Source organism: Variovorax sp. AC103 (genome assembly GCF_979254005.1).
Window position 1 is genome coordinate 278,431 of the sequence record NZ_CEEDFC010000001.1, and the last position, 54,486, is coordinate 332,916.

53 protein-coding genes (1 of these 53 only partly in view) are annotated in these 54,486 nt (G+C 69.2%); 27 read left to right on the plus strand and 26 right to left on the minus strand.

Going from position 1 to position 54,486, the window contains the following annotated elements:
- On the plus strand, nucleotides 1-280 hold the 3' portion of the coding sequence (locus AC0IYU_RS01295; protein ID WP_472112095.1) for a RidA family protein. It extends 104 nt beyond the left edge of the window; the window shows 280 of its 384 coding nt (coding positions 105-384); the start codon falls outside the window, past its left edge; the stop codon is at nucleotides 278-280.
- On the plus strand, nucleotides 277-642 hold the full coding sequence (locus AC0IYU_RS01300; RefSeq protein ID WP_472112099.1) for a hypothetical protein: 366 nt from the start codon (nucleotides 277-279) through the stop codon (nucleotides 640-642). Before AC0IYU_RS01295 ends, AC0IYU_RS01300 begins: the two co-directional genes overlap by 4 nt.
- Here the strand turns inward: AC0IYU_RS01300 and AC0IYU_RS01305 are convergent.
- From AC0IYU_RS01305 to AC0IYU_RS01330, 6 genes are all read right to left on the minus strand, one after another.
- Complete coding sequence (locus tag AC0IYU_RS01305; RefSeq protein WP_472112102.1) at nucleotides 606-1,679, minus strand: patatin-like phospholipase domain-containing protein; 1,074 nt, start codon at nucleotides 1,677-1,679, stop codon at nucleotides 606-608. The genes AC0IYU_RS01300 and AC0IYU_RS01305 overlap by 37 nt on opposite strands.
- Nucleotides 1,676-2,089, minus strand: coding sequence for a PIN domain-containing protein (locus AC0IYU_RS01310; protein ID WP_472112105.1), 414 nt, complete (start codon nucleotides 2,087-2,089; stop codon nucleotides 1,676-1,678). The genes AC0IYU_RS01305 and AC0IYU_RS01310 overlap by 4 nt, the downstream gene beginning before the upstream one ends.
- A gap of 7 nt (nucleotides 2,090-2,096) precedes the next feature.
- Nucleotides 2,097-2,354, minus strand: a complete 258-nt coding sequence (locus AC0IYU_RS01315; RefSeq protein WP_472112107.1) for a type II toxin-antitoxin system Phd/YefM family antitoxin — start codon at nucleotides 2,352-2,354, stop codon at nucleotides 2,097-2,099.
- Between the two features lie 62 nt (nucleotides 2,355-2,416).
- The gene (locus tag AC0IYU_RS01320; protein WP_472112110.1) at nucleotides 2,417-4,792 is read right to left on the minus strand and encodes a Tex family protein; all 2,376 of its coding nucleotides are present in this window, start codon (nucleotides 4,790-4,792) and stop codon (nucleotides 2,417-2,419) included.
- Between the two features lie 79 nt (nucleotides 4,793-4,871).
- Complete coding sequence (locus AC0IYU_RS01325; RefSeq protein ID WP_472112113.1) at nucleotides 4,872-5,768, minus strand: sensor histidine kinase; 897 nt, start codon at nucleotides 5,766-5,768, stop codon at nucleotides 4,872-4,874.
- A gap of 89 nt (nucleotides 5,769-5,857) precedes the next feature.
- The gene (locus AC0IYU_RS01330) at nucleotides 5,858-6,652 is read right to left on the minus strand and encodes a LuxR C-terminal-related transcriptional regulator (RefSeq protein ID WP_435440231.1); all 795 of its coding nucleotides are present in this window, start codon (nucleotides 6,650-6,652) and stop codon (nucleotides 5,858-5,860) included.
- Between the two features lie 384 nt (nucleotides 6,653-7,036).
- Here AC0IYU_RS01330 and AC0IYU_RS01335 point away from each other — a divergent pair, with 384 nt between their 5' ends.
- The 8 genes from AC0IYU_RS01335 (at nucleotide 7,037) to AC0IYU_RS01370 (ending at nucleotide 12,647) form a co-directional block, all read left to right on the plus strand.
- Complete coding sequence (locus AC0IYU_RS01335) at nucleotides 7,037-7,726, plus strand: hypothetical protein (RefSeq protein ID WP_472112116.1); 690 nt, start codon at nucleotides 7,037-7,039, stop codon at nucleotides 7,724-7,726.
- Between the two features lie 77 nt (nucleotides 7,727-7,803).
- The gene (locus AC0IYU_RS01340; protein WP_472112119.1) at nucleotides 7,804-8,775 is read left to right on the plus strand and encodes a hypothetical protein; all 972 of its coding nucleotides are present in this window, start codon (nucleotides 7,804-7,806) and stop codon (nucleotides 8,773-8,775) included.
- A gap of 16 nt (nucleotides 8,776-8,791) precedes the next feature.
- On the plus strand, nucleotides 8,792-9,130 hold the full coding sequence (locus AC0IYU_RS01345) for a hypothetical protein (protein ID WP_472112122.1): 339 nt from the start codon (nucleotides 8,792-8,794) through the stop codon (nucleotides 9,128-9,130).
- A gap of 58 nt (nucleotides 9,131-9,188) precedes the next feature.
- Complete coding sequence (locus AC0IYU_RS01350; RefSeq protein ID WP_472112125.1) at nucleotides 9,189-9,695, plus strand: hypothetical protein; 507 nt, start codon at nucleotides 9,189-9,191, stop codon at nucleotides 9,693-9,695.
- A 60-nt stretch (nucleotides 9,696-9,755) separates the two neighbouring features.
- Nucleotides 9,756-10,121: a GIY-YIG nuclease family protein gene (locus AC0IYU_RS01355; RefSeq protein WP_472112127.1), complete on the plus strand. Its 366-nt coding sequence runs from the start codon at nucleotides 9,756-9,758 to the stop codon at nucleotides 10,119-10,121.
- Nucleotides 10,118-10,570 (plus strand): MarR family winged helix-turn-helix transcriptional regulator, encoded by a 453-nt coding sequence (locus AC0IYU_RS01360; RefSeq protein WP_472112130.1) that lies wholly within the window; start codon nucleotides 10,118-10,120, stop codon nucleotides 10,568-10,570. The genes AC0IYU_RS01355 and AC0IYU_RS01360 overlap by 4 nt, the downstream gene beginning before the upstream one ends.
- A gap of 62 nt (nucleotides 10,571-10,632) precedes the next feature.
- On the plus strand, nucleotides 10,633-11,226 hold the full coding sequence (locus AC0IYU_RS01365) for a DUF2239 family protein (protein ID WP_472112133.1): 594 nt from the start codon (nucleotides 10,633-10,635) through the stop codon (nucleotides 11,224-11,226).
- Between the two features lie 56 nt (nucleotides 11,227-11,282).
- The gene (locus tag AC0IYU_RS01370) at nucleotides 11,283-12,647 is read left to right on the plus strand and encodes an MATE family efflux transporter (protein WP_472112718.1); all 1,365 of its coding nucleotides are present in this window, start codon (nucleotides 11,283-11,285) and stop codon (nucleotides 12,645-12,647) included.
- 21 nt (nucleotides 12,648-12,668) lie between these two features.
- Here the strand turns inward: AC0IYU_RS01370 and AC0IYU_RS01375 are convergent, their stop codons facing one another.
- Nucleotides 12,669-13,145, minus strand: a complete 477-nt coding sequence (locus tag AC0IYU_RS01375; protein WP_472112136.1) for a VOC family protein — start codon at nucleotides 13,143-13,145, stop codon at nucleotides 12,669-12,671.
- A 169-nt stretch (nucleotides 13,146-13,314) separates the two neighbouring features.
- Here AC0IYU_RS01375 and AC0IYU_RS01380 point away from each other — a divergent pair, with 169 nt between their 5' ends.
- Both AC0IYU_RS01380 and AC0IYU_RS01385 read left to right on the plus strand, forming a co-directional pair.
- The gene (locus AC0IYU_RS01380; RefSeq protein WP_472112721.1) at nucleotides 13,315-14,610 is read left to right on the plus strand and encodes a serine hydrolase domain-containing protein; all 1,296 of its coding nucleotides are present in this window, start codon (nucleotides 13,315-13,317) and stop codon (nucleotides 14,608-14,610) included.
- A 354-nt stretch (nucleotides 14,611-14,964) separates the two neighbouring features.
- Nucleotides 14,965-15,504 carry an HD domain-containing protein gene (locus tag AC0IYU_RS01385; RefSeq protein WP_472112139.1) on the plus strand — a complete coding sequence of 180 codons (540 nt, stop codon included), beginning with the start codon at nucleotides 14,965-14,967 and terminating at the stop codon, nucleotides 15,502-15,504.
- On the opposite strand, the gene AC0IYU_RS01390 is transcribed toward AC0IYU_RS01385, so the two are convergent.
- The 11 genes from AC0IYU_RS01390 to AC0IYU_RS01440 form a co-directional block, all read right to left on the minus strand.
- The gene (locus AC0IYU_RS01390; protein ID WP_472112142.1) at nucleotides 15,489-16,985 is read right to left on the minus strand and encodes a flavin-containing monooxygenase; all 1,497 of its coding nucleotides are present in this window, start codon (nucleotides 16,983-16,985) and stop codon (nucleotides 15,489-15,491) included. The genes AC0IYU_RS01385 and AC0IYU_RS01390 overlap by 16 nt on opposite strands.
- Before the next feature lie 9 nt (nucleotides 16,986-16,994).
- On the minus strand, nucleotides 16,995-18,596 hold the full coding sequence (locus tag AC0IYU_RS01395; protein ID WP_472112145.1) for an MFS transporter: 1,602 nt from the start codon (nucleotides 18,594-18,596) through the stop codon (nucleotides 16,995-16,997).
- A gap of 154 nt (nucleotides 18,597-18,750) precedes the next feature.
- Nucleotides 18,751-19,377 (minus strand): PqiC family protein, encoded by a 627-nt coding sequence (locus AC0IYU_RS01400; RefSeq protein WP_472112148.1) that lies wholly within the window; start codon nucleotides 19,375-19,377, stop codon nucleotides 18,751-18,753.
- Nucleotides 19,374-21,032, minus strand: a complete 1,659-nt coding sequence (locus tag AC0IYU_RS01405) for a PqiB family protein (protein ID WP_472112151.1) — start codon at nucleotides 21,030-21,032, stop codon at nucleotides 19,374-19,376. Before AC0IYU_RS01405 ends, AC0IYU_RS01400 begins: the two co-directional genes overlap by 4 nt.
- Nucleotides 21,029-21,778, minus strand: a complete 750-nt coding sequence (locus AC0IYU_RS01410; protein WP_472112153.1) for a paraquat-inducible protein A — start codon at nucleotides 21,776-21,778, stop codon at nucleotides 21,029-21,031. The genes AC0IYU_RS01405 and AC0IYU_RS01410 overlap by 4 nt, the downstream gene beginning before the upstream one ends.
- The gene (locus tag AC0IYU_RS01415; protein ID WP_472112156.1) at nucleotides 21,775-22,452 is read right to left on the minus strand and encodes a paraquat-inducible protein A; all 678 of its coding nucleotides are present in this window, start codon (nucleotides 22,450-22,452) and stop codon (nucleotides 21,775-21,777) included. Before AC0IYU_RS01415 ends, AC0IYU_RS01410 begins: the two co-directional genes overlap by 4 nt.
- Nucleotides 22,453-22,472: 20 nt before the next feature.
- Nucleotides 22,473-23,930 (minus strand): MFS transporter, encoded by a 1,458-nt coding sequence (locus AC0IYU_RS01420; RefSeq protein ID WP_472112159.1) that lies wholly within the window; start codon nucleotides 23,928-23,930, stop codon nucleotides 22,473-22,475.
- Entirely contained in the window at nucleotides 23,930-25,144 is a 1,215-nt protein-coding gene (locus AC0IYU_RS01425; protein ID WP_472112162.1) for a multidrug effflux MFS transporter, read from the minus strand. Before AC0IYU_RS01425 ends, AC0IYU_RS01420 begins: the two co-directional genes overlap by 1 nt.
- 59 nt (nucleotides 25,145-25,203) lie before the next feature.
- Complete coding sequence (locus AC0IYU_RS01430) at nucleotides 25,204-26,535, minus strand: LLM class flavin-dependent oxidoreductase (RefSeq protein ID WP_472112165.1); 1,332 nt, start codon at nucleotides 26,533-26,535, stop codon at nucleotides 25,204-25,206.
- Between the two features lie 10 nt (nucleotides 26,536-26,545).
- Nucleotides 26,546-27,403 (minus strand): CmcJ/NvfI family oxidoreductase, encoded by an 858-nt coding sequence (locus AC0IYU_RS01435; protein ID WP_472112168.1) that lies wholly within the window; start codon nucleotides 27,401-27,403, stop codon nucleotides 26,546-26,548.
- Nucleotides 27,404-27,425: 22 nt separating this feature from the next.
- Nucleotides 27,426-28,223, minus strand: coding sequence for an SDR family NAD(P)-dependent oxidoreductase (locus tag AC0IYU_RS01440; RefSeq protein WP_472112171.1), 798 nt, complete (start codon nucleotides 28,221-28,223; stop codon nucleotides 27,426-27,428).
- Between the two features lie 221 nt (nucleotides 28,224-28,444).
- Here AC0IYU_RS01440 and AC0IYU_RS01445 point away from each other — a divergent pair, with 221 nt between their 5' ends.
- From AC0IYU_RS01445 to AC0IYU_RS01455, 3 genes are all read left to right on the plus strand, one after another.
- Nucleotides 28,445-30,304, plus strand: a complete 1,860-nt coding sequence (locus tag AC0IYU_RS01445; RefSeq protein WP_472112174.1) for a M48 family metallopeptidase — start codon at nucleotides 28,445-28,447, stop codon at nucleotides 30,302-30,304.
- 75 nt (nucleotides 30,305-30,379) lie between these two features.
- Nucleotides 30,380-31,678, plus strand: a complete 1,299-nt coding sequence (locus tag AC0IYU_RS01450; protein ID WP_472112177.1) for an MFS transporter — start codon at nucleotides 30,380-30,382, stop codon at nucleotides 31,676-31,678.
- Between the two features lie 151 nt (nucleotides 31,679-31,829).
- Nucleotides 31,830-31,988, plus strand: coding sequence for an HHHH-motif protein (locus AC0IYU_RS01455; protein WP_435486967.1), 159 nt, complete (start codon nucleotides 31,830-31,832; stop codon nucleotides 31,986-31,988).
- Between the two features lie 45 nt (nucleotides 31,989-32,033).
- Here the strand turns inward: AC0IYU_RS01455 and AC0IYU_RS01460 are convergent, their stop codons facing one another.
- Together AC0IYU_RS01460 and AC0IYU_RS01465 are read right to left on the minus strand one after the other, a co-directional pair.
- Nucleotides 32,034-32,663 (minus strand): pyridoxamine 5'-phosphate oxidase family protein, encoded by a 630-nt coding sequence (locus tag AC0IYU_RS01460; protein ID WP_472112180.1) that lies wholly within the window; start codon nucleotides 32,661-32,663, stop codon nucleotides 32,034-32,036.
- Nucleotides 32,660-33,853, minus strand: a complete 1,194-nt coding sequence (locus AC0IYU_RS01465) for an MFS transporter (protein WP_472112183.1) — start codon at nucleotides 33,851-33,853, stop codon at nucleotides 32,660-32,662. Before AC0IYU_RS01465 ends, AC0IYU_RS01460 begins: the two co-directional genes overlap by 4 nt.
- Before the next feature lie 78 nt (nucleotides 33,854-33,931).
- Between AC0IYU_RS01465 and AC0IYU_RS01470 the strand changes: the two genes are divergently transcribed.
- A complete protein-coding gene (locus AC0IYU_RS01470) occupies nucleotides 33,932-34,819 on the plus strand; it encodes a LysR substrate-binding domain-containing protein (RefSeq protein WP_472112186.1) in 888 nt (295 codons plus the stop codon).
- A gap of 16 nt (nucleotides 34,820-34,835) precedes the next feature.
- On the opposite strand, the gene AC0IYU_RS01475 is transcribed toward AC0IYU_RS01470, so the two are convergent.
- Nucleotides 34,836-35,693, minus strand: coding sequence for an NmrA family NAD(P)-binding protein (locus AC0IYU_RS01475; RefSeq protein WP_472112189.1), 858 nt, complete (start codon nucleotides 35,691-35,693; stop codon nucleotides 34,836-34,838).
- Between the two features lie 117 nt (nucleotides 35,694-35,810).
- Between AC0IYU_RS01475 and AC0IYU_RS01480 the strand changes: the two genes are divergently transcribed.
- A complete protein-coding gene (locus AC0IYU_RS01480; protein ID WP_472112192.1) occupies nucleotides 35,811-36,755 on the plus strand; it encodes a LysR family transcriptional regulator in 945 nt (314 codons plus the stop codon).
- A 91-nt stretch (nucleotides 36,756-36,846) separates the two neighbouring features.
- On the plus strand, nucleotides 36,847-38,067 hold the full coding sequence (locus AC0IYU_RS01485; protein WP_472112195.1) for an MFS transporter: 1,221 nt from the start codon (nucleotides 36,847-36,849) through the stop codon (nucleotides 38,065-38,067).
- Nucleotides 38,068-38,076: 9 nt separating this feature from the next.
- Here the strand turns inward: AC0IYU_RS01485 and AC0IYU_RS01490 are convergent, their stop codons facing one another.
- Entirely contained in the window at nucleotides 38,077-39,003 is a 927-nt protein-coding gene (locus AC0IYU_RS01490; protein WP_472112198.1) for a LysR family transcriptional regulator, read from the minus strand.
- A gap of 240 nt (nucleotides 39,004-39,243) precedes the next feature.
- Between AC0IYU_RS01490 and AC0IYU_RS01495 the strand changes: the two genes are divergently transcribed.
- From AC0IYU_RS01495 to AC0IYU_RS01530, 8 genes are read left to right on the plus strand one after another with little or no spacing between them, the layout of a single operon-like run.
- The gene (locus tag AC0IYU_RS01495) at nucleotides 39,244-40,026 is read left to right on the plus strand and encodes a 5-oxoprolinase subunit PxpA (protein ID WP_472112201.1); all 783 of its coding nucleotides are present in this window, start codon (nucleotides 39,244-39,246) and stop codon (nucleotides 40,024-40,026) included.
- Nucleotides 40,027-40,071: 45 nt separating this feature from the next.
- Complete coding sequence (locus AC0IYU_RS01500; protein ID WP_435486975.1) at nucleotides 40,072-40,320, plus strand: acetyl-CoA carboxylase; 249 nt, start codon at nucleotides 40,072-40,074, stop codon at nucleotides 40,318-40,320.
- Nucleotides 40,321-40,324: 4 nt separating this feature from the next.
- Complete coding sequence (locus AC0IYU_RS01505) at nucleotides 40,325-41,740, plus strand: acetyl-CoA carboxylase biotin carboxylase subunit (protein ID WP_472112204.1); 1,416 nt, start codon at nucleotides 40,325-40,327, stop codon at nucleotides 41,738-41,740.
- Nucleotides 41,737-42,648: a 5-oxoprolinase subunit B family protein gene (locus tag AC0IYU_RS01510; protein WP_472112207.1), complete on the plus strand. Its 912-nt coding sequence runs from the start codon at nucleotides 41,737-41,739 to the stop codon at nucleotides 42,646-42,648. Before AC0IYU_RS01505 ends, AC0IYU_RS01510 begins: the two co-directional genes overlap by 4 nt.
- Complete coding sequence (locus tag AC0IYU_RS01515) at nucleotides 42,638-43,615, plus strand: 5-oxoprolinase subunit C family protein (protein WP_435486978.1); 978 nt, start codon at nucleotides 42,638-42,640, stop codon at nucleotides 43,613-43,615. The genes AC0IYU_RS01510 and AC0IYU_RS01515 overlap by 11 nt, the downstream gene beginning before the upstream one ends.
- 57 nt (nucleotides 43,616-43,672) lie before the next feature.
- Complete coding sequence (torT, locus tag AC0IYU_RS01520) at nucleotides 43,673-44,755, plus strand: TMAO reductase system periplasmic protein TorT (protein WP_472112210.1); 1,083 nt, start codon at nucleotides 43,673-43,675, stop codon at nucleotides 44,753-44,755.
- A 32-nt stretch (nucleotides 44,756-44,787) separates the two neighbouring features.
- A complete protein-coding gene (locus AC0IYU_RS01525; RefSeq protein ID WP_472112211.1) occupies nucleotides 44,788-46,293 on the plus strand; it encodes a sugar ABC transporter ATP-binding protein in 1,506 nt (501 codons plus the stop codon).
- Nucleotides 46,290-47,336: an ABC transporter permease gene (locus AC0IYU_RS01530; protein ID WP_472112213.1), complete on the plus strand. Its 1,047-nt coding sequence runs from the start codon at nucleotides 46,290-46,292 to the stop codon at nucleotides 47,334-47,336. The genes AC0IYU_RS01525 and AC0IYU_RS01530 overlap by 4 nt, the downstream gene beginning before the upstream one ends.
- 77 nt (nucleotides 47,337-47,413) lie before the next feature.
- Here AC0IYU_RS01530 and AC0IYU_RS01535 read toward each other — a convergent pair whose 3' ends face one another.
- Genes AC0IYU_RS01535 through AC0IYU_RS01550 form a run of 4 tightly spaced genes read right to left on the minus strand, consistent with a single transcriptional unit; the run spans nucleotide 47,414 to nucleotide 53,037 of the window.
- The gene (locus AC0IYU_RS01535; protein ID WP_472112216.1) at nucleotides 47,414-47,950 is read right to left on the minus strand and encodes a methylated-DNA--[protein]-cysteine S-methyltransferase; all 537 of its coding nucleotides are present in this window, start codon (nucleotides 47,948-47,950) and stop codon (nucleotides 47,414-47,416) included.
- Complete coding sequence (locus AC0IYU_RS01540) at nucleotides 47,947-49,179, minus strand: YbfB/YjiJ family MFS transporter (protein ID WP_472112219.1); 1,233 nt, start codon at nucleotides 49,177-49,179, stop codon at nucleotides 47,947-47,949. Before AC0IYU_RS01540 ends, AC0IYU_RS01535 begins: the two co-directional genes overlap by 4 nt.
- Before the next feature lie 57 nt (nucleotides 49,180-49,236).
- Nucleotides 49,237-52,314: an FAD-binding and (Fe-S)-binding domain-containing protein gene (locus AC0IYU_RS01545; protein ID WP_472112222.1), complete on the minus strand. Its 3,078-nt coding sequence runs from the start codon at nucleotides 52,312-52,314 to the stop codon at nucleotides 49,237-49,239.
- 30 nt (nucleotides 52,315-52,344) lie between these two features.
- Nucleotides 52,345-53,037, minus strand: a complete 693-nt coding sequence (locus AC0IYU_RS01550) for a GntR family transcriptional regulator (RefSeq protein ID WP_472112225.1) — start codon at nucleotides 53,035-53,037, stop codon at nucleotides 52,345-52,347.
- Between the two features lie 120 nt (nucleotides 53,038-53,157).
- Between AC0IYU_RS01550 and AC0IYU_RS01555 the strand changes: the two genes are divergently transcribed.
- Nucleotides 53,158-54,399, plus strand: coding sequence for a pyridoxal-phosphate-dependent aminotransferase family protein (locus tag AC0IYU_RS01555; RefSeq protein ID WP_472112227.1), 1,242 nt, complete (start codon nucleotides 53,158-53,160; stop codon nucleotides 54,397-54,399).
- Nucleotides 54,400-54,486 lie beyond the last annotated feature (87 nt).

Genomic DNA, 54,486 nt, shown 5'->3' on the forward strand with positions numbered 1-54,486 from the left:
CCCGTCGCTGGACATCACGGGGCAGACGCGCGAGATCCTGCACCAGATCGACCACATGCTCGCCACCCAGGGCGCGACCAAGCAAGACCTGGTGAGCGTGACGATCTACCTGCGCACCGTGGGCGACTACGCGGCCATGAACTCGGTGTGGGACGAATGGGTGCCCCAGGGCCATGCGCCCGCGCGCGCCACGGTGGGCGCGAAGCTCATCGATTCGGAGTACCGCGTCGAGATCCAGGCCACGGCAGCCATCGGGCCGGCGGCTGGAGCTCTGCCGTGAGGTCCGCCGGCCGGGCCGCCGTGCTGTGGGCGCTGGCGCTGGGCGGCTGCACGGCCTTCGACGCGCATTCCTTCGATCATTCCGCCGGCTGGCGCGCCGCGCAGGTCGTGGCGCTGGGCCGGGCCGCCGACCTGGCCGGCACCGTCGATCGCGACTGCGGCGCGCCGGGCGGCGGCACCGCCCCCTACGCCGTCGTGCGCTACCGCAACGGCGGCGTTCACACCCGCTCGCTGGGCACGGCGCGCCTGCCCGCGGGCGCCGACCTCGGGCTCGGCGACGAGGTGCATGTGAACATCCTCGATTGCGCCGCGCCGCTGGTGGCGGCTCAGAGCGGCAGCAGTTCGGGCACGCCGTCGCGCTGAAGCCAGCCCTCGAACTCGTCGGACAGGCGCTGCGCCTCGCGCGTGGCCTGGTCCCAGGCCGCGATGCGCGCCTGCGCGTCGTGGGCGAAGTGAATGAAGTCCTTGCGGTCGGGCAGCTTGCCGTTGGGCAGCGAGCGCACCCACTCGGGGTCGGGCGCCAGCACCACCATGCGGTCGAGGAAGCCGGTGGATTTGTGGCGCCAGCGCAGGCCCTTGTCGAGCCAGCCCGGCACCACGGCCTGCTGGAAGTGCGGGTACAGCACGATGCCTTCGTCCGCGGGCTGGTAGTCCAGGTGCAGGTGGTAGTCGGTGATGCCGCCGTCCCAGTAGGCGCCGCGCGGCGCGCCCGGAATGTCGTGCACCGCCGCCAGCAGGAACGGAATGGAACACGAGGCCTGCAGCACCATGTTGAAGTTGGCCTCGCTCAGCGCATGCTGGCGCGTGCGCAGGTCGCGCGTGCCGAAAGGCAGCGCCGCGCCGGGCGTGGAGAACACGCAGCGTTCCAGCCAGGCGCCCAGGCTCTTGCGGTGCAGGCTGTTGGTGGCAAAGGCACCCAGGTAGCCGACCGGCGTGCGCGCCCTGCCCTCGCGCCCGAGGATGTGGCGCCCGCGCGAGGTCACCACGTGCAGGCGGTAGCGCGGGTGGTTCAGCACCTCGGCAATGCGCCCGCCGTAGAAGTCTTCGAGCCCCTGGGCGAACTGGTCGCTGAGCTGCCGCGGGCTGAGCCGCTTCTGCCCGGAAGGCACTTCGAACTGCTGGTGCACATAGTCGTGCTCGAAGCGCCGGAACGCCGCCTCGGGGTCGGACAGGCAGGCCGTCGAAAGCCGCCAGGCGCCGATGGAGGCGCCCACCAGGTGCACCGGCTGGCTCGACCGCGCGAGCCAGCGCCCGAAGATGAACCGGTCGAGCGGCCCGAGGATCAGGCCCTTGGGCCCGCCTGCCGCACCGGGGACGGTGCGCACGTCCTGCGGGCGCAGGCCGTGCTGTTCGATGTGCTTGCGGGCCGCGGGGCCGGCGTAGATGCGCAGGGCTTTCATCCCTGCGTTTGCTCGAAGGGGTTGAACACGTCGACGCCGAACCCGGCGAAATCGCTCACGTTGCGTGTTACCACGGTCAGCGCATGCTGCCTGGCCGTGGCGGCAATCATTGCGTCCTCGTACAGGGTGTTCGAACTGCGATGCATCAGCTTCGCCCACAGCCTGAAGGTTTCCGCGTCCATGGGCAACACGTTGTAGGACGCTGCAACCAATGCGGCCCACTGCTCGATTTCGTCAGCCTTTGCGGCGTCCTGTTCGCGCGTGAGCTCGATGCCGGCCTGGATTTCCCCCAGCGTCACCGCGGAAAGATGGAGATCGCTGTCTGCAATTGGCGAGAGCCACGCGATGACTGCGCCATGAGGGCGAGGCCTGCGAAGTTCTGAGATGACATTCGTATCCAGCAGGTACATCCCAGCCTCAGCGCAGTGGCGTGATGTGGCGCCTGCGGGCAGCGCCCCGCGGCGGAACCAGGAATTCGGTGCGTGCTTCGGTGGAAAGCAACAACGCCTTGAGCGAAGGCTTGGCCGTTGCGTGCAATCGCCGCCATTCGGCAGCAGGCACTAGCACGGCCGCCTCAGTGCCACGCTTCGTGACCATCTGCGGCCCATCGACCAGACAGGCCTCGAGAAACTCGCTGAAACGCGCTTTGGCGTCCTGAACGGGCCAGCTTTTCATTGCGACCTCCATCAAACTAGTTAGATGACTAGTCTATCAGGCGGGTCACTCCTGCGCATTTGCTACTTACGAAGGCCCTGCAACTTCGCAAACGCGCTGGCCATCTGCCCCGCCGGCTGCGGCGAGTTGTCGCGCCGTCCTTGCTGCTGCTGGCCGCGCCCCGCACCTTCGAAGCGGTTGTCGCGTGGCCCGTCGCGCCGTGCCGGGGCCGCATCGAGCTTCATCGACAGCCCGATGCGCTTGCGCGCCACGTCCACTTCCATCACCTTGACCTTGACGATGTCGCCGGTCTTGACGACCTCGCGCGCGTCGGTCACGAACTTGTGGCTCAGCTGGCTCACGTGGACCAGGCCGTCCTGGTGCACGCCCAGGTCGATGAAGGCGCCGAACTGGGCCACGTTGCTCACGGTGCCCTCGAGGATCATGCCCTCGACCAGGTCCTTGATGTCGTCCACGCCGTCGTTGAAGCGCGCCACCTTGAAGTCGGGGCGCGGGTCGCGGCCGGGCTTTTCCAGCTCACCCAGGATGTCCTTGACCGTGATGACGCCGAACTTCTCGTTGGCGAACAGCTCGGGCTTCAGGGTCTTGAGCATGTCGGCGCGGCCCATCAGCTCGGCGATGGGCTTGCCGGTCTTCACGATGATCTGCTCGACCAGCGGATAGGTTTCCGGGTGCACGCCGGTGATGTCCAGCGGGTCGGCGCCGCCGCGGATGCGCAGGAAGCCCGCGCTCTGCTCGAAGGCCTTGGGGCCGAAGCCGCTCACGTCCAGCAGCTGCTTGCGGGTGGAGAACGCGCCGTTGGCTTCGCGCCAGCGAACCACCGCCTTGGCCACGCTGCCCGACAGGCCCGACACGCGGCTCAGGAGCGGCACGCTGGCGGTGTTCAGGTCCACGCCCACCGAGTTCACGCAGTCTTCGACCACGGCCTGCAGGGTGCGCGCGAGTTCGCTCTGGTTCACGTCGTGCTGGTACTGGCCCACGCCGATGCTCTTGGGGTCGATCTTCACGAGTTCGGCCAGCGGGTCTTGCAAACGGCGGGCAATGGACGCAGCGCCGCGCAGGCTCACGTCCACGTCGGGCATTTCCTGCGAGGCGAATTCGCTGGCGGAGTACACCGAGGCGCCGGCCTCGCTCACCACGACCTTGTCGACCTTCATTTCAGGCGCGCCGGCCTGCTCGGCCATCCTGGCCAGCAGCTTGATGAGGTCGGCGGCCAACTTGTCGGTTTCGCGGCTGGCGGTGCCGTTGCCGATGGCGATCAGGTTCACGCCGTGCTTGGCGCACAGCTTGCCCAGCGTGTGCAGAGAGCCTTCCCAGTCCTTGCGCGGCTCGTGCGGGAACACGGTGGCGGTCTCGACCAGCTTGCCGGTGGCATCCACCACGGCCACCTTCACGCCGGTGCGGATGCCGGGGTCCAGGCCCATCACCACGCGCGGGCCGGCCGGTGCGGCCAGCAGCAGGTCGCGCAGGTTGTCTGCAAACACCTTGATCGCGACTTTTTCGGCGTCTTCGCGCAGGCGGGTGAACAGGTCGCGCTCGGTCGACAGAGCCAGCTTCACGCGCCAGGTCCAGGCCACGCACTTGCGCAGCAGGTCGTCGGCCGGGCGCCCGGCATGGCTCCAGCCCAGGTGCAGCGCGATGCGGCCTTCGGCGATGCTGGGCTTGCCCGGCTCGGGCTCCACGGGCAGCACCAGCTTGGCGTCGAGGATGTCGAGCGCGCGGCCGCGGAACACGGCCAGCGCGCGGTGCGACGGTACGCGGCCGATGGGCTCGTCGTATTCGAAGTAGTCGCGGAACTTGGCGACGTCGGCGTTGTTCTCGTCCTTGCCGGACATCAGGCTCGACTTGAGCAGGCCTTCGTTCCAGAGCCACTCGCGCAGGCCCTGCACCAACGCCGCGTCTTCGGCCCAGCGCTCGGAAAGGATGTCGCGGACACCGTCCAGCACCAGCGGGACGGTCGAAAAATCGGGGCCCGGCTTGCCGTCGTCCAGCGTGGTGGCGGGCTTCAGGAAGGCCTGCGCTTCGGCGGCGGGGTCCAGCGTGGGGCTGGCCAGCAGCTTGTCGGCCAGGGGTTCGATGCCGAATTCGCGGGCAATCTGGCCCTTGGTGCGGCGCTTCTGCTTGAACGGCAGGTACAGGTCTTCGAGTTCCTGCTTGGTCGGCGCGAATTCGATCGCGGCGCGCAGTTCGGGCGTGAGCTTGCCCTGCTCGTCGATGGCCTTGATCACCGCGCCGCGGCGGTCTTCGAGTTCGCGCAGGTAGGAAAGGCGGGCCTCCAGCTCGCGCAGCTGCACGTCGTCGAGGCCGTCGGTGACTTCCTTGCGGTAGCGGGCGATGAATGGAACCGTGGCGCCCCCGTCGAGCAGTTCGACGGCGGCCTTCACCTGATGCTCGCCGACCTTGATTTCGGCGGCGAGCTGGCGAATGATTTTCTGCATGCTTGAGCGCGTCCCTGGCAAAGCGCGGGAGTTTGCCATAGGCGCGCCCGCGCCCCGCCCGGGTGGCCCGGCGTGCGTGTTACAGCATGCGTTCGGTCGCGGGAAGCACGCTGTGCGGCTCGCTCGCCGAGGCCTGGCACGGCACCACCAGCCGCACGCACAGGCCGTGCGGCTCGATGTCGATGACGGCCAGCTCGCCGCCGATGGCGTCGGCCCGTGAACGCATGCTGCGCAGCCCCTTGCCCAGGCTCCCCGGCGCGCCGGCGGGCGCGTCCAGGCCGCGGCCGTTGTCGCGCACCTCGAGCACCAGCGAGCGCGCGCGGTCCTGCGCGCCGACGCGCAACTCCACGTGGGTTGCGCGGGAATGGCGCAGCGCGTTGGACAGGGCTTCCTGCGCGACCCGGCAGACCTGCGTTGCCGTGTCGGGCCGCACCCTGCATTCCAGGCTTTCGGAGGCGATGTTCCATTCGAGCGTGATGCCCATGCGTTCGAACGCGGGCCGCAGCCGGTAGCGCAGGTGCCCCAGCCGCTCGAAGACGGTGGCTTCGCTCTGGTCGTCCAGGTCGTCCACGGTCATCTGCAGTTCGAGCAGGCAGGCCTGCAGCGCCATCGAGAGCCCGTTGGAGTGGGCTGCCTTCGGGTCCTGGCTGGCCAGCAGGGCCAGCAGCCGCGAGCCGACGCCGTCGTGCAGGTCGTTGGCGATGCGCCGGCGCTCGGCCATCACCGCCTGCGCCTGCCGCCCCTGCGCGACGCGGCGCAGCGAGAAATAGCCGATGCTGACGATCGTGCCCAGCACCATCAGGTTGACCGCCTGCAGCGTCCAGAACGCGAACGGCACGTCGTGCGCCATGACGTTGATGGCCGCGTTGCCCCGGATCACCTGCGCCGCCACCGGCGTCAGGTGCAGCGCTCCGGCCAGGCCGGCCCACATCAGCACCCGGCGCCGCGAAGCGCGGTGCCGCAGCCAGGTCAGCAAGACAACCCAGGTTCCGATCGACAGCCACACATACTGGTCTTCCAGAAAGTGCGGTAGGAAAAGGACCTGCTGCGCGAACATCTCATGCCCTACAAAAGACCGCGGTGGGAGGCAAAGCTCACCGCTTGCGCCCGGGTGTGGGCGTGCAGCTTGCGGTAGATGTTCTTGACGTGTGCGTTAACCGTTTGTGCGCTGATGGTGAGCTGAAGCGCGATCTCTTCGGTCACATACCCGGTGGCTACAAGTCGCAACACTTCGCGCTCCCGCGCCGATAACGTCGCCTTGCTGTCCGGCGGGCGCACCGGGTTGACATTCGAGCGCTTGTGGTCGAGATGCACGAGCAGCCGGCGCGCCAGCCGCGGCGTGATGGCTGCCCCGCCGTTGACCACCTGCAGCACGGCCTGCGCATAGCTCTGGAACCAGGCGTTCTTGACCAGGTAGCCCGAGGCGCCGAGCTCGAAGGCATGCAGCACCTGGGGTTCGTCTTCGAGCGCCGAGATGACGATGATCTCGGCCGCGCTGCGGTGCCGCTTGGCCTCTTCGATGAGCTCGAATCCGCTGCCGTCGCCGAGGCGGATGTCCACCATCAGCACGTCGAACTCGTGCTGCAGCAGCAGGCGCCGTCCTTCGCGCAGGGTGCCCGCCTGCCCTTCGAGCTGGATGCGCAGGTCGCCCAGCAATTCCTGGGCGATGACGCGCCGCACGAAGGGGTCGTCGTCGACCAGCAGAACGCGCACTGGTTTGGTCTGCTGGCCGGTCAGAAAGTCCGGCCAGGGAAGGGTGTCGGCGGACGGCGAGAGCAGTCCTCCGAACTGTCCAGGATTGGAGTATTTAGTTCCCCTGGCTCCGACGTCTGTCAACGAATTGTCGATTTCGCTTTCCATTCCAGCCCCTTTGTAACAACGAGAACACCGTGTTCGTGACCAAAAGTTAATTCATTTCTACTCAAATATTGACTTCCAGCTTTTTTGATTACTTCGGTTGCATTCTGTTGCGACTACCCTCAAATGTCCAACGAAAGTGGTAGTTTTTACATTGTTGGCCGCGTGGGGAAGCGGTTTCTTGTGGCCGTCCGCAGCCGCTTCAGGCACTCCTTTCGCCATAGCCTGGCATTACCCAGCCTGGGGCATTTTTCATCGCCAGGTGGACGCAGAAACTGCACCTCGGTCGTCACGGAAGCTTCTTTTTTCCGCGGCACTGACCGGTAGCTGATGGCCGGATGGTCCGGTTGATCAGGTTTGTTTCAACACACCTATAGAGGCAGCATCATGAAGAAGACTCTCATCGCCATCGCTGTGGTTCTGGTTGGCGGCGTTGCTTCGGCAACTGGCAGCTCGGCCATTGCGGCCACCAGCACGACGACAGGCTCCTCCAGCTCGGCAGGTTCGTCGGCGGCCAGCTCCGGAACGGGCAGTGCATTGAGCTACAACGCGGCCAATTCCAGCTCGGCGGCCAACGCCGGTGCCTCGGGCGGCGCATTCGCCATTCCGGGCTTCGCACTGGGTGGCGCCACCGCGCACGGTTCCGCGACCACCATGGGCAGCGTGACCAGCATGGCCGCGACCACGGGCAACGCTGCGGCTTCGGGTGGCGCCAACGCTTCCGCCAATGCAGGCTCGATGGCCAACGCCAATTACGCCGCGGGCGGAGCCAACGGCGTGAGCGGCAATGCAGGCGGTACCGCCGGCTCGCTCACCAACAACACGGCCGCGACGGCAGCAGGTCCTGGCGGCGGCCTGGCCGTGGTGACGCGCACCTCGGGCACCACGTCGAGCTTCAACGCCTCGTCCGGCGCGGTCAACGGGTTCATCAACGGCACCACGACTTCCGCCACCGCGGGTTCGACCGGCGGCTCCAGCGGCGTGACCAACTTCCACTTCGGCAATGCAGGGACCTTCAGCAACGGTGGCGGCACCGGCGGCGTCGCGCTGTCCGGCGCAGCCGCATCGGCTCCCTGAGCGGCATGCGCATCGGTTGCTGAACCAGAAATAGGGAGGGGCTCCCGCCCCTCCCCGGTCATCAAAGGAGACGAAAAATGAAGAAGCTGATTCTCTTTGCGTTGCTGACGGTGTCCGCGGCAACCATGGCGCAAACGACCAACAACGGCGGCGCGAACAACGGGGCGTCCAGCACGGCCTCCACGTCGGCCCAGGGTAACAACCAGGCCGTGACGTTCACCAGCCCCGGCACCGTGAACTCCACGTTGACCAGCACGCAGAACGTCAACAACAGCGGTGCCACCACGAGCACCGTCGACTACCAGGGCAGCTACACGATCAAGAACGTGCCGTCGGTCAACGGGCCCAACCTGACCACCAGCAACGACACCTGCATGGGCAGCACCAGCGCGAGCGCGAACGGCCCGGGCGTCGGATTGAGTTTCGGCACCACCTGGACGGACGAACATTGCAAGCGCCTGAAGATGAGCCGCGAGCTCTGGAACAAGGGCATGAAGGCCGCGTCGCTCGCCATGGACTGCATGGACGCGGCGGCCCAGGCCGCGCTGGAGATGACGGGCACCAAGTGCCCGCAGTCGATGAGCGCGGACGAGCGCGTGAGCGCCTACGGTCCGCAGGCCTCGTCCGCAGGTGCGCCCCCCTCGGCGCCGCGACCGGTGGCGGTGACCCCCGTGGCGCCGGTGGCTCCCCTGGCGCCGGCCCCGGTGGCGCCGATCGCTCCCCCAGCCCCGGCGGCGCAGGCACCACAGCCGGTGCAGCAGCCCGTGGCCGCCATCGCGCCACCCGAACCGGTCGCCCTGCCGGGCCCCGTGCCTGCGACGGCACCGTTGCCCGCGCCGCCTGCGCCCATGGCCGAAGCGGCGCCCGCTGTGCAACTGGTGGCCGCGCCCGCGACGCCGGCCTCCGAGGTGAGCGTGATGCCGGTCGCCAGCGCCACCGTCACGGCCATCGACCCGACCGACGTTGCCGCCATTCGCGCCGCCCGCCTGCTGGGCGAGTCGGTCGGCGACGTGGCGGCCGCGCCGCGCTCGATGGTCTACCCGCAATGAACGCCAGGAGTCCAAGATGACCAGGACCCTGCGCTTGTGGACGGCGGCCTGTTGCCTGGCGACCCTGGCAACGGCCGCGGCGGCCGCTCCGCCGCCCACCTACGTGCTGCGCGTCGAGCGGCTGCCCATGGGCAGCGGCCTGCAGAACGCACGAGGCACCGACAACGCCGAGCCGGTCGGCGACCTGGGCGTGTGGCACGTGCCGCAGTACATGCCGGGCTACCCGACCTCGGCGACGATCTGGCCGCGCGTGGTCATCATCCAGTGCGCGACCGACCTGTGCGCGGGCTACGAGGTCACGCCGGAACTCGGCCGCGGCGAGTACCTGTTCTTCGTGCCGGCCCAGCAGAAATAGCGCACACCGGCCGCACGGCACGCGCCCCACGGGGCGCGCCTTGCCGTACCCTTCGCGCATGACCTCCCTCGCGCGCTTCCTGCGCGGCCTTCTTCGCGTCATTGCCACGGCCCTCGTCGTCCCCCTGTTGCTGTTCGAGGAATGGGGATGGGAGCCGCTGGCCGCGCTCGTGGCGCGGCTGTCCCGACTCCCCTTCTGGGCGGCTCTCGAAGACCGCCTGCGGCGCCTGCCGCCCTGGGGCGCGCTGCTGGCGTTCTTCGTGCCGGTGGTGTTGCTGCTGCCGGTCAAGGTGCTGGCGCTCTTCCTGTTCGGCAGCGGGCACGCCGCCACCGCGCTGACCGTGTTGGTGCTGGCCAAGCTGGTGGGCACGGCGCTCGTTGCGCGGATCTTCCAACTGGTCGAAGGGCCGCTGATGCGCATTCCCTGGTTCGCGCGCTGGTACCCGCGCTGGAAGGCATGGAAGGACGGCGTGTTCGCGCTCGTTCGCCAGAGCCGGCCCTGGCGGCTGGTGCGGGCGATCAACCGGCGCATCTCACGCGGTTGGCGGCGGCTGCGGGAAGGTTGAGCGCTTTATTTTTACCCGGGTATATTGCGAATTTAATTTTGCCCGGGTAATATTTGGCGCATGAACCTCTCGACCGAATCCCGACGCGCCCTCACACGCCAGTACAAGGACAACGTGCGACCGGCTGGCGTCTTCGTCGTGCGCCATCGACCCGACGGCCGCGTCCATGTGTCCGGCAGCCTCGACGTGGGAGGCGCCATGAACCGCGCGCGCTTCGAGCTCAACCTGCGCTCGCACCGCAACAAGGCCCTGCAGGCCGACTGGCTCGCACATGGCGCCGGTGCCTTCGACTTCGAGGTGATCGACCGGGTCAAGGAGCGCCCGGAAGACCCGGCCTTCGACCGCGCCGCCGAGCTCGAAAAGCTCCTGGCGCTCTGGCAGGAAGAATTGCAGTGCTTCGGCGCGCAGGGCTACAACACCCCATGAACGCCACGGACCACATCGACGCACTCGACTTCTGCCTGACCCTGGGCCGAGCCCACGCCCGGCTCCACCGGAGGCTCGACGAAGACCTTGGCGCGTTCCACGGGTTGAACTTCAGCGACTTCACCCTCCTCCACCTGCTGATGGGCGCGCACGACGCCCGCCTGCCCCTGGACAGCCTCGCGCACACCCTGGGCCTGCCGATGTCGGCGCTCGTCCGCCGGATGGTGCTGCTCGAGAAGACCGGGCTGGCCGAACGCGTGGCCGGCCCCGACGCGGACCCGCGACGCCACGCGGCCTTGCGCCCCGGCGGCCGGCAGTTGGCGCAGGGCGCAGTCGCCACCGTGGAGGCCCATTGCAGGGAGGCCTTGCGGCCGATCGCCGTCGAGCGCCTGCATGGGGCCCGGCAGGTTCTGAGGGCCATGTGCGGCGACACCGGGCTGCACGCCTGAGCGCCGCAGCGAGTAGATTACGCACCTCGTTTCGCCCAAACACCGGGAGACAAAAACCCCGAATGTCACCAGACACCCCCCCCATCACCCTGACCGTGTTCTTCGGTTTCCAGCGCGTTGCGCAGGGCAGCAAGACCGACGTGATCGAGCAGCTGCGCCGCCGCGACGACCCCGGCCCGTACCTCGCGTTCGACGACCAGACCGGCGAGCAGCTGGACCTCGACCTGCACGACCTGCAGGAGCGGCCGGTGTCCGGCCCCTCCGCAGCGCCACCCCACCGCGCCGCGCACCGTGACGAGGCCCCGCGCGGCGTCGGCAGGCCCAAGCTCGGCGTGGTCGCGCGCGAGGTCACGCTGCTGCCGCGCCACTGGGACTGGCTGGGCCGCCAGCCCGGCGGTGCGTCGGTCGCCTTGCGCAAGCTGGTCGAAGACGCGCGCCATGTGCACGCCGAGCGCGACACCGTGCGTGCCGCGCGTGAAGCCACCTACCGCTTCATGACCGCCATCGCGGGCAACCTGCCCGGCTTCGAGGAAGCCACCCGCGCGCTGTTCGCCGGCGAGGCGCAGCGCTTCAACACCCTGATCGAACCCTGGCCCGCCGACCTGCGCGTCCACTTGCAAGAAATCTCGGCCGCCGGCTGGAACACCCCTTCATGAGAACAACCCCCGAAACCCCCGGCAGCAGCACTGCCGGCCAGAGCGGCCTGCAAGGCATGCCCGTGTCGCCCGTCAATGCGTCGCGCCCGCTGTGGAAGGTCTTTCTTTTCTTCCTGGCGCCGATGCTGCTCAGCAACATCCTGCAGTCGCTGTCGGGCACGCTGAACAACATCTACGTGGGGCAGATGCTGGGCGTGCGCGCGCTGGCGGCGGTGTCGAGCTTCTTCCCGGTGATGTTCTTCTTCATCGCCTTCGTCATCGGCCTGGGCGCGGGCGCCTCGGTGCTCATCGGCCAGGCCTGGGGCGCGCGCGACGTCGCCAAGGTCAAGGCCGTGGCCGGCACCACGCTGTCGGTGGGCATCCTCATGGGCCTGCTGATCGCGGTGTTCGGCGGTGTCTTCACCACGCCGATGCTCGCCATGCTGGGCACGCCGCCCGACGTGCTGGCCGACTCCACGCGCTACGCCCGCATCATGCTCATCGCCATGCCGGGCCTGTTCGTGTTCCTGATGTCCACCGCCATGCTGCGCGGCGTGGGCGACACCGTCACGCCGCTGTTCACGCTGGTCATCTCGACGGTGGTCGGCCTGTTGGTGACGCCTGCGCTGATTCGCGGCTGGGGCGGCCTGCCGCAGCTCGGCGTGGCCAGCGGGGCGTGGGCGACGGTGGTGGCCTTCGTGGTGGCGACCCTGTGGCTGGGCTTTCGGCTGCGCCAGCGCAAGAGCCCGCTGGCACCCGACGCGGAGTTCTTCCGCAACCTGCGCATCCAGCCGCAGCTGCTGAAGGCGGTGCTCAAGATCGGCGTGCCCACGGGCGTGCAGATGATCGTGGTGGCACTGGCCGAGGTGGTGCTGCTGTCGATGGTCAACAGCTACGGCTCCAACGCCACGGCGGCCTACGGTGCGGTGAACCAGGTGGTCGCGTACGTGCAGTTCCCGGCCATTTCGATTGCCATCACCGCGTCGATCCTCGGCGCGCAGGCCATCGGCGCGGGCCGCGCCAATCGCCTGGGCGCCATCGCGAAGACCGCGCTGCTGATGAACCTGGTGCTGACGGGCGGCCTGGTGCTGCTGGGCTACCTGTTCTCGCGCCACCTGATGGGTTTCTTCATCACCAGCGCGCCGGTCATCGAAATTGCACAGACGCTGCTGCACATCATGCTGTGGAGCCTGGTGATGTTCGGCATGGCCTCGGCCCTGTCGGGGATCATGCGGGCCAGCGGCTCGGTGCTGGTGCCCACGCTGATCTCCATCGTCTGCATCCTGTGCGTCGAGGTGCCGGTGGCCTACGTGATGAGCCATCGCATGGGGCTGGACGGCATCTGGATCGCCTACCCCGCCACCTTCGGCGCCATGCTGCTGCTGCAGACCGGGTACTACCAGCTGGTGTGGCGCAAGAAGGCGATCCAGCGGCTGGTGTAGCCGGCGCGGCACCGGCCGGGGTCAGTTTCCGTCGAAGGCCTTCTGCACCTCGGCGATGTCGAGCTTGACCATCTTCATCATCGCCTGCATCGCGCGAGCGGCTTTGGCCGGATCCTTGTCCTGGAACATGCGGATCACCGGCGTGGGCGCCACCTGCCACGACACACCGAAGCGATCGGTGAGCCAGCCGCACTGCACCGGCTGGCCGCCGCCTTCGAGCAGCTTCTCCCAGTAGCTGTCGACCTCAGCCTGCGTCTCGCACCTCACGTACATCGAGATGGCGTGGGTGAACTTGTACTGCGGCCCGCCGTTGAGCACCATGAACTCCTGCCCGTCGAGTTCGAAGGTCGCGGTGAGCAACTGGCCCTTCTTGGCGGGGTCGACGTCGCCCCAGAGCAGCGTGTCGGTCACGCGCGAATTCGCGAAGATGGCGCTGTAGAACTTCAGCGCGTCCCCGCCGTTGCCGTCGAACCAGAGGCAGGGAACGATCCTTTGCATGGGTGTCTCCGTTGCTGTGACGATGAACCGGAAAGTTCAGTATTGGAGCGGCGCAGCGCGCTTGTCAACCCGAGCAAGGGCCTGTCAGTGGGGAGTTCCCATGCGCGGATGCGGTCCACAATGCCGCATGCATACACCAATTTTCAGCCGCTTCAAGGGCCGTGCCGCGATGCTCGCGTGCGTGTTCGCATCGATGTCGGCGGCCCACGCGGCCGACGCCACCGAGGTTCCCGACGCGGCGGCCAGCGACCCCGCGGCGCTCGGCTGGATGACCGGCTCGCCCCCTGCGCCCGAGCGCACCCTGCGCTTCGAGGACGGCAGCTATTTCCGGTTTCCGGCGATGCGCTGGAGCGTGGCGAACTTTCGCCAGCTCATGCCGACGATGAACGTCTCGCGCGGCCTGGGCGCGCCGGCCGGCCTGCGCTACGCCCTGCGCTCGGACATCGATGCGCTGGATTTCACGCCGCTTGGCGCGACCGCGCCCATGACCTGGGCGCAGTCGCTGGCAGCCACGTACACCGACGGCATCGTCGTGCTGCACCGAGGGCGCATCGTCTACGAGCGCTACTTCGGCGTGCTGAAGGACGACGGCCAGCACGGCGCCATGTCGGTCACCAAGTCGGTGGTCGGCACGCTGGGCGCGATGCTGGTGGCCGACGGCACGCTCGATGCGAGCAAGCCGGTGGCCTACTACGTGCCCGAGCTCGCGAGGTCCGCCTTCGGCGATGCCACCGTGCGCCAGGTGCTCGACATGACCACCGGCTTGAAGTTCAGCGAGGACTACGCCGACCCGAACGCCGAGGTCTGGGCCCACGCGCAGGCCGGCAACCCGCTGCCCAAGCCAAAGGACTACACCGGCCCGCGCAGCTACTACGAGTTCCTGCAGACGGTGCAGCCCGAAGGCCGCCACGGCGAGGCCTTCGGTTACCGGACCGTCAACTCCGACGTGCTGGGCTGGGTCATGGCGCGCGCCACAGGGCGCAACGTGGCGCAACTGCTGTCCGAGCGCATCTGGCGCCACCTGGGCGCCGAGCAGGACGCCTATTTCAGCGTCGACTCCATCGGCACGCCCTTTGCCGGCGGCGGCCTGAGCACCGGCTTGCGCGACCTCGCGCGCTTCGGCGAAATGATGCGCAACGACGGCCGCGCCAACGGCCGCCAGGTGGTGCCCAAAGCCGCCGTCGACGACATCCGCCGCGGCGCCGACAAGGCCGCGTTCGCCAAGGGCGGCTATGCGCTGCTGCAGGGCTGGAGCTACAGGAACATGTGGTGGGTCACGCACAACGACCATGGCGCCTACATGGCGCGCGGCGTGCACGGCCAGCGCATCTACGTCGACCCGAAGGCCGAGATGGTCATCGTGCGCTATGCCTCGCACCCGGTGGCGAGCAACGCGGCGAACGATCCGGTCACGCTGCCCGCCTTCGAGGCGCTGGGGCGGCATCTGCTCGCCCGGCACCGCTGACGATTGCCAGCGGGCGTTGCATCGCGGGCACAGCTCTCCTGCGCCAGGTCGGCCGTGGTCGCGCGGTCCGGCACCTTGCGGGAGAGAAAGCTCAGCAGTTCGCGGTAATAGCGTTCGAACACAGGCGCAGCACACCCGAGCAGGGTGGATCGAAGTCCAGAGACAGGTTGGCTTCGACACGGCGCGTGGCTGACCTGATGCGATACAGAAAACGGAAAGCGCCGACTATCTGCGGCTTCGCGGCACATGCGCCGCACCCTAGCGGCGCGCCCGCCGACATCGGCGATGCGCCAGGGCCGCCCTGGCGCGCTGTGCGCAAAGGCAGAATGGAAAAAAGCAAAAGGACAACACCGCATGACCCTTGCCTCCAGCAACCCCGCCCAGGTTCCACCTCCCGCTGACGCACGTGCCTACGCCATCGCGATGCACGGCGACCAGAAATACGGCGCGCACCCTTACGCGCACCACCTGGACGCGGTGGTCGCGCTGCTCCAGCCCTACGGCGCGACGGCGCAGGTCATCGGCTACCTGCACGACGTGGTCGAGGACACCGACGCCACGGTGTCCGACGTGCAATCGCGCTTCGGCGACCTGGTCGCCCGTTGCGTGTCGCTGCTGACCGACGCACCCGGCGCCGACCGCAAGGAACGCAAGGCCAAGACCTATGCGGCGCTCGCGAAGGTGACGGGCGACGAGGAACTGGCCCTGGTGGTCAAGGCCGCCGACCGGCTGGCCAATGTGCGGGCCTGCGTGGCCGACGGCCACCGCAAGCTGTGGGACACGTACCAGGGTGAGCACCCCACCTTCCGGACGGCGGCGTTCCGTGCGGGGCACTGCGATCCGCTGTGGGCGGAGCTCGACACCCTGCTGTCTCCCGCTCACGCGCCGGCTTGAGCCGGGTGCGGGCGCGGCGGGTTCGAGAACGTCATCACCCCGTCGTCCACCTTGCCGAAGCGCAGGCTCAACAGGTCGCGCAGGTAGTTCTGGTGCACGCGCCACGGGGTGCGCGAACCCTGCTTCGGAAACTTGCCCACGGCACGCGTCACATAGCCCGACGAGAAATCCAGCCACGGTTGCGGCACCAGCGCGGCGCCGGCGTTGCGCGGCGTGCATTGCGCCCAGCCGTGCTTCTCCATGTGGTTGAGCAGCCGGCAGACGTACGCGCAGGTCAGATCGCTCTTGAGCGTCCATGAGGCATTGGTGTAGCCGAACGACGAGGCCAGGTTCGGCACGTCGCTGAACATCATGCCCTTGTAGTTGAAGGTGTTGGCGGGGTTCACGGCGACGCCGTCCACTTCGAGCTGCACGCCACCCAGCACTTCGAGTTCGAGACCCGTGGCCGTCACCACCAGGTCGGCCTCCAGTTCCTTGCCGGATTCCAGCCGGATGCCACGCGGCGTGAAGGTGTCGATGCGCTCCGTCACCATCGAGGCCCGCCCGGACTTGAGCGCGGCGAACAGGTCTCCGTCGGGCACGAGGCACACGCGCTGGTCCCACGGGTTGTAGCGCGGCGTGAAGTGCCTGCCGACGTCGTAGCCCGGGCCCATCGCGTGGCGCACGCCGCCGACGATCAGCCGCTTCACCCGCTGCGGCCGGCTGCGCGCGAGGCGGAAGAAGAACATGCCCAGCAGCACGTTCTTCCACCGCGTGATGCCGTACGCGAGCCTCGCGGGCAGAACGCGCCGAAGCCGGTTGGCGATCGGGTCCTCGGCCGGACGCGCCACCACGTAGGTCGGCGAGCGCTGCAGCAGCGTGACGTGCGCGGCGGTCTTCGCCAGCGCGGGCACCAGCGTCATCGCAGTGGCGCCGCTGCCGATGACGACCACGCGCTGGCCGCTCGCATCGAGGCCTTCGGGCCAGTGCTGCGGGTGCACGATGCGCCCGGCGTAGCTGGCGGCGCCTTTGAATTCGGGCGTGTAGCCCGCGTCGTAGCGGAAGTAGCCGCTGCACAGGAACAGGAAGTTGCAGCGCAGGCGCAGCGGCAGCCGCTCGGGTCCGATTTCGGCATCGACGCGCCAGCAGGCCTCGGCCGTCGACCACGAAGCGCGCACCACGCGGTGGTTGAAACGGATGTTCCGGTCGACACCATGCTGCGCCGCCGTGTCGCGCAGGTAGTTCAGGATGGCCGGCCCGTCGGCGATCGACTTCGGCTGCGTCCAGGGGCGAAACCGGTAGCCCAGCGTGTACATGTCGGAATCGGAGCGCACGCCGGGGTAGCGAAACAGGTCCCAGGTGCCGCCGCTGCGCTCGCGCCCTTCGAGGATGAGGTAGCTGCGCCCCGGACATTTCTCCTGCAGGTGGCAGGCGGCGCCGATGCCCGAGAGGCCCGCGCCGACGATCAGCACATCGACGTGTTGTTCTTCCTGCACCGGCATGTCGTCTCCTTATGTCTTGCCCGGGCCTCCCGCAGCAGGGCCGCCCCGGATCATCAGCCACGCGCTGGCCGCGCTCAGCACGGCCAGCCCGGCGCCCAGCAGCATCACCCACCGGAACCCCGCCACGAACGACTCGGCCACCGCGCGCTTGAGCGCGGCGGCGGTGGCGGCATCCACGCCCGGCGGCACGCCCGCGCCCGCCAGCTTGCTGCGCTCGCCTTCGAGGAACGCCGACACCTGTGCCGACGCACCCATGTCGCGCAGGTGGCCGGCCAGCGCCATGTCGAACGCCCAGGCCATGATCGCGCCGAACACCGCGATCGCCAAGACCGCTGCCGCGCGCGACACGGCGTTGTTCACGCCCGAGGCCACGCCCGCCAGCTCGGGCCCGACCGCGTTCATGACCGTGGTGGTCAAGGGCGCCACCGTCACCGTCATGCCGAAGCCCAGCACCACCACGGCCGGAAAGAAGCCGCTCCAGTAGCTCGCGCCCACGCCCGGCATCGCGAACAGCGCGAAGCCGACAGCCGCAATGGACGGCCCCACCACCAGCGGCATGCGCGGCCCGAAGCGGTCGACCAGTTGCCCGGCCCAGCACGAGAGCGCGAACATGATGAAGATGAACGGCAACAGCGCTGCGCCGGCCACCGTGGCCGAGTAGCCCTGCACCTGGATCAGGTTGAGCGGAAGAAAGTACAGCGCACCGCCCAGCGCCGCATACAGCAGCAGCGTCAGCAGGTTGGCGCCGCTGAAGTTGCCGATGCGCAGCAGCCCCAGAGGCAGCATCGGCGCGCGCACCTTGCGCTCGGCCGCGATGAAGCCCAGGCTCCCCGCCACGCCGACGGCCAGCGCGGCGAGCACCGCCGGCGACCGCCAGCCCTGCGTCGGCGCCTCGATGAAGGCATACACGATGCCGCCGAGCCCGGCCGTCGCCAGCAGTGCGCCCCACAGGTCGAGCCCGCCGCCGGCCGAGGCGCCGCGGCTCTCGGGCACGTGCCGCCACACGATCCACAGCACGCCCAGCGCCATCGGCACGTTGATGAGGAAGGCCCAGGTCCAGGAGAAGTGATCGACCAGGAAGCCGCCCAGCACCGGCCCCACCGCCGCGGTGATGCCGCTGAAGCCCGACCAGGTGCCGATGGCCTTGCCGCGCTCCTTCGCGGGGAATGACGCGCTGATGAGCGACAGGCTGCCCGGCACCAGCAGTGCCCCGCCGATGCCCTGCACTGCCCGCGCCGCGATGAGTTGCTGCACGCTGACCGAGAGCGCGCAGGCCACGGACGACACGGCGAAGATGCCGACCCCGACCGCAAAGATGCGCCGCCGCCCGTAGTGGTCGCCGAGCGCGCCCCCCACCAGCAGCAGTGCCGCCAGCAGCAAGGCATACGACTCGACCACCCATTGCGCCTGGAAGGCCGTGGCATGCAGGTCGGCCTGGATGGCCGGCAGTGCCACGTTGACGACGGTGCCGTCGATGAAGGCCATGCTGGAGCCGACGATGGCCGCGGCGAGCACCCACGGCTTGGAGGCCTCGGGGCAACGGGCCTCGTCGGCCTTGTGGCCATGCAGGATCAGCGTGTCGTCGCAGGGCGCCTTGCCGATCTGTGCCATGAGGTCTCCTTGTGGTGGGATTCCCGGTGTCGCTCCTTCCCCCTCTGGGGGAAGGCTGGGATGGGGGCATCTTCCAACTGGACGCCACGCATGTGCAAGCGCCGTCGTGCCCCCACCCATGCCCTCCCCCAGAGGGGGAGGGAGAAAGAAAAAATCAGGAAGCGCAGGCGCTCGCCGACGGATTCGCCCGCGCCGCAGCCACGCTGCGCGCCATGGCCGCCGCCGCCGCCGCGGTCACGCGCTGCGTTCCTTGCGCCACCGCGTCCATGCCCCCGCCCACGGCTTCGCCAAAATTCATCTGGCAGACCACCGTGCGCGCCTCGTCCGAGCGCCGCAGCGTCCAGCTGAAGCTCGCATCCACGCGCGCGCCGTCGACCGCATCGAACTGGCGCAGCTGCACCGCGATGCGCCACACCGGCTGCGAGGTCTGCCGCCCGCCCTTGGTCACGTCGAGCGCGCCGAGCCGCGCGGAGATGCCGCTGGACAGCGCATCGCGCAGTTCGTTCTCGAACGACGAGGCCCAGCGGTGCTGCTCCAGCACTTCCACCTGCACGCTGCCGTTGGGCTGGCGCACCACCATCTGCGGACGCGCGAAGCGCTCGGGCACGGCCACGGGCGCCAGCTCGATGTACAGCGGCGCGGCGCCGCCGAGCGTGGAAGGCGCCGCATCGGCGGCGGCCACGGGACTGGCCAGCGTGTAGTAGCTGTCGGGCTTGCTGGCGCAGCCGGCCAGCACGGCCACCAGCGCGGGAATGGCCAGGAATGCGAGGTTCTTCTTCATTTCTTGTCGTCCGGTTTGCCGCGCAGCAGCGACTCGGGGTGGCGCTCCAGGTAGTCGGTCAGCACGCGCACCGAGCCCGCGGCGCGCGTCAGTTCCTGCAGCGTCTGGCGCATGTCCTGCTGCAGCGGCGAGTCGTCGGCCAGCGTGCGCTCGGCCGTGTTGACGGTCTTGCGCACGTCCTTCATGGCGGCGGCCAACTCGGGCGTCACGTCGTTGTTGATGCGGGTCACGGTCTGCTCGGCGCTGGTGAGCGTCTTGTTGAGCGTGGCGAGCGTGGTGCGCAGGTCGGCGGCAATCTGCTCGTAGGGCACCTTGTTCAGCTTGGTGGCTATTTCCTGCACCTGCGACTGGATCTCGTCGAGGCTGTTGGCCACCGTGGGCAGCTCGATCGGGTTCTTCGTGACGTCGACCTTGACCGCCGGCGCCTTCGGGAAGAAGTCGAGCGCCACATAGACCTGGCCGGTCAGCAGGTTGCCGTTGCGCAGCTGGGCGCGCAGGCCCTTCTCGGCCAGGAAGCGCAGCCGCTCCTGCTGCGTGGCGCGCGACTCGGGCTGCCCGGCGCCCGGCGCTTCGCGGCGCCGCAGCCGGTCGGGGTAGACCTGCACCAGCACCGGCATGCGGAACTCGCGCTCGGCGCGGTCGAACTCCACGCCGATCGACTTGACCTCGCCGATCACCACGCCGCGGAAGTCGACCGGCGCGCCCGGCGCCAGGCCGCGCAGCGACTGGTTGAAGTACATCAGCAGGGTTTGCGACGGGCCGTCGGGCTCCTTCATGGCGGTGGCCTCGTCCTGCGTCAGCGCGAAGGAAGCGTTCTCCGTGGCGACCGGGCCCATCACGCCCTCGGGCGCCTGGAACGCGATCCCCCCCAGCAGGATGGTGGCCAGCGACTGCGTGCGCAGCGTGAAGCCGCTGGCGCTCAGTTGCGCGTCGATGCCGCTGGCCTGCCAGAAGCGGGTGTTCATGCCCACGAACTTGTCGTAGGGCGCGTTGACGAACACACGCAGGGTCACGCCGCGCCCGTCGCCGTCGAGCTCGTAGGCCGCCACCTGGCCGACCTTGATGCGCCGGTAGTACACCGGCGAGCCCACGTCGAGCGAACCCACGTCGTTGGCGCGCAGCAGAAACTGCTTGCCCGAGTCGTCGCGCGTGACGATGGGCGGTGTTTCGAGCCCGGTGAACTCGCCCGCCGTTTCCTTCGACACGCCCGCGTCGGCGCCGATGTACGCGCCCGACAGCAAGGTGTTCAGGCCCGAGATGCCCGAGGTGTCCAAGCGCGGGCGCACCACCCAGAAGCGCGAGTCGCTGGCGGTGAAGCCCTCGGCGTCTTTGTTGAACTGCACCAGCACGCGCACGTGCGAACGGTCGCGCGCCAGCCGCAGATGGGTGACCAGGCCGATCTGCACGTCCTTGTACTTGACGGCGGTCTTGCCGGCCTCCAGGCCTTCGGCGGTCTTGAAGGTGAGCACGACCTCGGGGCCGCGCTCCATCAGGATGCGCGCCACCAGCGTGATGCCGACCAGCGCCGCCACGATGGGAATGAGCCAGATCAGCGAGGGCAGCCATTCGCGCCGCCGCGCCACGCGGGGCCTGGGCAGCGCCGAAGGCGCCGGCTGCGGTGCCGGTTTGTCCTGGGGTTGGTCTTCTTCACTCATGCTGGTTTCCGGTCTTTGTTGTCATGTGCGTACGCACCGTCCCTGTCCTGAAAATCGGCCTGCGCCTGCCTGCTGTCCCAGGTGAGCTTCGGGTCGAAGCTCAGCGATGCCAGCATGGTCAGCACCACCACCGCGCCGAAGGCCGCGATGCCCACGCCCGCGGTGATCACCGCGAAGCCCTGGATCTGCACCAGCCCGGTCAGCAGCGACACCACGAACACGTCGAGCATCGACCAGCGGCCGATGATCTCGATGATGTGATACAGCTTGGCCCGCTCGTGCTGGCGCCAGGTGCTGCCGCGCTGCGCCGTCACCACAAGCAAGAAAAGCACCGCCAGCTTGAACAGCGGCACCAGGAAACTCGCGATGAAGACGATGGCCGCCAGGCCGTAGGCGCCCGACACCCAGAAATAGATGACACCACTCAGGATGGTGTCGTACTGCGCGCCGAACAGCGTGCGCGTGATCATCACCGGCAGCAGGTTGGCCGGGATGTACATCACGCAGGCCGCAATCAGAAAGGCCCAGGTGCGCGTGAGGCTCTGCGGCTTGCGCGTGTGCAGCCGGGTGCCGCAGCGCCCGCAGGCGTCGCCCTCGCGTGCGTCCTGCCAGACGACGGCACAGTGCCGGCAGGCCATGAGGCCGAGCGCGGCCGCGGTAGGCACCGGCGCGTCTTCGTCGTCGATGTCCTGGGTTTCTTCAGGCGCGCGCGATGCCCGCGGGCGCAGGAAAGCGAACAGCTTCATGACGCTGTCCCGTTGTCTTCGGTGCGCGGCTCGCCGGCCTCGCCCTCTTCCCCGCCCTCTTCCTGGCCCTTGGGGCGAAACGTCATCCCCCAGAACGCACCCGGGTTGAACGACAGCACCGTCGTCAGCAGGACCGTCAGCGCCATGAAGGCCCACAAGGCCGGCCCCGGCACCACCGTCGCCATGCTGGAGAGCTTGACGATGGCCACCAGCACACCGAGCAGGAACACCTCGATCATTCCCCAGGGCCGCAGCGACTGCATGGACCGCACCAGCAGTGCAAAGCCCAGCGGCCGCCGCTCACGGCTCAGCGGCACCAGCAGGTAGGCCAGGATGCACAGCTGCAGCAAGGGAAAAAGAATGGTCGTGGCCAGCACCAGCAGCGCCACAAGCGACATGCCCTCGGCGCTCAGCGCCACCACCGCGCCGGCCAGTGTGGTCTGGCTGGTCAGGCCGCGCAGTTCGATCTCGACGATGGGAAACAGGTTCGCAATGGCGAACATGATCAGGCTGGCCACCGTGAGCGGAAGAATGCGGCGCTCCTGCTGGCCGGGGTGCCGGTCGAGCTCCGTGCCGCAGCGCGGGCAGCGCGCCACGTCGCGCGGATGCAGCGGCGCGCGGCTATAGACCGCGTCGCATCCCGGGCAGACCACGGTGTCGGGTACTTCCTTCATGGGTGGGTACCCTAACCCATTCAGCCGCCGTGGCTTGTCGTCCGAAGGCGCAGCGTGCTGAAGACCGCCGCCACCGCCGCGCAGCTGGCGGCCAGCACCAGCGCCACCACCGGGCCGTGGCCGCCATGCGGACTCCAGAGGCTGAAGACCGCCGCCAGCACCACCGCGCCCAGCGTCTGCCCGGTCAGCCGGGCCGTGCCCAGCATGCCGCTGGCCGCGCCGCTGCGATGCGCCGGCGGCGAGGTCACGATGGTGTGGTTGTTGGGCGACTGGAACAGCCCGAAACCCAGCCCGCACAGCGCCATGCGCCAGGCGATGTCGGCATTGCCCGGGTGCGCCGGCAGTGCCGCCAGCAGTGCCAGCCCCGCGGCCAGCAGGGCCAGCCCGATGCCGCCCAGCAGCCCGTCGGGATAGCGGCCGATGAGCCGGCCCGCAATCGGCGCCATCACCACGATGGCCAGCGGCCAGGCCGTGATGAGAAGCCCGGCCTCGATGTGGCTGCGCCCGTACACCTCCAGCAGCAGGAACGGCAGCGCGATGTAGGCCAGCATCTGCGCGCAGAACGCGGCGACCGAGGTGCCCATCGACAGTGCGAACACCGGAATGCGCAGCAGGTCGACCGGGAACAGCGGCACCGCCTGCTTGCGCTGGCGCTGCAGGTAGATGAAGCCGACCAGCACGCCCGCCAGCAGGATGCCCCAGGCCGAAGCCTGCGACCCCGCGGCGCCCTGCACCGGGCCTTCGCGCACGCCCAGGCGGTCCACGCCCAGGAACACCAGCGAGAACATCAGGATGTTGAGCGTCACGTCGACCGGCGAAAACCGCAAGCCCGCCGCGGGCGCCACGCGGTTGAACGGCAGCGCCCGCATGCCCAGCGCGAAGGTGATGATGCCCAGCGGCACGTTGATGGCGAAGAGCCAGGGCCACGAGGCCACCGACAGGATGGCCGCCGCCACCGAGGGCCCCGCCACGGACGAGGTGGCCACCACCAGCGAATTGACCGCCATGCCCTTGCCCAGCTGCGACGACGGATACACGAGCCGCACCAGCGCCGCATTCACGCTCATGATGCCCGCCGCGCCCAGGCCCTGGAAGGCGCGCGCCGCGATCAGCGTGCCCAGCGAGTTGGCAAAAGTGGCCGCCAGCGAAGACAGCGTGAACACCGCCATGCCCACCAGGTACACCCGCCGGTAGCCCACCAGGTCGCCCAGGGACGCCAGCGGCAGCAGCATCACCAGCGTGGCGATCTGGTAGGCGTTGACCACCCAGATGGCCTGCGACGGGCTGGCCTGCAGCTCGCGCGCGATGCCCGGCAGCGCCAGGTTGACGATGGTGCCGTCGAGCACCGCGACGATCAGCCCGAGGATGATGACCAGCATCGCCCACGCCCGCTCCGGCTGGGCCAGCCCGTCGATATGCCTGGACTTGGAGTTGTCTTCGGTCGCCGGGAGCGTGGCGCCTGCGCGTGCCGTGTTCATCAGGCTTGCTGTGTCCTTCGTGTGGTTTCGGAGCGCGCGCCACCCAGCGTGAGCCAGGTCAGCACCCCCGCGATCAGGGCGCCGGCAGCCATGCCGGCCACCATCGGCAAGGGGCGCCCGTCGGTGAAGAAGCCCACCACCGCCATGGCCAGCGCGCCCGTGAGCATCTGCAGCGTGCCCAGCAGCGCCGAGGCCGTGCCGGCGATGGCGCCGTGCATTTCGAGCGCCAGCACGCCGGTGGTCGGAATCACCAGGCCCATGAAGCCCGAGGCGATGAAGTACAGGACGATCAGCACCCAGATGCTGTCGCCGCCCGCCGCGAAGTAGATGAACATCGCGACCATGGCCGCCCCGCAGCACGCCACGCCGAACTTGACGATGTTGACCAGGCCGTAGCGCTCGCCCAGCGCGCCGGTGAACTGCGAGGCCGCGATGAAAGCCGCCGCGTTCACGCCGAAGGCCACGCTGTACAGCGCGGGCGACAGGCCGTAGTGGTCGATCATCACGAACGAGGAATTGGCCAGGTAGGTGAAGAAGCCCGCCATCGCGAAGCTGCCGATGAACACCAGCCCCAGGTAGTGCCGGTCGCGCAGCAGCAGCCCGTAGGCTGCGAGCGCGCTGCCCAGGCTGCTTTCGACGCGCTGCGACGCGGGGCGCGTTTCGTCGAGCAGCCTGACCGTCATGGCCAGGCCCGCCACGGCGGCGATGGTCACGGCCCAGAACACGCCGCGCCAGCCGGCAAAGGCAATCACCACGCTGCCCGCGAGCGGCGCGAGGATCGGCGACACGCTGAACACCAGCATCAGCAGCGACATGAGCCGCGCCGCGTCGGTACCCGTGTGCAGGTCGCGCACCACGGCGCGCGGAATGGCCATGCCCGCGGCGGCGCCCAGGCCCTGGATGAAGCGCAGCACGATCAGCGTCTGGATGTCGGTGGCCATGGCGCAGCCCACGCTCGCCAGCGCGAACAGCACCAGCCCCACATACAGCGGCGGCTTGCGCCCGAACATGTCGGAAACCGGACCGTAGAGCAGCTGGCCCGCGCCCAGCGACAGGAAGAAGGCCGTGAGGCTCATCTGTACCGCGCCGATGTCGGCATGCAGGCTCTGCCCGATGGCCGGCAAGGCCGGCAGGTACATGTCGATGGCGAAAGGCCCGATGGCCGAGAGCAGGCCCAGCAGCAGGGCCATCTTGAAGAAAGGAGAAGAACGCATTGCCCCGATTGTCGCCAACGGCGGCGATCGGTGCAGGCGTGGGGGCTCAGCCCGCGTGGCTAATTCTGTTCGAAGAATCGGTTGCCCGGACGCGGCAGGCCGAGGTTCTCGCGCAGCGTGCGGCCTTCGTACTCTCGCCGGAAGATGCCGCGGCGCTGCAGCTCGGGCACCACCTTGTCGACGAAGGCGTCGAGCCCGCCGGGCAGCCACGGGAACATCACGTTGAAGCCGTCGCAGCCTTCGGTGGCCAGCCACTCCTGCATCTGGTCGGCAATGGTCTGCGCCGTGCCGACGAAGGCCAGGCCGCCGTAGCCGCCCAGCCGCTGGGCCAGCTGGCGCACCGTGAGGCCTTCGGCGCGGGCCAGCTCGACCACGCGCGCGCGGCCGCTCTGGCTGGCGTTGGTCTCGGGCACCTCGGGCAGCGGGCCGTCGGGGTCGAACTTCGAGGCGTCGTGGCCCAGCGCGATCGACAGCGAGGCGATGGCGCTGTCGTAGTGCACCAGGCTGTCGAGCTTCGCGCGGATGGCGCGTGCTTCTTCCAGGGTGTCGCCGACCACGACGAAGGCGGCCGGCAGTATCTTCAGGTGGTCCGGGTCGCGGCCGATCGCGCGCATGCGGCCCTTGATGTCCGCATACAGGCTGCGCGCCGCCGCCAGGGTGCCCGGCGCGGCGAACACCGCCTCGGCCGTCTCGGCCGCGAGCTGGCGCCCGGCTTCCGAGGCCCCGGCCTGCACGATCACCGGCCAGCCCTGCACCGGCCGCGCGATGTGCAGCGGTCCGCGCACCGACAGGTATTTGCCCTTGTGGTCCAGCACGTGCAGCCTGGCCGGGTCGAAGAAGCGGCCGCTGTCCACGTCGCGCTCGAAGGCGTCGTCGGCCCAGCTGTCCCACAGGCCCGTGACCACGTCGTAGAACTCGCGGGCGCGGGCATAGCGCTCGTCGTGTTCCATGTGGTCGTCGCGGCCGAAGTTCAGCGCCGCGTCGGGGTTGGAGGTGGTCACGATGTTCCAGCCCGCGCGGCCTTCGCTCAGGTGGTCCAGCGAGGCGAAGCGGCGCGCGATGTGGAACGGCTCGTCGAAGGTGGTCGACGCCGTGGCCACCATCCCGATGTGCCGCGTGTGCTGCGCCAGCGCCGACAGCAGCGTGAACGGCTCGAACGACGTCACCGTGTGGCTGCGCTGCAGCGCCTCGATGGGCATGTTCAGCACCGCGAGGTGGTCGGCCATGAAGAACGCGTCGAAGCGCCCGCGCTCCAGCGTCTGCGCCAGTTGCTTCAGGTGCGCGAAGTTGAAGTTGGCGTCGGGCCACGCGCCCGGGTAGCGCCAGGCGCCGGTGTGGATGCTCACGGGGCGCATGAAGGCGCCGAGCCGAAGTTGCTTGGCCGAACTCATTGCACGGCCCTCATTGGCCCACCGGCCAGAACACCAGCGCGCGCAGCTCGATGCTGCGGCGCGCGGGCGCCTCGCGCGCGCCGGTGGGGTCTTCGAAGGCGGTGTGGGCCGTGAAGCGCGCGACGTCTTCGCGCGAATCGAAGATCTTCAGCAGCAGCGCCTCGTCGGGCCGCAGCCGCGGAAACCAGTACCAGCTGTGTTTCGGGTTCCAGGTGAACGAGTACGTCTCGCCCACCTTGTCGGGGTAGACCAGGTCGCTCGGCACCAGGTCGCCGCTCGAGATGGAGCGAGCGTCGCACAGCGCCAGTGGCAGCCGCTCCACCGTCGCCAGCGGGCGCCACAGATTGACGATCGCGAAGCGGCGCTTCAGGCGCACTTCGGCCTCTTCGGCCGGCAGGTGGTCGCGCACCCGGCGCAGCGCGGAGGCGGGGGTCTGGTCGTTGTGCACACGGCGCACCGGTTCGCGCAGGTCGGGCGTGCCGCGCGCGCCTTGCGCGCTGTCGCGCAGCGTATGGTCGAACACCACGATCTTCTCGGCGCCCGTGACGTCGCGCAGCAGCGCCTCGGCCTCGCGGTAGTAGATGTCGCGGATGGTGGCGTCGTGCGAAAAGTCGGCCACCACGCTGCGGTGAGAGATCTGCGTGAAACCGCTGCGGTCGAGCGACAGTTCGTTCAGCGCCACCAGCGGACGGCCGTCGCGAATGGTCACGCGGCGCGCCTCCAGTTCGCCGGTGACCCAGGGCGTGCCGGGCGGCGGCTCGAAGGTGTAGCTCACGGGCCGGCCCTGCCCTGCCTTCAGGTAGTTGAGTTCTGCCTCCACTCCCGGCAGCGTTGCGGCCAGCATCTGGCCATTCGATCCGACGCTCATGCCGCGTGACTCCCGAGAATTCTCAAAACGGCTCCTTGAACGGCCGCAGGTCGAGTTCCTGCGTCCATGCGCTGCGGTGCTGCACGTGCAGCTGCCAGTAGCTTTCCGCGATGGCCTCGAGCTGCAACAGGCCGTCGTCGCCGGCCTGTGCCACGCGCTGCGGTGCGCCGGTGCGAAGCCGCTCGCCGTCGATGCCGCCGTCGATCACCACGTGCGCCACATGAATGCCCTGCGGGCCGAACTCGCGCGCCAGGCTCTGGCTCAGCGAACGCAAGGCGGCCTTGGCCGCGGCGAAGGCCGCGAACGGCGGCTTGCCGCGCAGCGCCGCGGTGGCGCCAGTAAACAGCAAGGTGCCGCGCGGCCCGGCGCCGGCCGGCTCGAAGCTGTTGGCCAGCAGGCCGTCCAGCGCCTCGCGCCCGAACACGAAGCCGCCCAGCGCGCTGGTACGCCAGGCCTGGGTGAATTGGTCGACCGAGAGCTCCAGCGTCGGCGCGCGCACCGCGCTCGCGGCGTTGAAGATGGCCACGGTGAGCGGGCCCAGCGCCCGCACCTTCTGCGCAATGCCATGGATCTCGGCCTCGCTCGCCACGTCGCCCGCGAAAGCCTGGGCCCGACCGCCGGCCGCCGCGATCTCGCGGACCACGGTGTCGAGTTGCGCCTGTGTGCGCCCGGTCAGTGCGACAACGAAGCCTTCGGCCGCGAAGCGCCGTGCCAGTGCGGCGCCGAGCCCGGCACTGGCGCCGACACCGGCGATCCATGCGACCGGCGACGGCGCTGAACTGGAAGAAGAAGCGGAGGGAGTGACGGAGGTGACAGCCATGGATGAGCGCGAAGGCTATACCTGCGCCCCGGGGTGTGGAACGACGCAAAAGCGATAACCTTATTTGACGACTGGTCGACGCGAAGGCCCGCTTGACGCGTCCCGCCCTTCGGCTTACGGCATCGCCGATTTCGCTTCGGCGCCAACGGCGGCTACGCTATCGGCTTCCCGGACCGCTTCCATAACAGCCCAAAGCAATCGCTTTCCAGGAGGAGTTACCCATGGCCATCGCCCGAACGATCCATGCCGATCTTTTTCGCGTGTTCCTGCTGACCCTGGTGTCGCTCTTCGCCATTCCGGCGGCGACGCTGGTCTTCACCGAATACGCACTGCGCTCGCAGGACACCGAATTCCTGCAAGCCATCGAAAAGCGCATCGCCTCGGATGCCCGCCTGTCCGCCGATGAAAAGGCTCGGACGACCGAGTTCTACCGCAGCCACCAGCTCTCCAAGGCCTGCGACGCCACCGCGCCGGAGGACAGGACCTTCCATGACAAGGTGTGCAGCCCCTACTCGATGCACTGGCAGTTCCACTGGGCCGACCGTGCCGCCATCTGGACGCTGGCGCTCGGCGCGGCGCTGCTGGCGGCAGCCCTGGTGCTGGGCGCGCTGGCCTTCGCCAACCGGGGCCTGCGCTATGCCAGCTTTGTCGCGGGCTGGCGGCTCATGACGGTGTCCAGCGCGGTCGAGGTGGTGCTGCAGAGTTCGATGCTGGTGTGGCTCTCGTTCTGGCTCACCGCCTACTTCTGGCAGAGCTACTACGTCAAGCTGATCGCCATTGCCGGCATCGCCGCCGCGGCGGCCGTGTTCTATGCGGTCTACACGCTGTTCAAGAAGCTCCCGTCCATCAACGCGATCGACGGCGAACTCATCGCCGAGGCCGATGCGCCGCGCCTGTGGGAGCGCATCCGCCAGCTCGCCGGCCGCGTGAAGACCGCGCCGCCCGACCAGATCGTGGCGGGCATCGACACCAACTTCTTCGTGACCGAAGCGCGCTGCGAGGTCGGCGGACGCATCCTGCAGGGCCGCACGCTGTTCGTGAGCATTCCGCTCCTGCGCGTGCTCGACCAGTCCGAAGCCGACGCGGTGCTCGCGCACGAGCTTGCCCACCTGGGCGGCGGCGACACCCGCAGCAGCGCCGCGCTGGGCCCCAAGCTGCGGCAGTTCGACCTGTACACCTGGAACATGCGCAGCGCCGGCCTGACCATCGTGGCGCACTACCTGCTGCGCCTCTACCGAATGATTTTCGAGTTCGCGCTGGCGCGCGACAGCCGCGAGCGCGAGTACAAGGCCGACCGCGTCGCTGCGAGCCTCACGGCCCCCAGCGCCATCGTGCAGTCGCTGATCAAGATCTCGGCCTACGCCAGCTACCGCAACGACGTCGAGCGACAGCTCTTTGCGCAGAACCGCCAGCACGACGGCGCGCTGGGCATCGCGGGCTTCGTGGCCTCCGGGCTGCCGCCCTATGCCAGCTCGGAAGCGTTCATCGAGACGATGAAGACCGCCGACGTGCCCCACCCCTTCGACAGCCATCCGCCGCTGCTCGAGCGCATGCGCAACGTCGACCACCATGTGCCTGAAAGCGCCTACGGCGTCATCGTCTCCACGGTGCCCGAGGCCAGCTGGGCCGACGACATGGAGACCGCCGCCGCCATCGAGCAACGCCTGTGGAGCGAGTACGAGCAACGCTTCGTCCAGAACCACGAACTGAGCCTGGCCTACCGCTACGAGCCTGCCACGGAGGAAGAGCGCGCCGTGGTGCTGCGCCACTTTCCGCCGGTCAGGTTCGCGCTGAAGAACGGCGGGCACATCGAGATCGATCACGAGGGCCTGCACCCGAGCGCCGACGGCGGCTCGTCGATCCCGTGGGACGAGGTGAAAGGCCTGACTTACAACGACAGCAGCTTCGGCGACACGCTGGTCGTGGCCCACCACGACAAGGCGCTGCTGGGCGCGCGCACCACCAAGGTCAAGCTGGGCGGACTCGGCAAGCAGAAAGACAACTTCAAGGGTGCGATCGGCCGCTACTGGCAACGGCACCAGATCATGAGGGCGCAGCAAAACGAACAAACGGCCTCATGATCCAACCGGCGCCCCAGGCGCCCCACCTGTCACTGGACAGGCTCCACAAAACCTCTACATAACAGGAGACATGCAGTGAACCCCGTCGAACAAAGAACCATCTCGAAAATCAGCTGGCGGCTCTTGCCGCTGCTGATGGTCAGCTACTTCATCGCCTACCTCGACCGCGTGAACCTCGGCTTTGCCGGCGCGGCCATGTCCAAGGACCTGGGCTTCACCGCCGCCGTGTTCGGCAGCGCGGCCGGCATCTTCTTTCTCGCGTACTTCCTGTTCGAGGTGCCCAGTAACATGGCGCTGGAACGCTTTGGCGCGCGCCGCTGGATCGCCCGCATCATGTTCAGCTGGGGCATCCTGTCCGCGGCGCAGGCCTGGGTGGGTGGCTCGACCAGCTTCAACATCGTGCGCTTCCTGCTCGGCATTGCCGAGGCCGGGTTCTTCCCGGGCGTGATCTTCTACATCACGCTGTGGTTCCCGGCGGCCTACCGCGCGCGCATCGTGGGCTGGTTCATGTTCGCCATTCCGATCTCGACGGTCATCGGCTCGCCGATCTCGGGCTACATCCTCAACATGGACGGCGTCGGCGGCATGCACGGCTGGCAGTGGCTGTTCATCCTGGAGGCGATTCCCTCGCTCATCCTGACCTTCTTCATCCTGGCCTACCTGCCCGACGGCCCGAAGGACGCCAAGTGGCTCACCGACGAGGAACGCAGCTGGCTGCAGACCACGCTCGACTCGGAGCGCCGCAACCGCGAGTCGATCAACAAGATCTCGTGGAAGCAGTCGCTCCTGAACCTGCGCGTGATCGGGCTGGGCTTCGTGTACATGGGCATCACCGTGCCGCTGTACGGGCTGAGCTTCTTCCTGCCGCAGATCATCAAGGGCTTCGGCGGGCTGAGCAACGTGCAGATCGGCTTCATCAATGCCTTTCCGTACCTGGTCGGCGCCATCGCCATGCTGTTCTGGACGCGTGCCTCGGACGCCCGCAAGGAGCGCAAGTGGTTCCTGCTGATTCCGCTGGCCTGCATCTTCGTGGGCCTGGTGGCGGCCTCGCAGATCAGCGCGCCCGTTCCGAAGATGGCCGCGGTGACGCTGGCCGCCTTCGGCATCTTCAGCGCATTGCCCACCTTCTGGACCCTGCCCACGGCCATCCTGAGCGGCACCGCGGCGGCGGCCGGTATCGCCTGGATCAACTCCATCGGCAACCTGGGCGGCTACATCGGCCCGACGATCTTCGGCGCGCTGAAGGACCGCATGGGCAACGACGTCTATGCGGTGGTGTTCCTGGCGCTGCTGTCGGTGGTGGCGTTCGCGCTGGTGCTGATCATCGGCCACGACGCGCGCACCGAGCAGTCCGCGGCGGCCGGCCGGGCCTGAGGGCGTCGCCGTCCGCCAGATCTTTCGCGAGATATTTCGCGACAAATTTGTAAACGGTCGTCATCTGAATGCGCCCTCGACTCGTTCTACGAGGGCGCCCGTTGAAAGACGCACCTCCCATCCCTCGATGTCATTGCTTAGAAAGAACCACATGAAGACCAAGCAGCTCATCCTCTCCAGCATCCTCGCTTTCGCCGGCCTAGCCGTGCTGGCCCCCAGCATTGCCTCGGCAGCGCCCAACCACCGCCCGCACAAGGTGTGCAAGTGGGACGCGCGCCATCACCACCGCGTGTGCCACTGGGTGCGTTGATCGCCCCGGGAGCACCCACTCAAGAGCCCGCGCCAGCGGGCTTTTTCAATACAGGGTCGAGCGTTGCCTCGCCGGCAGCTCCCTGTCATACGCCGCACCGTCGAAGGCCGACTCGGTCAGCGCCGACAGGATGGCCCCCGGCGTGGGCACCTCGCGCCTGGCCTCCGGCGGCAGCGGCGCCCACAACTTCGAACGCTGGATCGCCCGGGCGCACTGAAAAAACACCGTGTCCACGCGGATGCGGATCACGCATTGCGGCGGCTTGCCCTCCATGGCAAAGCGCGCCAGCAGCTCGGGCTCGACCGTGATCTGCGCCCTGCCGTTCACCCGCAGCGTCTCGCCCACCCCGGGAATCAGGAACAGCAGCGCCACGCGCGGGTCGGCCACGATGTTGCGCAGGCTGTCGATGCGGTTGTTGCCGCGCCGCTCGGGCATGAGCAGCGTCTTCTCGTCCTGCACCGCGACAAAGCCCGGCGGATCGCCGCGGGGCGACACGTCGAGCCCGCCGAGGCCGAGGGTGGCGAGCGCCGCGAAGGGCGATGCGGCAATCAGCGCCTGGTAAGCCGGGTGCAGGTACGGCACCTCTTTCTTCAGCGAGGCCTCGCCGGGCTGGCCGAACAGGGCTTCGAGCTGCGCAATGGTTTCGATGGCGTGGGAGGCATGCGACGGGCTCATGTGCTTCGTTCCTGGATGTTGACGGAGGGTTGCGACGCGCTCCAGCCGCAGGCCAGCGCCGTCAGCGCGAGCAGCAGCGCGGCCACGCCGTAGATCCACGGCGGCGACGCCACCGGCAGCAGCAAGCCGGCGATCAGCGGGCCGGTGCCGGCGCCGATGTCACGCCACACCGAGCGCGCCGCCAGCGCCTGCACCCGTTCGGGGCCGGGCGTGCGGCGGGCCACGATGGGCGGCAGCAAGGGCAGTTGCAGGGCGCGCAGCACCACGATCAGCGCCGCGCAGCTCCACAGCCAGCCCAGCCCGAAGCCGACCAGCGCAATGGCCGTGACCAGCGACAGCCACACCAGCAGCCGCTCGGCGCCGAAGCGTTCCGCCATGTGGCCGCCCACCGGGCTCAGCAAGATCTCCGCCAAATAGCGCAGCGCCATCAGCAAGCCGGCCACGATCACCGCGCCGCCCGGCATCAGGTCCTTGCCCAGGTACGACAGGCCGACGATGAAGAGCCCGTCGAGCGCCAGCCCTTCCATGAACGACCAGCTGTCGAGGCTGTTGGGCCACTTGAATCGCCTGGTGGGCTTGCTCACAGGATGCGGCACTGCGGGCAGCCGCCGCGTCACGAACCACGCGAGCAGCGAGAACACCGCGAGGATGCCGAAGACGGCGCGCGGCCCGCTCCAGTGCGCCAGCAGCGCGCCCAGTGGCAGCGCCAGCACCGGCCCCATGGCGATGAAGGCGCGCGAACGGCCGTTGCGCCGGGCCGCGCCCACCGGGTCGGCCGTGGCCAGCGCCTGGGTGGACAGGTTCAGCGCCGCGAAGCACAGGCCCCAGGTCAACCGCAGCGGCAGCAGCGCCCAGAAACCCGACAGCGTGGCATAGCCCACCCCGCAGACCGCGGCCGCCAGGACGGCGAGGGTGCAGGTCAGCCGGTCGCCGTTGCGTGCATAGAACCGCGCCACGAAGCCGTAGCCCGCGATGCGCACCAAGCGGTTGGCCGCGAGCAGCATGCCGGCCTCGGCGAGCGTCACGCCGAACTGGCTGGCGTACATCGGCAGCAGCAGGTACAGCACCACATCGGCGGGCAGCGAGAGGCCCAGCGCCATGGCCGCGTGGCGCGAATTCAGGTCGGTGGATGTCGGGGGGGTCGAAGGGATCTGGGGGATCGGGGGTGAGGCGGGTGTGGTGCTGGACATCGAGCCCCGATGGTGCGCCGCGCCACGCCCGGCTGACAAACGACATAAACGCCCGCCATGCGTGAGAAAATTGCACACATGCCGTCACCAGAGCCTCCCCTCAATGCCGTGCGCGCCTTCGCTGCGGCGGCCCGCCACCTGAGTTTCACGCGCGCCGCGATCGAACTGCACGTCACGCACAGCGCGGTCAGCCGGCAGATCAAGAGCCTTGAAGAATTCCTGGGCGTCGCGCTGTTCGAGCGGCGTGTCCGGCAGGTCGCACTGACCGCGGAGGGGCAGCAGTTCTTCGCCGAGGTCGACCCCGCGCTGGCGCAGATCGGCGCGGCGGCGCGCGCGCTGCAGGCGCAAGGGGTGGCCCGCGCGGTGCGCATCAACGTGCGCCCTTCCTTTGCCGTGCGCTGGCTCATTCCGCGCCTGCCCTCGTTCGTCGAGCGCTTTCCGGACATCGAGCCGCAGGTGGTCACCAGCACCGTCATGCCCGAGCAGGCCACGGGCAGCTTCGACATCGCGGTGCGCCGAGGGCGCGAGGGCTGGCCACCGTCCATCGCGCTGCAGCCGTTCCTGAAGGACGAAGTCATGGTCGTCGGCGCACCGGCGTTGTTCGATGCGCATCCGCTCGCGGACCTGCGCTCGCTCGCCTCGCACGTGCTGCTGTCGGCCAAGACGCGCAAGGACGACTGGGACGCCTGGAAGAAGCAGTTCGGCGCGCCGCGCGCGAGGCCGGCGGGCCGGCTGCAGTTCGACCACCTGCACTTCGTGCTGCAGGCCGCGGTCGACGGCCTGGGCATCGCGCTGGCGCCGACCTCGCTGGTGGCGCACGACCTGGCCTCGGGCCGCCTGCAGTCGCCGCTGCCCGCGCTGCGCATGACGCTGGACCGCTACTACTACGGCCTGGCGCCCGACGCCGCGCCGGAAGCGGCGTACGTGGCCGAGTGGTTCGAGCAGATGCAGGCTTCGGCCACCTGATCAGCCCGTCAGCCGGTCAGCCCGCCAGTGCGCGCAGCACCTGCGCCACGCCGACCGAGCCCTTGCGCACCGTCGCATCGCCGCCCTCGAAAGCGATCCAGCCCTCGTTGAAGCCGTCGAGCATCTGGATGCGCGGCACCGGGTCGCGCATGCCCTGCGCACGAAAGATCGCGCCCCAGTTCTCGCGCGGCACCGCCTCGGCGCGCACGGGCCGGCCCAGCGCCGTCGACAGCGCGGCCGCAATGTCGTGCTGGCTCAGCCGCTCGGGCCCTTCCAGTTCGACGAAGCGCGGCACGCTGCCCTCCTGCACCAGCAACTGCGCCGCGACCCGGCCCACGTCGGCCGTGGCGACCATCGGCACGGCGCGCTCCAGCGGCTGCAGGTAGCTCGAAAGCACCCCCTGCTCTCGCGCCTGCGCAATGTCCCAGGCCAGGTTCTCCAGGAACCACGCGGGCCGCAGAAAGCTCACCGGCAGCGGCAGCGCGGCCAGCGCCTCTTCCATCAGCGTGCGCTGGCTCAGCAGATTCGGCTGCGCGGCCTGGGCGCCGACGGTCGACAGGCACACCACGCGCGCCGGCCGGGCCGCGTCGAGCGCCTGCCGCACCGCGGCAATGACCGCCCTCGCCTCCGGGAAACCGGGCTGCGGGTCGAACTCCGAAGGCGGCAGCACGAAGGCGCCCGCCACGCCAGTGAAGGCGCGCGCCAGGGCTTCTGCGTCTTCCATGTCGGCCAGCGCGACTTCGCAGCCCTGGTCGGACCACAAGCGGCCCTTGGCGGCGTCGCGCACCACGGCGCGAACGGGCAGGCCCAGCGAGAGCAGATGGCGTGCGGCGGCGCCGCCGACCTTGCCGGTGATTCCGGTGATTGCGTACATGACATCTTCCTTTTCGATGGCGATGGCTGGAATGCTAGAAACCGTTCGCCTTTGAGTAAAGCGACCTCAAGGCATATCATTCATGACACCAAATCACCAATTTCCGCACTCCTCCAGATGACTCTCGACGGAAGACTCCTCTCCAACGTCAGCGTGCTCGCCGCCGTGGTCGAAGGCGGCAGCTTCGCCAGCGCCGCCACGGCGCTGGGCCTCACGCCGTCGGGCGTGAGCCGCGCCATTGCCCGGCTGGAGGCGCGCATCGGCGTGCGCCTGTTCGACCGCACCACGCGTTCGCTGAACCTCACCGACGAAGGCCGGCTGCTCTACGCCAACATCAATCCGCTGGTGCTGGGCATCGAGGACGCGGTGACGATCGCGTCGGGCGCATCCGGCACGGTGCGCGGCCGGCTGCGCGTGAACACCGACGCCTTCACCTCGCGCCTGCTGCTGGCGCCCCACCTGCCGCGCTTTCTCGCGCTCTACCCCGAGCTGTCGCTGGAACTGGTCGCGCGCGACCAGCTCGGCGACCTGGTGGGCGAAGGCTTCGACATCGCCGTGCGCTTCGGCGAGCCGCCCTCGTCCTCGCTGGTGTCGCGCAAGCTGATGGACTCGCGCGTGGTCACGGTCGCGACGCCCGCCTACCTGGCGCGCCACGGCCGGCCCGCCAAGCCGATGGACCTGGTCGGCCACGCCTGCCTGCAGGTGCGCAACCCGGCCACCGGCCAGCCCTATGCGTGGGAGTTCCAGCGCGGGCGCAAGCTGCTGAAGGTGCCGGCCACCGGGCGGCTGCTGCTGACCGACCCCGGCACCGTGCTCGCGACCACGCTGACGGGCATCTGCGTGGCGCAGATCAAGGCCGTGGGCATCCAGCCGCAGCTCGACAGCGGTGAGTTGGTCGACCTGTTTCCCGACTGGCCCGACGAGCGCTTTCCGCTCTACGCCCTGTACCCGTCGCGCCACCTGCCGGCCGCGAAGGTGCGCGCCTTCATCGACTTCGTGACCGAGGCCACCGCACCACCGCCGGCGGCGTCGCCAGCGCGCAAGGCCAGGCCCCCGCGCTGACCGGCGCGCGATGCTCGCAGGTCCGCAAACGGCCAGCGCGCATGCGGATGGAACCTGAAGATGGGCTTTTTCCCCAGCGCCCCTTCATCGCATGTCCACCGCCCTGCCCCGTCCCTTTCTTCGACTCGCGTGGTCCAACCTCGCGGCCCAGTCCGCCGAGCAGCTGAGCCTGGCGGCCGTGCCCCTGGTCGCGGTGCTCGCGCTCGGCGCGGGGCCGGGCGAGATCGGGTTCCTGGCAGCCGTGCAGACGCTGCCCTTCCTGCTGGTCTCCATGCCGATGGGCCTGCTCGCGGACCGCATGTCGCGCCGCACGCTGATGCTGGCGGCCGAGGCCTTGCGGGCCGTGTCGCTGCTCCTGCTCCTTGCATTGGTGCTCGCGTCGAAGCTGGGCATCGGCTGGCTGGCGGTGCTCGGCTTTCTGGGCGCCGTGGGCACGGTCGGCTTCAGCGTCGCCGCGCCCGCGCTGGTGCCCTCGCTGGTGCCCCGGGCGTCGCTGGCAGCGGCCAATGGGCGGCTGGAGCTGGCGCGCAGCGCGGCGTTCACGGCCGGCCCGGCGCTCGCGGGTGCATTGGTGGCCTGGGCGGGCGCGCCGGCCGCGTTCGTGCTCGCGGCCGTGCTGTCGGTCGCGGCCGTGGGGCTGCTGTGGCGGTTGGCCGAGGCGCCGCGCGCCCCCGCCACGGGACGGCATCCGCTGCTGGAGTTGCGCTACGGCGCGCAGTTCGTCTGGCGCCACGCGCTGCTGCGCCCCATGCTGATGACCGGTGCGGTCTTCAACGTCTCGTGGTTCGTGCTGCAGGCCGGCTACGTGCCGTATGCGGTGCGGGTGCTGGGGCTGGGCGCGCAGGCGGTCGGCTTCACGCTGGCGATGTACGGCGTGGGCATGGTCGCCGGCGCGCTGCTGACCGCGCGTGTGGTGGCACGGTTGCCGTTCGGCCGCGCAATCCAGGTCGGGCCCGCGGTCGCCGTGCTCGCGGCGGCGACCATGGCCGCCACGCTCGTGGTGCCGAGCGCCGCGCTGGCCGCGCTGTCGTTCTTCCTGTTCGGCGCGGGGCCGATGGTGTGGACCATCACCTCGACCACGCTGCGCCAGAGCGTCGCGCCGGCGACCATGCTGGGCCGCGTGTCGGCCGTGTTCCTGACGATCAACACCGGTGCGCGGCCTGCAGGCGCGGCGCTGGGCGGCGCGGTCGGTGCCGCGTGGGGCGAGCCGGCCTGCCTGCTGCTGGCGCTGGCGGGCTTCGTGCTGCAGGCCGCGATCATCTTCGCCTCGCGCATCGCGGCGCTGCACCGGCTGCCGGTGGCTGCTGCGTGAGCGGCGCCCTCAGGCGCGGCTGCGCACCTGCCGCGCCGACGCGGGCTCCAGGAACTGCTGGCGGAAGTACTCGCAAAACGCCGTCATGGCCGGCGAGAACTCGATGCCCTGCTTCCAGCCCAGCCCGATGTTCATCGTCGGCACCGTGTCGCGCAGGTTGATCGTCTCGATGCGCTTGCCCTCCAGCGACCAGGGCCGGTACACCATGTCCGACAGCACCGTCACGCCCAGCCCGTTGGCCACCGTGCTGCGCACCGCCTCCACCGAGCTCGTGCGCAGCCGCACCTTGGGCTGCAGCGGCGTCTTGCTCCAGTACTTCAGCGCGGTGGCCGCGGCCTCGTCCACCGTGAGCATGATGTAGGGCTCGGCCGCCACGTCGGCCAGCGTCACCTCGGCCTTGTCGAGCAACGGGTGCTTGGCCGGCACCCACAGCCGGCGCGGCGAGCCGAAGAAGGTTTCGAGCGACAGCTCGCGCAGCACCACGTTCGACGTCAGCATCACGCCCAGGTCGTAGCGCTGGGTGATCAGCCCCTCCTCGATGGCCTCGCGCGCCACCTCGTGCACCTTCACCGTGACCTGCGGATGCAGCTGCTCGAAGCGCTGCAGGTGGTGCGGCAGGAAGTAGCCCAGCACGGTGTAGCTCGCGGCCACGGTGATGGAGCCCTCGACGCTCGCGCCCTCGTGCGGCATGCGCAGCGCCTCGTCGGCCGCGGCCAGCACCGCATAGGCATGGCTCAGAAAGCGCCGCCCCGCCTTGGTGAGTTCCACGCCGTGGGGATGCCGTTCGAACAGCTGCCGCCCCATCATGTCCTCCAGCTCGCGGATGGCCGTGGTCACGGCCGACTGCGAGATGTTGAGCTGCAGGGCCGCGTGCGAAATGCGCCCGGCCTCGGCCACGGCCGAGAAGTACTTGAGCTGGCGCAGGGTCAGGGACATGGTGAAAGTTTCCCGGGGTGTATTGCGGGCGCTGCCGCCGGCGGCAGGCGCCAGGCGCAAACCCGATATCGCGAAATCGTGCCCCCCAGCGTAGCGCCCCACCCGCCACATTGCAGCATCTGTTTTTCAGATACCGGGCCGCCTGAAAACATTGCTTTCCAGCACGAAGGCCGCTCACTAATCTTCGTTTCGTCCCGCACCGCCCCTTCGGCGGTGTTCACGAACCAAAGGCTGCGCTCCGTGAAGAAAACGCTGATCGATCTGAACTCCGACATGGGCGAAGGCTTCGGTCCCTGGACCATCGGCGATGGCGTCGACGAGCAGCTCATGCCGCTCATCACCTCGGCCAACATTGCCACCGGCTTCCATGCCGGCGACCCGAACATCATGCGCAGGATGGTCGCGCTGGCCCGGGAGCACGGCGTGGCCATCGGCGCGCACCCGGGCTTTCGCGACCTGGTCGGCTTTGGCCGCCGCCATATCCACGCGCCGGCCGACGAGCTGGTCAACGACATGGTCTACCAGCTGGGCGCCCTGCGTGAATTCGCGCGGCTCGAAGGCCTGCGGCTGCAGCACATCAAGCCGCACGGCGCGCTCTACATGCATGCGGCGCGCGACGAGGCCCTGTCGCGCGCACTGGTCACGGCCCTGCAGCGGATCGAACCCACGCTGCGCCTGTTCTGCATGGAGGCCTCGCTCACCTTCCAGGTGGCGCGCGACATGGGCCAGCCGGTGGTGCGCGAGTTCTATGCCGACCGCGACTACGACCTGAGCGGCGCCATCGTGTTCACCCGCCGCGTCGGCGCGCTCGACCCCGACGCGGTGGCCGCCAAGGTGCTGCGCGCCTGCACCGAAGGCCTGGTGCGCACCGTCGAAGGCAAGGATGTTGCTATCGGCTTCGATTCGGTCTGCATCCACAGCGACACGCCCGGCGCGCTGGCGCTGGTGCAGGCCACGCGGCGCGCGCTGGCCGACCACGGCATCCAGGTGGCAGGGCTGGCCGGGCTGGCCGCCGCCGCGTGAGTTTTCTGCTTTCGTTCCCGTTCTTGTTGTTCCAGGAGTGCATCGATGTCCGCTACCCATGAAGTCCTGAGCCCGCTGCCGGGCACCTTCTACCGCCGATCGGCGCCCGACGCGCCGCTGTTCAAGGCCGAAGGCGACACGGTGGCCGTCGGCGACGTGCTGGGCCTGGTCGAGGTGATGAAGCAGTTCAGCGAAGTCACGGCCGACGCGGCCGGGCGGCTGGTGCGTTTCGCGGTCGAGAACGCCGATCCGGTCGACCCCGGCCAGGTGCTGGCCGTCATCGAGACCGCCTGAGCCCATGACCGCCGCATTCGACAAACTGCTGATCGCCAACCGCGGCGAGATCGCGGTGCGCATCATCCGCGCCGCGAAGGAGCTCGGCCTGAAAACGGTCGCCGTGTACAGCGACGCCGACGCGCAGAGCCTGGCCGTGCGAATGGCCGACGAGGCCGTGCGCATCGGCCCCGCGCACGCCACCAAAAGCTACCTGAACGTCGACGCCATCCTGCAGGCCGCCGCCGACAGCGGCGCCGGCGCGGTGCATCCCGGCTATGGCTTTCTCTCGGAGAACGCCGCCTTCGCCGAACGCATCGAGGCCGCGGGCCTGGTGTTCGTCGGCCCCACGCCGCACGCCATTCGCACCATGGGCGACAAGGCCGCCGCGCGCGCCGCCGCCATGAAGGCCGGCGTGCCCACCGTGCCGGGCAGCGCGGGCGTGGTGAGCGACCCCGAGACGGCCGTCGAGGTGGCCAAGGACATCGGCTACCCGATCATGATCAAGGCCTCGGCCGGCGGCGGCGGGCGCGGCATTCGCGTGGCGCACGACGCGGCCGAGCTGCGCCAGCAGTTCGCCACCGCCACCGCCGAGGCGCAGGCCGCCTTCGGCAACGGCGAGGTGTACCTGGAGCGCTTCATCCGCCAGGCTCGCCACATCGAGGTGCAGATCCTGGGCGACGGACAGCGCGTGGTGCACTGCTTCGAGCGCGAATGCTCGCTGCAGCGCCGGCGCCAGAAGGTCTGGGAAGAAGCGCCCTCGGCCGCCATCGACGAGGCCACCCGTGCCGCGCTGTGCGAATCGGCGCTGCGCCTGGCCCGTGCCGTGGCCTACCGCGGCGCGGGCACGCTCGAGTACCTGTACGACGACGACACGCGCGAGTTCTTCTTCATCGAGATGAACACCCGCATCCAGGTGGAGCACCCGATCACCGAGATGGTCACCGGCGTCGACCTGGTGAAGGAAATGCTGCGCATCGCGCTGGGCCAGCCGCTGCGCCTGAAGCAGGAGGACATTCGCCTGAACGGCGCGGCCATCGAGGTGCGCATCAACGCCGAGAACGCCGCGAAGAACTTCATGCCCAGCCCGGGGCTGGTGTCGCAGCTGGTGGTGCCGGGCGGCCCGGGCGTGCGCTTCGACACCATGCTGTATCCCGGCTACACCGTGCCGGCCTACTACGACTCGCTGCTGGGCAAGCTGATCGTGCACGACACCGACCGCGCCAGCACGCTCGCCCGCATGCGGCGCGCGCTCGGCGAGCTGAAGGTCGAAGGCATCCACACGACGATTGCGCTGCACCGCGCGCTGTGCGAGGACCCGGACGTCGCCCGGGCCGCCTTCCACACCGGCTTTCTGGAGACCTGGCTCGCGAAGAACCCGCTGGCCGATGCTGCGCCCCTCCCGCCCCTTGTCCAGCCAAGCCCGAAGGTGCCCGCATGACCGCCCACACCACACTGCCCGCGCAAGCCCGCTACAGCTTCGGCGGCGACGAGCACCTGTTCGTCGAGATCAGCGAGGACATGTCGCTGCCCGCCTTCTTCAAGGGCATGGCCATCTGCAACGAACTGCGCCGCCGCGTGGACGCGGGCGAGATCGCGGGCGTCACCGAGATCTGCCCCGCCAACGCGGCCTACCTCGTGCGCTTCGACCCCGACCTGATCGTGCCCGACGTGCTGCTCGCCGCGCTGAAGGACATCGAGGCCGGCCTGGGCGATGCCGACCTGCACATGCAGACCCGCATCGTCGAGGTACCGGTGCTCTACAACGACCCGTGGACCCACGAAACGCTCATGCCCTTTCGCGAGCGGCACCAGGACCCGTCGAGCACAGACATCGAGTACGCCGCGCGCATCAACGGCCATGCCTCGGTCGACGCCTTCATCGCCGCGCATTCGGGCGCGCCGTGGTTCGTGTCGATGGTCGGGTTCGTGGCCGGCCTGCCCTTCCTGTTCCAGATGGTCGAGCGCGAGCGGCAGATCCAGGTGCCCAAGTACCTGAGCCCGCGCACCGACACGCCCCGGCTCACGCTGGGCCACGGCGGCTGCTTCAGCTGCATCTACTCGGTGCGCGGCGCGGGCGGCTACCAGATGTTCGGCGTCACGCCCGCGCCCATCTTCGACCCGGCGCAGCGCCTGTCGTACCTGAAGGAGCTGATGGTGTTCTTCCGCCCCGGCGACATCGTCAAGTGGAAGCCCATCGACCGCGCCGAGTACGACCGGCTGGTGGCGCAGGTGGACGCCGGCACGTACACGCTGCGCATCGAACCCGTGTCGTTCTCGCTCGACGAATTCCTGGCCGATCCCGACGGCTACAACCGGCAGCTGCTGAAGGTGCTCCATGGCCATTGAAGTCCTCAAGCCCGGCCTCGCGACCAGCGTGCAGGACGCGGGCCGACCCGGCTACTACCACCTGGGCATTCCGCTGTCGGGCGCGCTCGACCAGCAAAGCCTGGTGCTGGCCAACCTTTTGGTGGGCAACGACGAGGGCGCGGCGGTCATCGAGAGCACGCTGCTCGGGCCCGAGCTGCGCTTCGACGCGCCGGCCATCGTCGCCGTGACCGGGGCCGAGGCCAAGGTCAGGCTCAACGGCACCGAAGCGCCGCGCAACGCATCCTTCGCGGTGCAGGCCGGCGACACGCTGGGCTTCGACTTCATGAAGCTCGGCGCCCGCATGTGCATCGCGGTGGCCGGCGGCATCGACGTGCCGGTGGTGCTCGGCAGCCGCTCCACCTACGGGCTGGGCGCCTTCGGCGGCTTCAACGGCCGCAAGCTGCTGGCGGGCGACCGGCTGCCGGTCGGCGCACCCTCTTCCACGGCCAAGCCGGGGCGCAAGGTCGACGCTGCGCTGCTGCCGGTGCTTGCGAAGGAAGTGACCCTGCGCGTGCTGCCCGGCATCTACTTTCACCGGCTGCAGGAGGTGTCGGTGCGCAGCTTCTTCGCCGACACCTGGACCGTCGGCTCCGAGGCCGACCGCATCGGCTACCGCTACAAGAACGGCACGCCGCTGGCGTTCCTGGAACGCAAGCCGCCCTTCGGCGCGGGCGCCGATCCATCGAACATCGTCGATGCGGGCTACCCCTACGGCTCGATCCAGGTGCCGGGCGGACGCGAGCCGATCATCCTGCACCGCGACGCGGTGTCGGGCGGCGGCTACGCCATGGTCGGCACCGTGATCAGCGCGGACATGGACCTCATCGCCCAGATGCAGCCCAACCACAAGGCGCGCTTCGTCGAGGTCGACATGGCCCAGGCGCTGGAAGCGCGCGCCGAGCGACGACAACGCATCGCCCGCCTGCGGGCCGCGCTCGCGCCCTGAACCGCCGCCGCTTTCCCTTTTTTCGTTTTCTCTCTGTTGCCCACCTAGGAGTTCTTCATGAACAGCTCGCCCCTGCGCGTTTCCCTGATCGCCGCTTCGCTCGGCGCCGCCCTGCTGTGGCACACCGGTGCCTCGGCCGCCGACTGGTTTCCCTACAAGGCCGAGGCCACCGAGCCCGCCTTCTCGGCCGAGGGCGCCAAGAAGCCCATCGACTACACGCCGCTGGCCAAGGCCTCGAAGAAGTGGGACATCTGCGTGTCGTTCCCGCACATGAAGGACGCCTACTGGCTGGGCGTGGACTACGGCGTGATCGAAGAGGCCCGGCGCCAGGGCGTAAAGCTGCAGGTGGTGGACGCGGGCGGCTACACCAACCTCGCCAAGCAGGTTTCGCAGATCGAGGACTGCGTGGCGCGCGGCGCCAACGCGGTGATCATCGGCGCGATTTCAGGCGACGGGCTCAACAACGTCGTCAAGGCCGCGGCCGCGAAGAAGGTGCCCGTGATCGACCTGGTGAACGGCATCAACTCGCCCGACCTGTCGGCCAAGTCGCTCGTGTCGTTCTACACGATGGGCCACTCGACCGGCGAGTACCTCGCCAGGAAGCACCCGGCCGGCTCGGCCGCGGTCAAGGTCGGCTGGTTCCCGGGCCCGGCCGGCGCCGGCTGGGTCGAGGCCGCGCACAAGGGCTTCATGGATGCGGTCAAGGGCAGCGCCGTGGTGGTGCTCGACCCCAAGTACGGCGACACCGGCAAGGAGGCGCAGAGCAAGCTGGTCGAGGACGTGCTGCAGGCCAACCCCGACCTCGCCTACGTGGCCGGCACCGCGGTGACGGCCGAAGCCGCCACCGGCATCCTGCGCTCGCGCAACCTCGACAAGAAGGTTCAGGTGCTGTCCTTCTACATGACGCCGGGCGTGTATGACGGCATACAGAAGGGCCGCATCGTGGCCTCCCCGGCGGACTCGATGGTGGTGCAGGGCCGCATCGCGGTCGACCAGGCCGTACGCCTGCTCGAGAACAAGGACGTGGTGAAACACGTGGGCCCGAAGATCTTCGTGGTCGACAGCGGCAACATCAAGACGGTGAAGCTCGACGACATCCTGCCGCCGCCGGGCTTCAAGCCGGTGTTCGAGGTCAAGTAGGCCTCGCCGTGTCGCCGGTCATTCCGCCGCCCATGCAGCCGCTCCTTGTGCAGACCGTCGGGCTGGGCAAGCGCTATCTGGGCGTGCTGGCGCTCGACGGCGTGGACTTCGAGCTGCGCGCCGGGGAGGTGCACGTGCTGTTCGGCGAGAACGGGGCCGGCAAGTCCACGCTGATCTCGCTGCTGGCTGGCGCCAACGTGCCGACTTCCGGCGAGATCCGCATGCACGGTGCGCCGGTGCGGTTCTCCAACGTGCACGACGCGCGGCGCCACGGCATCAGCGCGGTGTTCCAGGAGTTCTCGCTCGTTCCCACGCTCTCGGTGGCGCAGAACCTGAGCCTGGGCGAAGAGCCGCGCAAGGCGGGCCTGCTCGACCGCACCGCCGTGCGCGAGCGCGCCCGAACGATGCTGGCCGACCTGGGCTTCGAGATCGACGTGGACGCGCCCGTCTCCGGCCTGTCGCGCGCGCAGCAGCAGATGGTGGAAATCGCCAAGGGCCTGCGCGGCGAGGTGTCGGTGCTGATCCTCGACGAGCCCACCGCCTCGCTCACCGACACCGAGACACAGCGGCTGTTCGAACTGGTCGCGCGGCTGAAGGCGCGCGGCGTGGGCATCGTCTACATCTCGCACCGCATGCAGGAGATTGCACAGATCGCCGACCGCATCACCGTGCTGCGCGACGGCCGCAAGGTGACGACGGTGCAGGCCCGCGAAACCAGCGCCGACCGGCTGATCGAGCTGATGAGCGGACGCGCCATTTCGCAGATCTATCCGCACATCGCCAGCAACCCCGGCGAGGTGGTGCTGCAGGTGGAAGGCCTGAGCTCGCCCAACGGCGTGCGCCGCGCGAGCCTCACGGTGCGGCGCGGTGAAGTGGTCGGGCTGGCGGGCCTGGTGGGCTGCGGCAAGTCGGAGCTGTTTCGCGCGATCTACGGGCTCGACGCGGTGAGCGAGGGCCGCGTGCTGTTCAAGGGCCAGCCGCGCACGGGCGCCAGGGTGCGCCAGCTCCTCGGCGAGGGCCTGTTCTACCTGCCGCCCGACCGCAAGGGCGAAGGGCTGGTGCTCGGCTTCACGTCGCGCGCCAACATCACGCTGCCGCTGGTGCACGGGCCGCTGCGCGGTCGCGGCGGCTGGTTGCGCAGGCGGCTGGGCCGCAGGCTGTCGGCCACGGCGGCCGAGCGCGTGGAGCTCGCGCCGCGCAACCTCGATCGCCCGGTGGGCCTGCTGTCGGGCGGCAACCAGCAGAAGGTGCTGTTCGGCAAGGGCATGACGCGCGAAGCCGCGCTCTATGTGTTCGACGAGCCCACGGTGGGCGTGGACATCGGCACGCGCAGCGCGCTGTACCAGGTGATCCGCACGCTCTGCGAAAGCGGCGCGGCGGTGGTCGTCATCTCTTCCGACCTGCCCGAGGTGCTGCACCTGAGCCACCGCGTCTACGTGATGTGCCGCGGCGAAATTGCCGGCGAGCTGCAGGGCGATGCCATCCGCGAGAGCGCCGTGCTCAATCTGTTTTTCGGTTCCAGCGAAAGAAAGCCATGACTCCGTCTTCCACCGTTGCCGCCGCGGCGCCGACCCCTTCCGGCCCGGGCGGGCGTGCCCTCGGCCTGCTGCGCGACCTGTTCCTGAGGCTGGGCGTGCTGCCCTTCATGCTGCTCATCGCCTTCGTGGTGTTCAGCACGCTGTCGGACCAGTTCCTCACGGTGCAGAACCTGGTGAACCTGCTGCGCCAGTCGGTGTACCTGATCCTCGTGTCGATGGGCCAGATGCTGGCACTGGTCACGGGCGGCTTCGACCTCTCGGTGGGCACGGTGATGGCCATCACCTCGGTGGTCTCGGCACTCGCCATGCAGGCCTTCGGTGCCGCCCTGCCCGATGCGACCTGGGTGGTGGTGATTGCGGGGTGCGCCTGCGGGCTGCTCGCGGGCCTCGCGGTGGGCCTCGTCAACGGCATCGGCGTGGCGTTCATCGGTGTGTCGCCCTTCATCGTGACGCTGGGCGTGCAGTCGATCGGCTTCGGCTTTGCGCTGTATCTCACGGGCGGCGTCCCGGTGTCGGGCATGCCGGGCGCGTTCAGCGAGCTGTTCGGCTTCGGCACGCTGCTGGGCATTCCGGTACCGATAGCGGTCACTGCCGTGTGCGTGGCCGGCATGGGCGTGCTCATGGCGCGCATGCCCACCGGCACGCACCTGCTGGCGGTGGGCGGCAACGCCAAGGCGGCGGCGCTCTCGGGCATCGACACCCGCCGCGTGCTGCTGATGGCCTACCTGCTGTGCGCCGGCCTTGCGGCCGTGAGCGGACTGCTGCTCACGGCGCGCGTGGAAACCGGCGAGGCCAACCTGGGCGGCACGGTCGCGCTGGAGTCCATCGCGGCCTGCGTGATCGCGGGCGTGAGCCTGCGCGGCGGCATCGGCCGCGTGCCCAACGTGGTGATGGGCGCCATCTTCATCGGACTGGTGCAGAACGGCATGAACCTGGCCAGCGTGGGCTCCTACCTGCAGATGGTGGTGCTGGGAGTGCTGCTGATCGTGGCCGTGGTGGCCGACCAGTTGCGCCACCGCATGGGCGCGCGCGCCAGCCAGTGAACGCCGCGCACCCGATGGCCGTCGATTGCGCCCCCCGGCGGCGGCAAGGCCCGCGCAGCCACGAGGCAACGCCGGCGTCAGAACAGCGAGGCCATGCCGTTCGGCCGCGCATCCTCGATGGCGAGCATGCGCAGCTTGGTCAGGGCGCCGCCGCCCGCTGAAAAGCCACCCGGTTTGTTGCCCGCTGCGAGCACGCGGTGGCAAGGCACCACGGGGGCGAAGGGGTTGTGGCCCATGGCCTGACCCACGGCGCGCGACAGGGTCTTGTCGCCGAGTTCCTGCGCGATCTCGCCGTAGGTGCGCGTCTGCCCCGGCGGAATGCGCCGCGCGATGGCGTAGACGCGCTGGTGAAAGGCCGACACGCCGCGCATGTCGAGCTCGATGTGCATCAGGTCGTCGTGCACGCCCTGCAGCAGGCCCTGGATGGCCGCGATGGCACGTTGCGCCGCCTCGTTCGGCGGGCCTTCGTCCAGATCCGCAAAGCGCTGCTTCATGCGCGAGCGCGTGGCCGGCTCGCCATCGTCCGCGGGCAGTTGCACGCCGAGCAGGCCCTGCGGCCCCCACGCCAGCGCGCACATGCCGATGGATGTCTCGAACAGGGCGAAGCCGCTCATTGCGGCTCCTGCAACGCATGCTGGCGCGATGCCAGCACCGCACCGAGCCACAGCGCGATGGCCGAAGCCACCAGGCCGCGCGCCAGGCCGCCCGGTCCGTCGGAGATCCAGCCCGTGACCGTCGGCCCGACGATCTGCCCGAGCGCGAAGACGATGGTGAACATGCTGATGCCCTGCGCCCAGCGCTCGGACGGCAGGTTGTGGCGCACCAGCGCGGTGGTCGACGCCACCACCGACAGGAACACACCGCCGAAGAGCACGCCCGAAATCAGCGCCACGGGGGCGGACGAACTCAACACCGGCAACAGCGTGGCCACGCCCAGCAGGCCGTTCAGCAGCGCCTGGGGCTGCCCGCCGCGGTAGCGGTCGAGCACGCCGGCCCACAGCCGCGACGAGGCCACGCAGGCGATGCCCAGCAAGGCATAGAACAGCGTGACGAACGAGGCGCTGGCGCCCTGCTCGCGCAGCAGCGCGATCACGAAGGTCATGTAGCCGATGTAGCCCATGCCGAACAGCGCATAGCCCGCGAGTGCCCAGCCGAAGCGGCGCAGCGCCACGGGGGGTGCAGTGCCGGTTGCGGCCGCCCGCGCCGGATGCGGCGGGCTGACCGGCATGGCCCGCCCGGCCCAGGCCAGCAGGCAGGTCGCCGCCACGCTGGCCATGGCCAGCGCCCACCACGCCCAGGCCCAGCCATGCGGCACGTCGGACGCGGCCTTCAACACCTGCGGCACGAGCAGCGCCGACAGCAGGATGCCGAAGCCCGTGCCGCCGTAGTAGATGCCCAGCAGCAGGCCACCGCGCGACGATCCGCTTCTTGCGTCGGCCTCGCCGAGCCGAGCGGCCAGCAGCCCGCCCGCCACGAACACCCAGGCGCTGGCCACGCCGGCCAGCAGGCGCTGCAGCAGCAAGGCCGGTGCGGCCGTGACGAAGCCGCTGCCCGCCATGAAGACGCTGGCCAGCACCGCGCCCACCACCAGCAACCGCGTGACGCCGAAGCGCCGCATGAGCGCCGGCGTGATCAACGCGCCGATCAGGTAGCCGACCGCGTTCGCCGTGTTCATGCCGCCTGCCAGCGCGTAGCTCCAGCCCAGGTCGGCGCGCATCGGCGGCAACAGCAGGCCGTAGGCGAAACGGGTGATGCCCAGCGACACGGCCGCGCCCATCGAGAGCGCAAAGGCGAGCCGCAGCGTGGGCTGCGCGGGGGCGGTGGAAGGGAACGTGGTCGACATCGGAAAGGGGCGGCGCCTATTCTGCGGCACCCTGCCCCATTGCGCAGGGCGACCCGTTCAAGCCGCGTCGTCCACCGGGTCGCTGTGCAGCAGATGCCGCTCCAGCAGCACCGCCACATGCACCGCCTCGCGCTGCGCGCCGTCGCCGATCTGGTGCCGGCAGCTGGTGCCGTCGGCCACCACGATGGCGTCGGGCTGCTTGCGGATGGCCGGCAGCAGGCTGGCCTCGGCCATCTGCATCGACACCTCGAAATGGCTGGCCTCGTAGCCGAAGCTGCCGGCCATGCCGCAGCACGAACTCTCGATCAGTTCGGGCTTCGCGCCCGGAATGAGCTGGAGCACCTCCATCACCGGGCTCACCGCGCCGAACGCCTTCTGGTGGCAGTGGCCGTGCAGCAGGATGGGCTGGGTCGCGGGCTTGAGCGCCAGCGCGAAGCGGCCGAGCTTGATCTCGCGCGCGATGAATTCCTCGAACAGCAGCGCATGCCTGGCCACCATCTCGGCTTTTTCGCCGAAGCCCATCGCCAGCGTCTCGTCGCGCAGCGTGAGCAGGCATGACGGCTCCAGCCCGACGATGGGCACGCCGGCCCGCGCGAGCGGCAGCAGCGCATCGATCAGCGCCTCGGCCTTTTCCTTGGCCTGCGCGACCATGCCGCTGGCCAGGAAGGTGCGCCCGCAGCAGTGGTGCCCGCCGCGCTTTTCCACCGTGTGCAGCACGTAGCCCGCGGCCTGCAGCACGCGCGCGGCGGCGAAGGCGTTCTCGCTCTCGAAGGTGCCGTTGAAGGTGTCGACGAACAGCACCGCCGCCTTGCCGCCGCGCCGCGCGATGGAAAGCGCCACGTCGCGCTCGACGAACAGGCCGGGCTCGTTGGCCCTGGCGCGCCAGAAGGTGTCGCTGCGCCAGGCGGGCAGCGAGCGCTGTGCCGAAAAGCCCAGCAGCCTTTCCCCGAGCCATGCCGCGCCGGGCACGCTGTTGCGCAGGTTCAGCAGCCAGGGCATGCGGCTGGCCTTGTGGGCGTAGTCGGGCAGGTTTGCCACCAGCCTGTCTTTCAGCGTGTGGCCGTGGCGCTTCTTGTAGTGGTCGAGAAACTCGACCTTCATCTTCGCCATGTCCACGCCCGTGGGGCAGTCGCGCTTGCAGCCCTTGCAACCGACGCACAGGTCCATGGTGTCGTGCATGGCCTCGCTGGTGAAGGCGTCGGGGCCCAGTTGGCCCGAGAGCGCCAGGCGCAGCGTGTTGGCGCGTCCGCGCGTCAGGTGCTGCTCGTCGCGCGTCACGCGGTAGCTGGGGCACATGGTGCCGGCGTCGAACTTGCGGCAGTGGCCGTTGTTGTTGCACATCTCCACGGCCTTGGCCAGGCCGCCGGTGGTGTCGCCGCCGGTGCCGGGCGCGGTGGTCACTTCGGTGACCGGGTCGGCGTTGACGTTCCAGGCCGACCAGTCGAGCACGGGCTTGAGCTCGATGCGGCGGTACGGCTTGGGCGCGGAGGGCGGCGCAAAGCGGAACAGCGCGCCGTCGTCCATGCGCGGCGGGTCGATGATCTTGCCGGGGTTGAACAGGCCGATGGGGTCGAGCTTGCGCTTGATGGCGCGAAAGGCCTCGTTGATGGCCGGGCCGAACTGCCACTCGATCCACTCGCCGCGGCACAGGCCGTCGCCGTGCTCGCCGCTGAAGGCGCCCTTGTACTTGCGCACCAGTGCGCTGGCCTCTTCGGCGATGGCGCGCATCTTGGCGGCGCCGTCCACGCGCATGTCGAGAATCGGCCGCACGTGCAGCGTGCCGACCGAGGCATGCGCATACCAGGTGCCGCGGCTGCCGTGCCTGGCGAACACCTCGGTCAGCGCGTCGGTGTACTCGGCCAGGTGTTCGAGCGGCACGGCGCAGTCTTCGATGAAGCTCACGGGCTTGCCGTCGCCCTTCAGGCTCATCATGATGTTCAGGCCCGCCTTGCGCACCTCCCACAGGTTCTTCTGGCGTGCGTCGTCGGGCATCTCGACCACGCTGCCCGGCAGGCCGAGGTCGCCCATCAGCTCGACCAGTTGCCTGAGTTGCGGCAGCAATGCGGCCTTGTCCGCCCCCGAGAACTCCACCAGCAGGATGGCGGCCGGCTTGCCGATGAGCGCGGTCTCCACCGTGGGCCTGAAGGCCGGATTGGTGAGCGCCAGCTCGATCATGGTGCGGTCGACCAGCTCCACCGCCGTGGGCGCCAGCTTGACGATGTGCTGCGCCGCGTCCATGGCCGCATGGAAGGTCGGGAAGTTGACGATGCCCAGCACCTTGGCGCGCGGCAGCGGCGCGAGCTTGAGCTTCAGGCTGCGCGTGTAGGCCAGCGTGCCTTCGGCACCGATGAGCAGGTGCGCCAGGTTCACGCTGCCGTCGGCGGTGTAGGGGCGCTCGCTCTGGTTGTCGAAGATGTCCAGGTTGTAGCCCGCCACGCGGCGCATCACCTTGGGCCAGTGCTCGGCGATCTGCTCGCGGTGCTGGCGCGCCAGGCCGCGCACGAACTGCGCGATGCCCGCGGCGCGCACGCCGAGCGAACCGACCGGCCCGAAGTCGACCAGTTCGCCGTTCGACAGCCACGCGCTCGCGCCCAGCACGTTGTGCACCATGTTCCCGTAGGCGATGGAGCGCGACCCGCACGAGTTGTTGCCCGCCATGCCGCCCAGCGTGGCCTGCGCGCTGGTCGACACGTCCACCGGATACCACAGGCCGTGCGGCTTGAGCTGCGCGTTCAGGTGGTCGAGCACCAGGCCGGGCTCCACCGTGGCGGTGCCCTCCTCCACGTTCACCTCGAGCACGCGGCGAAAGTGCTTGCTGTTGTCGATGACCAGCGCCGCGCCCGTCGTCTGCCCGCACTGGCTGGTACCGCCGCCGCGCGCGAGCACCGGCACCTTCAGGTCGCGCGCGATGTCGATGGCGGTGGCGATGTCGCGCTCGTTGGTCGGCACGAAGGCGCCGACCGGCGTGATCTGGTAGATCGACGCGTCGGTGGCGTAGCGCCCGCGCGAAGCATCGTCGAACAGCACCTCGCCCTGCGTGTCGGTGCGCAGGCGGCGCGCGAGCAGCTCGCAGGTGTCGTTGGGCGGAAGAACGGTTCCGGCTGGCTGCATGTGGCTGGCGGGATCTATGCGCATGGTGAGTCGTTGTTTTCTTGAAGACGGGTCTCAGCTCGACTTGGCCGAGAGATAGATCTCGCCGGCGCGCAGCAGCTCCAGCACGGTGTCGCGCTTGCGCAGCACGTGCGCCACCAGCACCTTGCGCATGGCGGCGGCGTCGCGCGCGGCCAGCGCGTCGATCATCTGTTCGTGCTCCTGCACCGCGTGCTTCCACTTGGCCTCGTTCTGGTTGGTGCGAAAGCGCAGCGACTGCACGCGGGCGTTGATGGAGCGGTAGGTGTTCGACAGCACCGGGTTGGCCGCCGCGTCGTTGATGGCGGTGTGGATGCGCGCATTCAGCCGGTAGTAGCCCGACAGGTCGCGCCGCGAGAAGCAGGCCATCATTTCGTAGTGCAGCGCGCGCACCTCGGCCAGTTCTTCGTCGGTGATGCGCCTGGCGGCCAGCTCGCCCGACATGCCCTCGAGCATGGCCAGCACCTCGAAGGTGTTGAGCACGTCGGCCTCGGTGAGCTTCACCGCCACCGCGCCGCGGTTGGGCAGCAGGTCGACCAGCCCTTCGGCCGCGAGCAGCTTGATGGCCTCGCGCAGCGGCGTGCGCGACACGGCCAGTTGCAGGCACAGCTCGCGCTCGTTGAGCTTGGCACCGGGCGCGATGCGCCCTTCGACCAGCATGGTGCGCAGGCGCGAGGCCACCTGGTCGTGCAGCGCGAGCCTGGAGATTTCGATGATTTCGGCAGTCATGGTTCTTCCTTGATTGCATTTTGAATGCAAAAAATGAGCACCACAACCTCGCGGATTAAGGGTAAACCACCAAGCAAAAATGAATTTTGAATGCAAAACTGAAAAGCGAAAGGACAGTCCATGCTGCAACTCGACATCCATCCCACCGGCCGCCACTTCCTCCAGATTCCAGGCCCGAGCCCGGTGCCCGACCGCATCCTGCGGGCCATGAGCCTGCCCACCATCGACCACCGCGGGCCCGAGTTCGGCACGCTGGGGCTGAAGGTGCTGAGCGGCATCCAGCAGGTGTTCAAGACCAGGCATCCGGTCGCGATCTACCCCGCCTCGGGCACCGGCGCGTGGGAGGCCGCGCTCGCCAACACGCTGAGCCCCGGCGACCACGTGCTCATGTACGAGACCGGCCACTTCGCCTCGCTGTGGCAGAAGATGGCCACGCGCCTGGGCCTCTCCACCGAGTTCCTCGCGTTCACGGGCACCGACGCGCAACTCCCGAACGCGCCCGGCTGGCGCCGTGGCGTGCAGGCCGAGCTCATCGAAGCGCGCCTGCGCAAGGACACCGAGAAGAAGATCAAGGCCGTGTGCGTGGTGCACAACGAGACCTCCACCGGCGTCACCTCCGACATCGCCTCGGTGCGCAAGGCCATCGACGCGGCGGGCCATCCCGCCCTGCTGCTGGTCGACAGCATCTCGGGCCTGGGGAGCGCCGATTTCCGGCACGACGAATGGGGCGTGGACGTGACCGTGAGCGGCTCGCAGAAGGGCCTGATGCTGCCGCCGGGCATCAGCTTCAACGCGCTCTCGCCGCGCGCACTCGACGCCGCCAAGCACGCCAGGCTGCCGCGCGCCTTCTGGGACTGGAGCGAAATCGTCGAGATGAACAAGGACGGCTACTGGCCCTATACGCCCAACACCAACCTGCTGTACGGCCTGTCGGAGTCGCTCGACATGCTGCTGGGCGAAGGGCTGGACAACGTGTTCGCGCGGCACCAGCGCTGGGCCGCGGGCGTGCGGGCCGCGGTCAACGCCTGGGGCCTGCCCATTCAGTGCGCCGACCCGGCCGTGTACTCGCCGGTGCTCACCGGCGTCATCACGCCCGAGGGGGTCGACGCCGACGCGCTGCGCCGGCTGATCCACCAGCGCTTCGACCTGTCGCTGGGCACCGGCCTGGGCAAGCTCAAGGGCCGCATGTTCCGCATGGGCCACCTGGGCGACAGCAACGACCTGACGCTGGTGGCCATGGTCGCGGGCGTCGAGATGGGCATGAAGCTCACGGGCATCAAGCTGGCCGGCAGCGGCGTGCACGCGGCGATGGACCATTTCGCGAGCCATGCCGCGCCTGCCGCGCTGCAGAAGGCCGCCTAGCGCCCTCACCTCCGAAGACTCCCCAAAGACCGCTCAAAGACAGCACACAGGCCGCAGCGCATCGCTCGAACGATGCGGCGGCCGCCT

Excerpts from the sequence above, each read along its gene's own strand:
- AC0IYU_RS01335 (WP_472112116.1), top strand. The coding sequence starts at position 7,037 with ATGAAGAAGACTCTCATCGCCATCGCTGTGGTTCTGGTTGGCGGCGTT.
- AC0IYU_RS01420 (WP_472112159.1), bottom strand. The coding sequence starts at position 23,930 with ATGAACACGGCACGCGCAGGCGCCACGCTCCCGGCGACCGAAGACAAC.
- AC0IYU_RS01310 (WP_472112105.1), bottom strand. The coding sequence starts at position 2,089 with ATGTACCTGCTGGATACGAATGTCATCTCAGAACTTCGCAGGCCTCGC.
- AC0IYU_RS01380 (WP_472112721.1), top strand. The coding sequence starts at position 13,315 with ATGCTCGCGTGCGTGTTCGCATCGATGTCGGCGGCCCACGCGGCCGAC.
- AC0IYU_RS01480 (WP_472112192.1), top strand. The coding sequence starts at position 35,811 with ATGACTCTCGACGGAAGACTCCTCTCCAACGTCAGCGTGCTCGCCGCC.
- AC0IYU_RS01395 (WP_472112145.1), bottom strand. The coding sequence starts at position 18,596 with ATGGCACAGATCGGCAAGGCGCCCTGCGACGACACGCTGATCCTGCAT.
- AC0IYU_RS01505 (WP_472112204.1), top strand. The coding sequence starts at position 40,325 with ATGACCGCCGCATTCGACAAACTGCTGATCGCCAACCGCGGCGAGATC.
- AC0IYU_RS01535 (WP_472112216.1), bottom strand. The coding sequence starts at position 47,950 with ATGAGCGGCTTCGCCCTGTTCGAGACATCCATCGGCATGTGCGCGCTG.
- AC0IYU_RS01330 (WP_435440231.1), bottom strand. The coding sequence starts at position 6,652 with ATGGAAAGCGAAATCGACAATTCGTTGACAGACGTCGGAGCCAGGGGA.
- AC0IYU_RS01350 (WP_472112125.1), top strand. The coding sequence starts at position 9,189 with ATGACCTCCCTCGCGCGCTTCCTGCGCGGCCTTCTTCGCGTCATTGCC.
- AC0IYU_RS01555 (WP_472112227.1), top strand. The coding sequence starts at position 53,158 with ATGCTGCAACTCGACATCCATCCCACCGGCCGCCACTTCCTCCAGATT.
- AC0IYU_RS01410 (WP_472112153.1), bottom strand. The coding sequence starts at position 21,778 with ATGAAGCTGTTCGCTTTCCTGCGCCCGCGGGCATCGCGCGCGCCTGAA.
- torT (WP_472112210.1), top strand. The coding sequence starts at position 43,673 with ATGAACAGCTCGCCCCTGCGCGTTTCCCTGATCGCCGCTTCGCTCGGC.
- AC0IYU_RS01475 (WP_472112189.1), bottom strand. The coding sequence starts at position 35,693 with ATGTACGCAATCACCGGAATCACCGGCAAGGTCGGCGGCGCCGCCGCA.
- AC0IYU_RS01460 (WP_472112180.1), bottom strand. The coding sequence starts at position 32,663 with ATGAGCCCGTCGCATGCCTCCCACGCCATCGAAACCATTGCGCAGCTC.
- AC0IYU_RS01550 (WP_472112225.1), bottom strand. The coding sequence starts at position 53,037 with ATGACTGCCGAAATCATCGAAATCTCCAGGCTCGCGCTGCACGACCAG.
- AC0IYU_RS01425 (WP_472112162.1), bottom strand. The coding sequence starts at position 25,144 with ATGCGTTCTTCTCCTTTCTTCAAGATGGCCCTGCTGCTGGGCCTGCTC.
- AC0IYU_RS01365 (WP_472112133.1), top strand. The coding sequence starts at position 10,633 with ATGTCACCAGACACCCCCCCCATCACCCTGACCGTGTTCTTCGGTTTC.
- AC0IYU_RS01545 (WP_472112222.1), bottom strand. The coding sequence starts at position 52,314 with ATGCGCATAGATCCCGCCAGCCACATGCAGCCAGCCGGAACCGTTCTT.
- AC0IYU_RS01430 (WP_472112165.1), bottom strand. The coding sequence starts at position 26,535 with ATGAGTTCGGCCAAGCAACTTCGGCTCGGCGCCTTCATGCGCCCCGTG.
- AC0IYU_RS01400 (WP_472112148.1), bottom strand. The coding sequence starts at position 19,377 with ATGAAGAAGAACCTCGCATTCCTGGCCATTCCCGCGCTGGTGGCCGTG.
- AC0IYU_RS01510 (WP_472112207.1), top strand. The coding sequence starts at position 41,737 with ATGACCGCCCACACCACACTGCCCGCGCAAGCCCGCTACAGCTTCGGC.
- AC0IYU_RS01320 (WP_472112110.1), bottom strand. The coding sequence starts at position 4,792 with ATGCAGAAAATCATTCGCCAGCTCGCCGCCGAAATCAAGGTCGGCGAG.
- AC0IYU_RS01415 (WP_472112156.1), bottom strand. The coding sequence starts at position 22,452 with ATGAAGGAAGTACCCGACACCGTGGTCTGCCCGGGATGCGACGCGGTC.
- AC0IYU_RS01515 (WP_435486978.1), top strand. The coding sequence starts at position 42,638 with ATGGCCATTGAAGTCCTCAAGCCCGGCCTCGCGACCAGCGTGCAGGAC.
- AC0IYU_RS01390 (WP_472112142.1), bottom strand. The coding sequence starts at position 16,985 with ATGCCGGTGCAGGAAGAACAACACGTCGATGTGCTGATCGTCGGCGCG.
- AC0IYU_RS01470 (WP_472112186.1), top strand. The coding sequence starts at position 33,932 with ATGCCGTCACCAGAGCCTCCCCTCAATGCCGTGCGCGCCTTCGCTGCG.
- AC0IYU_RS01360 (WP_472112130.1), top strand. The coding sequence starts at position 10,118 with ATGAACGCCACGGACCACATCGACGCACTCGACTTCTGCCTGACCCTG.
- AC0IYU_RS01315 (WP_472112107.1), bottom strand. The coding sequence starts at position 2,354 with ATGAAAAGCTGGCCCGTTCAGGACGCCAAAGCGCGTTTCAGCGAGTTT.
- AC0IYU_RS01445 (WP_472112174.1), top strand. The coding sequence starts at position 28,445 with ATGGCCATCGCCCGAACGATCCATGCCGATCTTTTTCGCGTGTTCCTG.
- AC0IYU_RS01355 (WP_472112127.1), top strand. The coding sequence starts at position 9,756 with ATGAACCTCTCGACCGAATCCCGACGCGCCCTCACACGCCAGTACAAG.
- AC0IYU_RS01375 (WP_472112136.1), bottom strand. The coding sequence starts at position 13,145 with ATGCAAAGGATCGTTCCCTGCCTCTGGTTCGACGGCAACGGCGGGGAC.
- AC0IYU_RS01530 (WP_472112213.1), top strand. The coding sequence starts at position 46,290 with ATGACTCCGTCTTCCACCGTTGCCGCCGCGGCGCCGACCCCTTCCGGC.
- AC0IYU_RS01465 (WP_472112183.1), bottom strand. The coding sequence starts at position 33,853 with ATGTCCAGCACCACACCCGCCTCACCCCCGATCCCCCAGATCCCTTCG.
- AC0IYU_RS01370 (WP_472112718.1), top strand. The coding sequence starts at position 11,283 with ATGCCCGTGTCGCCCGTCAATGCGTCGCGCCCGCTGTGGAAGGTCTTT.
- AC0IYU_RS01340 (WP_472112119.1), top strand. The coding sequence starts at position 7,804 with ATGAAGAAGCTGATTCTCTTTGCGTTGCTGACGGTGTCCGCGGCAACC.
- AC0IYU_RS01485 (WP_472112195.1), top strand. The coding sequence starts at position 36,847 with ATGTCCACCGCCCTGCCCCGTCCCTTTCTTCGACTCGCGTGGTCCAAC.
- AC0IYU_RS01525 (WP_472112211.1), top strand. The coding sequence starts at position 44,788 with ATGCAGCCGCTCCTTGTGCAGACCGTCGGGCTGGGCAAGCGCTATCTG.
- AC0IYU_RS01385 (WP_472112139.1), top strand. The coding sequence starts at position 14,965 with ATGACCCTTGCCTCCAGCAACCCCGCCCAGGTTCCACCTCCCGCTGAC.
- AC0IYU_RS01345 (WP_472112122.1), top strand. The coding sequence starts at position 8,792 with ATGACCAGGACCCTGCGCTTGTGGACGGCGGCCTGTTGCCTGGCGACC.
- AC0IYU_RS01540 (WP_472112219.1), bottom strand. The coding sequence starts at position 49,179 with ATGTCGACCACGTTCCCTTCCACCGCCCCCGCGCAGCCCACGCTGCGG.
- AC0IYU_RS01305 (WP_472112102.1), bottom strand. The coding sequence starts at position 1,679 with ATGAAAGCCCTGCGCATCTACGCCGGCCCCGCGGCCCGCAAGCACATC.
- AC0IYU_RS01490 (WP_472112198.1), bottom strand. The coding sequence starts at position 39,003 with ATGTCCCTGACCCTGCGCCAGCTCAAGTACTTCTCGGCCGTGGCCGAG.
- AC0IYU_RS01405 (WP_472112151.1), bottom strand. The coding sequence starts at position 21,032 with ATGAGTGAAGAAGACCAACCCCAGGACAAACCGGCACCGCAGCCGGCG.
- AC0IYU_RS01455 (WP_435486967.1), top strand. The coding sequence starts at position 31,830 with ATGAAGACCAAGCAGCTCATCCTCTCCAGCATCCTCGCTTTCGCCGGC.
- AC0IYU_RS01435 (WP_472112168.1), bottom strand. The coding sequence starts at position 27,403 with ATGAGCGTCGGATCGAATGGCCAGATGCTGGCCGCAACGCTGCCGGGA.
- AC0IYU_RS01500 (WP_435486975.1), top strand. The coding sequence starts at position 40,072 with ATGTCCGCTACCCATGAAGTCCTGAGCCCGCTGCCGGGCACCTTCTAC.
- AC0IYU_RS01440 (WP_472112171.1), bottom strand. The coding sequence starts at position 28,223 with ATGGCTGTCACCTCCGTCACTCCCTCCGCTTCTTCTTCCAGTTCAGCG.